This is a genomic window from Spirosoma validum (assembly GCF_014699035.1).
Classification (GTDB): domain Bacteria; phylum Bacteroidota; class Bacteroidia; order Cytophagales; family Spirosomataceae; genus Spirosoma; species Spirosoma validum.
This window is the reverse complement of the sequence record NZ_JACXAA010000015.1, coordinates 115,343-166,253: the sequence shown is the minus strand read 5'-3', so window position 1 is coordinate 166,253 and position 50,911 is coordinate 115,343. Positions and strand designations below refer to the sequence as shown.

At 47.5% G+C, this 50,911-nt stretch carries 47 protein-coding genes (1 of these 47 only partly in view); 16 read left to right on the top strand and 31 right to left on the bottom strand.

The genetic code is table 11. From position 1 onward, the window contains the following. Positions 1–90: 90 nt before the first annotated feature. From IC230_RS29165 to ilvD, 17 genes are all read right to left on the bottom strand, one after another. A complete protein-coding gene (locus IC230_RS29165; RefSeq protein ID WP_191042602.1) occupies positions 91–561 on the bottom strand; it encodes a hypothetical protein in 471 nt (156 codons plus the stop codon). Positions 562–672: 111 nt separating this feature from the next. After that, on the bottom strand, positions 673–1,812 hold the full coding sequence (locus IC230_RS29160; RefSeq protein ID WP_191042601.1) for a 2-isopropylmalate synthase: 1,140 nt from the start codon (positions 1,810–1,812) through the stop codon (positions 673–675). Positions 1,813–2,079: 267 nt separating this feature from the next. Continuing rightward, a complete protein-coding gene (leuB, locus tag IC230_RS29155; protein WP_191042600.1) occupies positions 2,080–3,156 on the bottom strand; it encodes a 3-isopropylmalate dehydrogenase in 1,077 nt (358 codons plus the stop codon). A gap of 104 nt (positions 3,157–3,260) precedes the next feature. Further along, on the bottom strand, positions 3,261–3,956 hold the full coding sequence (locus tag IC230_RS29150; RefSeq protein WP_191042599.1) for a class I SAM-dependent methyltransferase: 696 nt from the start codon (positions 3,954–3,956) through the stop codon (positions 3,261–3,263). A 121-nt stretch (positions 3,957–4,077) separates the two neighbouring features. After that, positions 4,078–5,598, bottom strand: a complete 1,521-nt coding sequence (locus IC230_RS29145; protein WP_191042598.1) for an alpha-isopropylmalate synthase regulatory domain-containing protein — start codon at positions 5,596–5,598, stop codon at positions 4,078–4,080. Between the two features lie 101 nt (positions 5,599–5,699). After that, positions 5,700–6,296 carry a 3-isopropylmalate dehydratase small subunit gene (gene leuD / locus IC230_RS29140; RefSeq protein ID WP_191042597.1) on the bottom strand — a complete coding sequence of 199 codons (597 nt, stop codon included), beginning with the start codon at positions 6,294–6,296 and terminating at the stop codon, positions 5,700–5,702. 14 nt (positions 6,297–6,310) lie between these two features. Beyond that, positions 6,311–7,711 carry a 3-isopropylmalate dehydratase large subunit gene (leuC, locus tag IC230_RS29135; RefSeq protein WP_191042596.1) on the bottom strand — a complete coding sequence of 467 codons (1,401 nt, stop codon included), beginning with the start codon at positions 7,709–7,711 and terminating at the stop codon, positions 6,311–6,313. 111 nt (positions 7,712–7,822) lie between these two features. Beyond that, complete coding sequence (locus IC230_RS29130; RefSeq protein ID WP_191042595.1) at positions 7,823–8,701, bottom strand: helix-turn-helix transcriptional regulator; 879 nt, start codon at positions 8,699–8,701, stop codon at positions 7,823–7,825. 4 nt (positions 8,702–8,705) lie between these two features. Next, a complete protein-coding gene (locus IC230_RS29125) occupies positions 8,706–9,032 on the bottom strand; it encodes a hypothetical protein (protein ID WP_191042594.1) in 327 nt (108 codons plus the stop codon). Continuing rightward, positions 9,016–9,252 carry a DUF433 domain-containing protein gene (locus tag IC230_RS29120; RefSeq protein ID WP_191042593.1) on the bottom strand — a complete coding sequence of 79 codons (237 nt, stop codon included), beginning with the start codon at positions 9,250–9,252 and terminating at the stop codon, positions 9,016–9,018. Before IC230_RS29120 ends, IC230_RS29125 begins: the two co-directional genes overlap by 17 nt. 29 nt (positions 9,253–9,281) lie before the next feature. Then, the gene (gene ilvA / locus IC230_RS29115) at positions 9,282–10,556 is read right to left on the bottom strand and encodes a threonine ammonia-lyase (RefSeq protein WP_191042592.1); all 1,275 of its coding nucleotides are present in this window, start codon (positions 10,554–10,556) and stop codon (positions 9,282–9,284) included. Between the two features lie 147 nt (positions 10,557–10,703). After that, positions 10,704–11,747, bottom strand: a complete 1,044-nt coding sequence (gene ilvC / locus IC230_RS29110; protein ID WP_191042591.1) for a ketol-acid reductoisomerase — start codon at positions 11,745–11,747, stop codon at positions 10,704–10,706. A 65-nt stretch (positions 11,748–11,812) separates the two neighbouring features. After that, on the bottom strand, positions 11,813–12,349 hold the full coding sequence (gene ilvN / locus IC230_RS29105) for an acetolactate synthase small subunit (protein WP_191042590.1): 537 nt from the start codon (positions 12,347–12,349) through the stop codon (positions 11,813–11,815). A gap of 79 nt (positions 12,350–12,428) precedes the next feature. Beyond that, complete coding sequence (gene ilvB, locus IC230_RS29100) at positions 12,429–14,174, bottom strand: biosynthetic-type acetolactate synthase large subunit (protein WP_191042589.1); 1,746 nt, start codon at positions 14,172–14,174, stop codon at positions 12,429–12,431. 27 nt (positions 14,175–14,201) lie between these two features. Next, positions 14,202–14,564, bottom strand: coding sequence for a HepT-like ribonuclease domain-containing protein (locus IC230_RS29095; protein ID WP_191042588.1), 363 nt, complete (start codon positions 14,562–14,564; stop codon positions 14,202–14,204). Next, positions 14,561–14,884 carry a nucleotidyltransferase family protein gene (locus IC230_RS29090; protein WP_223860916.1) on the bottom strand — a complete coding sequence of 108 codons (324 nt, stop codon included), beginning with the start codon at positions 14,882–14,884 and terminating at the stop codon, positions 14,561–14,563. The genes IC230_RS29095 and IC230_RS29090 overlap by 4 nt, the downstream gene beginning before the upstream one ends. After that, on the bottom strand, positions 14,874–16,574 hold the full coding sequence (gene ilvD, locus IC230_RS29085; protein WP_191042587.1) for a dihydroxy-acid dehydratase: 1,701 nt from the start codon (positions 16,572–16,574) through the stop codon (positions 14,874–14,876). The genes IC230_RS29090 and ilvD overlap by 11 nt, the downstream gene beginning before the upstream one ends. Positions 16,575–16,698: 124 nt before the next feature. On the opposite strand from ilvD, the gene murQ reads away from it, so the two are divergent. The 4 genes from murQ to IC230_RS29065 all read left to right on the top strand — a co-directional run bounded on the left by murQ (position 16,699) and on the right by IC230_RS29065 (position 20,065). Beyond that, positions 16,699–17,499, top strand: a complete 801-nt coding sequence (gene murQ, locus IC230_RS29080) for an N-acetylmuramic acid 6-phosphate etherase (protein ID WP_191042586.1) — start codon at positions 16,699–16,701, stop codon at positions 17,497–17,499. Positions 17,500–17,593: 94 nt separating this feature from the next. Next, positions 17,594–18,160 carry a hypothetical protein gene (locus tag IC230_RS29075; RefSeq protein WP_191042585.1) on the top strand — a complete coding sequence of 189 codons (567 nt, stop codon included), beginning with the start codon at positions 17,594–17,596 and terminating at the stop codon, positions 18,158–18,160. Positions 18,161–18,307: 147 nt separating this feature from the next. After that, positions 18,308–19,273 carry a glycosyltransferase family 2 protein gene (locus tag IC230_RS29070; protein WP_191042584.1) on the top strand — a complete coding sequence of 322 codons (966 nt, stop codon included), beginning with the start codon at positions 18,308–18,310 and terminating at the stop codon, positions 19,271–19,273. Positions 19,274–19,318: 45 nt separating this feature from the next. Then, positions 19,319–20,065: a DUF5672 family protein gene (locus IC230_RS29065; RefSeq protein ID WP_191042583.1), complete on the top strand. Its 747-nt coding sequence runs from the start codon at positions 19,319–19,321 to the stop codon at positions 20,063–20,065. Here the strand turns inward: IC230_RS29065 and IC230_RS29060 are convergent. The 8 genes from IC230_RS29060 to IC230_RS29025 all read right to left on the bottom strand — a co-directional run bounded on the left by IC230_RS29060 (position 20,053) and on the right by IC230_RS29025 (position 29,594). After that, entirely contained in the window at positions 20,053–21,318 is a 1,266-nt protein-coding gene (locus IC230_RS29060) for an AGE family epimerase/isomerase (RefSeq protein ID WP_191042582.1), read from the bottom strand. The two genes, IC230_RS29065 and IC230_RS29060, sit on opposite strands and share 13 nt — an antisense overlap. Before the next feature lie 179 nt (positions 21,319–21,497). Further along, positions 21,498–23,987 (bottom strand): endopeptidase La, encoded by a 2,490-nt coding sequence (gene lon, locus IC230_RS29055; RefSeq protein WP_191042581.1) that lies wholly within the window; start codon positions 23,985–23,987, stop codon positions 21,498–21,500. A 179-nt stretch (positions 23,988–24,166) separates the two neighbouring features. Then, on the bottom strand, positions 24,167–24,694 hold the full coding sequence (locus IC230_RS29050; protein WP_317171865.1) for a DUF6702 family protein: 528 nt from the start codon (positions 24,692–24,694) through the stop codon (positions 24,167–24,169). Then, the gene (gene rseP, locus IC230_RS29045; protein WP_191042580.1) at positions 24,695–26,011 is read right to left on the bottom strand and encodes an RIP metalloprotease RseP; all 1,317 of its coding nucleotides are present in this window, start codon (positions 26,009–26,011) and stop codon (positions 24,695–24,697) included. A gap of 159 nt (positions 26,012–26,170) precedes the next feature. Further along, positions 26,171–27,343: a 1-deoxy-D-xylulose-5-phosphate reductoisomerase gene (locus IC230_RS29040; RefSeq protein ID WP_191042579.1), complete on the bottom strand. Its 1,173-nt coding sequence runs from the start codon at positions 27,341–27,343 to the stop codon at positions 26,171–26,173. Beyond that, positions 27,340–27,738: a HepT-like ribonuclease domain-containing protein gene (locus IC230_RS29035; protein ID WP_191042578.1), complete on the bottom strand. Its 399-nt coding sequence runs from the start codon at positions 27,736–27,738 to the stop codon at positions 27,340–27,342. The genes IC230_RS29040 and IC230_RS29035 overlap by 4 nt, the downstream gene beginning before the upstream one ends. 154 nt (positions 27,739–27,892) lie before the next feature. After that, the gene (locus IC230_RS29030; RefSeq protein WP_191042577.1) at positions 27,893–28,078 is read right to left on the bottom strand and encodes a nucleotidyltransferase family protein; all 186 of its coding nucleotides are present in this window, start codon (positions 28,076–28,078) and stop codon (positions 27,893–27,895) included. A 13-nt stretch (positions 28,079–28,091) separates the two neighbouring features. Continuing rightward, positions 28,092–29,594 carry a GH3 auxin-responsive promoter family protein gene (locus IC230_RS29025; protein WP_191042576.1) on the bottom strand — a complete coding sequence of 501 codons (1,503 nt, stop codon included), beginning with the start codon at positions 29,592–29,594 and terminating at the stop codon, positions 28,092–28,094. 191 nt (positions 29,595–29,785) lie between these two features. On the opposite strand from IC230_RS29025, the gene IC230_RS29020 reads away from it, so the two are divergent. From IC230_RS29020 to IC230_RS28990, 7 genes are all read left to right on the top strand, one after another. Further along, a complete protein-coding gene (locus tag IC230_RS29020; RefSeq protein WP_012930377.1) occupies positions 29,786–30,811 on the top strand; it encodes a rod shape-determining protein in 1,026 nt (341 codons plus the stop codon). Between the two features lie 93 nt (positions 30,812–30,904). Then, a complete protein-coding gene (gene mreC / locus IC230_RS29015; RefSeq protein ID WP_191042575.1) occupies positions 30,905–31,741 on the top strand; it encodes a rod shape-determining protein MreC in 837 nt (278 codons plus the stop codon). 63 nt (positions 31,742–31,804) lie between these two features. Further along, positions 31,805–32,311: a hypothetical protein gene (locus IC230_RS29010; RefSeq protein ID WP_191042574.1), complete on the top strand. Its 507-nt coding sequence runs from the start codon at positions 31,805–31,807 to the stop codon at positions 32,309–32,311. 79 nt (positions 32,312–32,390) lie between these two features. Further along, entirely contained in the window at positions 32,391–32,876 is a 486-nt protein-coding gene (locus tag IC230_RS29005; RefSeq protein WP_191042573.1) for a GAF domain-containing protein, read from the top strand. 96 nt (positions 32,877–32,972) lie between these two features. Then, on the top strand, positions 32,973–33,428 hold the full coding sequence (locus tag IC230_RS29000) for a DUF4890 domain-containing protein (RefSeq protein WP_191042572.1): 456 nt from the start codon (positions 32,973–32,975) through the stop codon (positions 33,426–33,428). A 166-nt stretch (positions 33,429–33,594) separates the two neighbouring features. Then, positions 33,595–34,665, top strand: a complete 1,071-nt coding sequence (locus tag IC230_RS28995; RefSeq protein ID WP_191042571.1) for an NHL repeat-containing protein — start codon at positions 33,595–33,597, stop codon at positions 34,663–34,665. 13 nt (positions 34,666–34,678) lie between these two features. After that, positions 34,679–36,211, top strand: coding sequence for a c-type cytochrome domain-containing protein (locus IC230_RS28990; RefSeq protein WP_191042570.1), 1,533 nt, complete (start codon positions 34,679–34,681; stop codon positions 36,209–36,211). A gap of 51 nt (positions 36,212–36,262) precedes the next feature. Here IC230_RS28990 and IC230_RS28985 read toward each other — a convergent pair whose 3' ends face one another. Next, on the bottom strand, positions 36,263–37,378 hold the full coding sequence (locus IC230_RS28985) for a D-TA family PLP-dependent enzyme (RefSeq protein WP_191042569.1): 1,116 nt from the start codon (positions 37,376–37,378) through the stop codon (positions 36,263–36,265). 3 nt (positions 37,379–37,381) lie between these two features. Beyond that, positions 37,382–37,858, bottom strand: coding sequence for a RidA family protein (locus IC230_RS28980; protein ID WP_191042568.1), 477 nt, complete (start codon positions 37,856–37,858; stop codon positions 37,382–37,384). Between the two features lie 356 nt (positions 37,859–38,214). On the opposite strand from IC230_RS28980, the gene IC230_RS28975 reads away from it, so the two are divergent. The 4 genes from IC230_RS28975 (at position 38,215) to IC230_RS28960 (ending at position 45,740) form a co-directional block, all read left to right on the top strand. After that, entirely contained in the window at positions 38,215–41,661 is a 3,447-nt protein-coding gene (locus tag IC230_RS28975) for a DUF1553 domain-containing protein (RefSeq protein WP_191042567.1), read from the top strand. A 2-nt stretch (positions 41,662–41,663) separates the two neighbouring features. Beyond that, complete coding sequence (locus IC230_RS28970; protein WP_191042566.1) at positions 41,664–43,079, top strand: DUF4932 domain-containing protein; 1,416 nt, start codon at positions 41,664–41,666, stop codon at positions 43,077–43,079. A 7-nt stretch (positions 43,080–43,086) separates the two neighbouring features. Beyond that, positions 43,087–44,559, top strand: a complete 1,473-nt coding sequence (locus IC230_RS28965) for a DUF1501 domain-containing protein (protein ID WP_191042565.1) — start codon at positions 43,087–43,089, stop codon at positions 44,557–44,559. 68 nt (positions 44,560–44,627) lie between these two features. Next, positions 44,628–45,740 (top strand): mechanosensitive ion channel family protein, encoded by a 1,113-nt coding sequence (locus IC230_RS28960; protein WP_191042564.1) that lies wholly within the window; start codon positions 44,628–44,630, stop codon positions 45,738–45,740. A 15-nt stretch (positions 45,741–45,755) separates the two neighbouring features. Here IC230_RS28960 and glpK read toward each other — a convergent pair whose 3' ends face one another. Further along, positions 45,756–47,255: a glycerol kinase GlpK gene (gene glpK, locus IC230_RS28955; RefSeq protein WP_191042563.1), complete on the bottom strand. Its 1,500-nt coding sequence runs from the start codon at positions 47,253–47,255 to the stop codon at positions 45,756–45,758. Positions 47,256–47,279: 24 nt separating this feature from the next. After that, positions 47,280–48,005 carry an MIP/aquaporin family protein gene (locus tag IC230_RS28950; RefSeq protein WP_191042562.1) on the bottom strand — a complete coding sequence of 242 codons (726 nt, stop codon included), beginning with the start codon at positions 48,003–48,005 and terminating at the stop codon, positions 47,280–47,282. Between the two features lie 205 nt (positions 48,006–48,210). Here IC230_RS28950 and IC230_RS28945 point away from each other — a divergent pair, with 205 nt between their 5' ends. After that, positions 48,211–49,182, top strand: coding sequence for a zinc-dependent alcohol dehydrogenase family protein (locus tag IC230_RS28945; protein WP_191042561.1), 972 nt, complete (start codon positions 48,211–48,213; stop codon positions 49,180–49,182). An 81-nt stretch (positions 49,183–49,263) separates the two neighbouring features. Here IC230_RS28945 and IC230_RS28940 read toward each other — a convergent pair whose 3' ends face one another. Both IC230_RS28940 and IC230_RS28935 read right to left on the bottom strand, forming a co-directional pair. Next, entirely contained in the window at positions 49,264–50,151 is an 888-nt protein-coding gene (locus tag IC230_RS28940) for a glycoside hydrolase family 16 protein (RefSeq protein WP_223860914.1), read from the bottom strand. Between the two features lie 107 nt (positions 50,152–50,258). Further along, positions 50,259–50,911, bottom strand: the 3' end of a protein-coding gene (locus tag IC230_RS28935) for a Gfo/Idh/MocA family protein (protein WP_191042560.1). The gene runs 727 nt beyond the window's last position; only the last 653 of its 1,380 coding nucleotides appear in the window; its start codon lies beyond the right edge, outside the window; its stop codon occupies positions 50,259–50,261.

Genomic DNA, 50,911 nt, shown 5'->3' with positions numbered 1-50,911 from the left:
GCGGGAGAGTAGGAAGGTGCCACCTTTGATATAGAGTAGCGAGCCTGTCAGCAATGACAGGCTCGATGCGTTTTAAGCGAGGTTGGAAAATTAAAATGGTTGGGCTAGTTCTCTTTTTTGAATAAATGGTAAGGTTATCATTTCTAAAAGCTGTTCTTCTAACATAGCAGCCCAAGTATGTATATAGACGATAACGTCTTCACGTACATTATGCTTTAAGAAGCGTTTTTCGATTGGTAAGCGTGATAAAACCTCTCGGCCATCAAGCCGTTCAAGATGTTTTAAATCTTCAAGCATCAAACCAGCATTGAGCATTTCGTTGATCAACAGGTCAAGTGGCATTTGGCTAGTTGGGCAATAATCGTCAACCTGTTCATTCCAATCACCGTGTCGTTGCGTTGCGTATTGATGAATTTGGTCTTTACTGAGTTTAGTAAGTTCTTGCGCCAAATTGCCGCAATTGCATCCTCCCATATGACCCCATTGATAGGATGCTCCGTTCTTGAGATTTTGAGCTGTTCGCCGAAGTGCGTTTATTAGTTCAGGAGTTGGACGAGCCATAATAAGAGGAATTTTTTGTTTAAGTGTCACTCTTTGTATTGCCGGAACAGCCTATTTTGAGGTTTTGTTCGTTCATAAATTAAAAAGCCCGTCTGTGGGACGGGCTTTCGATTAGCGGACTAATTCCATCAAATCTTTATCGTTGACTTCTTTACGGATATCGGCCATATCGAGGAATCTAGTGTAGATTCCATCAAGCGTAGGTTTATCGTAGCGGAATCCTAACAATTCAAGCCGGTGTTTTAACGCATGTCGTCCACTACGTGCTGTTAGCACGATTGACGATTTTGGCACACCAACATCGTGTGGATTCATGATTTCGTAGTTCTCAGAATGCTTCAAAAAACCATCCTGGTGAATACCTGAGGAATGTGCAAAAGCATTTCTTCCAACAATGGCTTTATTAGCCTGCACGGGCATGCGCATCATCTGCGATACTAAATTACTAACCGGAAATAACCGCGTCGAATCGATGTTCGTATGTAATCCCAACTCCTTTTTTACTTTAATAGCCATTACGACCTCCTCAAGAGACGTATTACCAGCTCGTTCACCAATCCCGTTCATCGTTACTTCTACCTGTCGCGCGCCATTCATAACCCCAGCCAGCGTATTAGCAGTTGCAAGGCCCAGATCATTGTGACAGTGGATGGAAATGGTGGCTTTATGAACATTTGGGACATGCTCATAGATGTAAGCAATCTTTTTGCCATATTCATCAGGTAAGCAGTAGCCTGTTGTATCAGGAATATTGACAACCGTCGCCCCTGCAGATATGACAGCTTCAGTTAATTGAGATAAGAAAGCTAAATCCGCCCGGCCAGCATCTTCAGCGTAAAACTCGACGTCTTCTACGTAAGTTTTGGCATGCTTAACGGCTGCAACGGCCTGTTCAAGAATCTTTTCCCGAGTACTACCGAATTTGTTACGTATATGAATATCAGATGAGCCAATGCCTGTGTGTATACGACCGCGTTTTGCCCACTTCAGAGCCTCACCGGCCGCATCAATATCACCTTTAACAGCCCGGCTAAGCGCACATATTGTCGGCTCTGTCACGGCCTTCGAGATTTCAACTACCGAACGAAAATCCCCTGGACTGGAGATTGGAAAACCTGCTTCGATAATATCGACTCCCATCCGTTCCAATTCCTTAGCAACCACAACTTTTTCTTCAGTGGTTAATTGGCAACCAGGTACTTGTTCGCCGTCGCGTAAGGTAGTATCGAAAATATAAACTCGTTGGCTCATGGTCCGAATTGATTGAATACGTACTAATTCCTTAAACTTATTAACGTATAAAGGCCCTTTCTAAAGGAGAAAGGGCCTTTTTTATAAGACATGTCCTTTTCTCCGTTCTTAAAAAACGTTTAGCTTTTGCAGTCGGCAAGTAAAGGAATAAAACATAATCTAGTTTGCGAAATTTCGCTGATCGCGTAATTGCGCTACAAAAATAGCCGTTTTTGAAAAGTTTACAAGAAGGTTGGCAAAATTTTAATAATCAAATATGCTCCACCTCTAGGCTAGTAATCGCTGTAAGATCTGTTCACCCATTGCATTGGTTCCTAAGACTTTGTCAGCAGGTGTAGTACTATTGGCAATATCACGTGTGCGAAAACCCGCTTTTAGGACAGAATCGACGGCACTGATAATTGTCTCGCTTTCGGCCTTCAATCCAAACGAAATATCGAGTAATAGAGCCACAGATAACACGGAAGCCAATGGATTAGCCAAGCCCTTACCCGTAATATCATGTGCTGATCCATGAATAGGTTCATAAACACCTGTGCTATCACCGACTGAAGCCGAAGCTAACATGCCCATCGAACCGGCAATCTGGCTTGCTTCATCAGTTAAAATGTCGCCAAAAAGATTTCCAGTTACTACTACGTCGAAACGTTTGGGGTCTTTGATTAATAACATCGCAGCTGCATCAATGAATTGGTGCTCAACGGTTACGTCCGGATATTCAGGGGCGAGAGACTGTACAACTTCGCGCCATAAGCGGCTACTTTCCAATACATTCGCTTTATCGACTGAACATAATTTTTTACTACGTGTACGAGCGGCTTCGAAGGCTTTCCGAACGATGCGCTCTACCTCGTATTTACTGTAAATCATCGTGTCATACGCCGTATTACCTTCGTCGATACGTTCACGTTTGCCAAAGTAGACGTCACCCGTTAGTTCACGGAAGAACAGAATGTCAGCGCCACGGAGAATTTCGGGCTTGATACTTGATGCGTCGAGCAGTTCGTCAAAAAGCTTGATAGGTCGTAGGTTAGCATAAAGTCCAAGCTCTTTACGCATTTTCAGAAGTCCCTGTTCGGGTCTCACTTTTGCCGACGGATCATTATCATATTTGGGATGGCCTACAGCGCCAAATAAAACGGCATCGGCCGAACGCATCTTGGTTAAGGTTTCATCAGGCAGCGGTGAGCCAGTGGCTTCGATGGCGACGTGCCCAATAAGAGCTTCGTCATACGTAAATTCGTGTCCGAATTTTTGAGCAATTACCTCAAGGACTTGCTTCCCGACATTGGTTACTTCGGCCCCGATACCATCACCAGGAACCACAAGGATGTGTTTTTTCATGTGTTAAACAAAAGAATGAATGAGTTTGGGAATGTTGGTCACTCCCTTCCCATTCATTCTGCGACGTATTTGACTAGAAAGAAATTAAACAAAATTGTATGGGCTTACTTGGGTCGCACGGCTTCGGCAATTACGTTCTTGCCAATCACTTGACCGGTCGTTAGTTTGTCGAACACTCGACTTACCGGAAAAATGACACGATCATAAAAAACTACCGAGTCTTTTGTAATGCGCCCATCTTTACCGAGCCATTTATAAATCAGGGAGATGAAGTATCCGGCGAAATCATAATATCGACAATCTGTAACGCGAAGACCAGCGTCTTCCAAAATCTGCCGGACTAATTTCTTATCGTAGCGCCGATAGTGGCCAACGTGTTCGTCCATATTACTAAAAATCTCCTGGCGGGCGGGAACAAAGACTTTAAGACGACCTCCTGGCTTAAGCTTGGTGTAAAGCTCCTTAACAATTTCGCCGTGGTGCTCGATGTGTTCCAGTACGTTAATGGTATAAATCAGATCGTACTTTTTGGTAAGTTGGCTGATGTCGGTATAAACAGGTTGTTTAATTAAAGGCAGAAGGTCTGGATCAATTTCGGCTGCATCGACGCTGCCTAACGGAAACCGGTTGGCGTACTCCCCATTACCAGCGCCAAAATCCAAAACGGCTTCTCCGGGGCGAACATCACGGGCAACCCATTTATAGAGACCACCGTTATAATTAACGGCATGGCTCATCATCGCCAAATTATCTGATCCGTTATATTCTACTTTTTCTGCCGTTTGTTTCGCTTGACCCATATTGTTTATGAATGCTCTAAACGTACTATCGTTATAGTGACTGATTTATAAACCACGAAGTTATTAAACGAATTGCTATAAATATCAACATTGACTTCATCATCCATCAACCGGCACAGGTCTATTCTAGTGTATTCAGCATTTTCTGGGTTGCTTTGATAGCCGACACAGTCTGATCAGAGTCGAGGCCACGGGTTTTGAATTCCCGATTGTTATGTTTCCAGGTGATGATTGTCTCGCAAAGCGCGTCGGTTCGGCCACCGGTTGGAATCCGAACAGCGTAGTCTGTCAGTTCGGGTAGGGTCAGTTTCTTTTTGCCGTAGATTTTCTTCAACGCGTTCATAAAAGCGTCGTATTGGCCATCGCCCTGCGCATTTTCCTCAAATTGTTCTTCATCTATGCGTACCCGTAACGTAGCAGATGGCTTAAGATCTTTTGAGTGTGTCAGTACGTAGTTGAGCACCTCCACACGCGAAGCTATAGCGTTGGTATTCAGTACGTCTGAAAGGATGTAAGGCAGATCTTCGCGCGTAACGGCTTCTTTTTGATCACCCAGTTCAATGACGCGCTGAGTTACCTTTTTGAGATCGCTATCCGATAGCTGAATACCTAACTCGCGAAGATTATTCTCGATGTTAGCTTTCCCTGACGTTTTTCCGAGCGCGTAGCTTCGTTTCCGACCAAACCGTTCGGGAAGTAACGTATTGAAATACAGGTTATTCTTCTTATCCCCATCCGCATGAATCCCCGCTGTTTGTGTGAATACGTTATTGCCGACAACGGGTTTGTTATCTGGAATCCGAAGCCCGGAAAATGTCTCAACAATCTTGCTAACCTGATATAGGGATTTCTCGACTACGCCCATTTTAACCTCTGGCATAAAATCACGTAACACAGCGATAGCACTAGCCATGGGCGCATTGCCTGCCCGTTCGCCCAAGCCGTTCACAGTTAGGTGTATACCATGCGCACCAGCCCGAATGGCTTCCATTACGTTAGCAATACTGAGATCGTAGTCGTTATGGGCGTGGAAATCGAAATGAAGCTCAGGGTAGCGACTTACTAACTGGTCGACAAATAGATACGTTTCAGCCGGGGTCAATATGCCTAACGTGTCGGGCAGAAGTATACGACGGATTGGTTGCGTCTGTAGAAAATCCAAAAACTGAAGCACATACTCGGGGGAGTTTCGCATCCCGTTACTCCAATCTTCCAGGTAAACATTTACCCGCAAATCAGACTGCTCAGCCTTGCTGATTAACTGCTTAATGTCAGAGAAATGTTCTTCAGGCTTTTTCTTAAGCTGGTGAGTAAGATGATTAAGCGAACCTTTCGTGAGCAGATTCATCACTTTAGCTCCTGATGCCTGCATCCAATCGAGCGAAGCCTGCCCATCAACAAACGTCAGTACCTCTATTTTATCGAGCAGACCAACATTTGCGGCCCAGCTCGTAATCTGCTGCACAGCTTCCAGTTCGCCCGCTGATACCCGTGCTGAAGCGACTTCAACCCGGTCTACTTTGACTTCCGTGAGTAAGGACTGTGCTAAAGCCAACTTTTCGGATGCTGAAAACGACACTCCGCTGGTTTGTTCACCATCCCGGAGCGTCGTGTCCATAATTTCAATATAACGGCGTTTCATAAGAAAGAGCGAATGAGTGAATGAGCGAAAGAGTGAAAAGAAGCTGACCTATAAATACGGCGACAGTCACTTCTTCTTTCACTCTTTCTGTCTTTCGCTCTTTAAAATGGACGCGTATCGGCAAAGGCTTCGATTTCGTTTTTCATCGACAGCAGGTAATCGATGTCATCGTAGCCATTAATAAGGTTATTCTTTTTGTAGCCGTTGATATTGAAGCTTTCGCTCTCGCCCGTTGCCAGCAACGTAATGGTTTGTTCGGGCAGATTTACCTCTAGTTCAGTGTTGGGGTCAGCTTCGATAGCCGCAAAGATTTTCTCCAGAAACTCCGAACTAACTTGAACGGGTAGGATGCCGATGTTCAGCGCATTACCCCGGAAAATATCGGCAAAAAAACTTGATACAACGCAACGGAAACCGTAATCGTAAATAGCCCAGGCAGCATGTTCGCGACTTGAACCGCTACCGAAGTTTTTGCCACCAACCAGAATCTTACCCGAATATGTCGGATTATTCAGGACAAAATCGGATTTGGGCGTGTCATCATTGTTATACCGCCAGTCGCGGAAAAGATTGTCGCCAAATCCTTTACGTTCGGTAGCTTTCAGGAAACGGGCGGGGATAATCTGGTCAGTATCGACGTTCTCAATCGGCATGGGAACGGCCGTACTACGTAGTACAGTGAATTTATCGTAAGCCATTGTGAGGGAGCAAATTAAATAAGTTGACGGGGATCAGTTACTACGCCTGTGACAGCGGCCGCAGCGGCTACCAGCGGGCTGGCCAATAAAGTACGGGCACCCGGCCCCTGACGGCCTTCGAAGTTGCGATTCGAGGTCGAAACGGCGTATTTACCCGCTGGAATCTTGTCTTCGTTCATGGCCAGACAAGCTGAACATCCGGGCTGACGCAGCTGAAAACCTGCCTGTGTCAGAACATCCAGAATACCTTCGTCTTTTATCTGCTTTTCAACAATGTGCGAACCGGGTACTAACCAGGCCGTTACGTTATCAGCTTTTTGACGACCCTTTACAATAGACGCAAAAGCGCGGAAGTCTTCAATACGACCATTCGTGCAACTGCCGAGAAAGACAAAATCCACGGGTTTACCGATCATGGATTCGTTTTCAGAGAAGCCCATGTACTGCAACGATTTTTTGTAGCTCGCAGCACCATCTTTTACCGCTTCTGCCTGAGGTATTTGCCGGGTCACCCCCGTACCCATACCCGGATTCGTTCCGTAGGTAATTTGCGGTTCAATGTTAGCCGCATCGTAGGTTAAATCGACATCGAACGTAGCACCTTCGTCCGTTTTGAGCGACTCCCAGTAGGGAACTAGTTTGTCCCATTGTTCACCTTTAGGAGCTAGATCACGGCCATTTAAGTAATTGAGCGTAGTCTGGTCAGGCGCAATCATGCCACCTCGTGCTCCCATTTCAATGCTCATGTTGCAGACCGTCATCCGGCCTTCCATGCTCATGTTACGGAACACATCGCCTGCATATTCCACAAAATAACCTGTTGCTCCGCTAGCTGAAATCTGCGAAATAATGTATAGGATTACGTCTTTAGGCAATACGCCTTTACCAATTGTGCCGTTGACGCTGATGCGCATTTTCTTCGGCTTCGGCTGCATGATACACTGCGTTGCCAGAACCATTTCCACTTCCGACGTACCGATGCCAAACGCAATCGCGCCGAACGCGCCATGGGTCGAGGTATGCGAATCACCACAAACAATGGTCATACCTGGTAATGTAATACCGTTTTCTGGACCCACTACATGTACGATGCCATTTTTAATATGGCCGAGTCCCCAGTGCGAAATATTGTACTTGGCCGCATTTCGTTCTAATGCTGCTAACTGATTGGCAGACAGCGGATCAGCTACCGGCAGGTGCTGATTTAGCGTTGGCGTGTTGTGATCGGCGGTAGCGAATGTGCGACCGGAAAACATGACCGGTGCCTGCCGACCTTCAAGGCCAAGAAACGCTACCGGACTGGTTACTTCGTGGATAAAATGCCGGTCAATAAACAACACATCGGGGCCGTCTTCTACGTGCCGGACGACGTGCGCATCCCAGACTTTATCGAACAGGGTCGTTGGGGTACTCATAGTTGTTAGGATAACTATTTTCTGTTAGGTTTTCTCTGTGTCGCTCAGGGAGAGAAATAAGTCTACAAAATTGATGAATCTTATTGAATCCTCTATCTCGTGATTCGTCCACTAAATAGCGATTTTAGCCCAATTGACTCGCTTGGGTGTAAAACCGTATTGCTGTTTGTAAGCTTTAATAAAATGGGACACGCTTTCATAGCCGATCTCCAGACTTACTTCCGATACGTTCTTATCCGTATTCCGAAGCAAAAAATGAGCGTGTTCGAGTCGTTTCCGGCGAATCCAATGACCGGGTGATGTATGAAAATGCTCCTCAAAATCCCGCTTGAAGGCCGATAAACTTCGTCCAGACAGCCTGGCTAATTCATTCATCGACAACGGTTTGAGTAGATACGTACTCATCAAATAGTCGAGGTCAATTTTCTGACCCTGATAAATATGCCACAGGATGGCGCGAAGTTGTCGTAACGTATCAAGCTCAAGCAGGTGCAGTAATAATTCCTGAAACTTAAGACGTAGCAGTTCGTTGAGGAAAGGAGTTTTGGCACCAAAATAGGGTAACAACGAATTGATAAACGTAGTGAATGCAGGTGACGACGAGAAGGCTAGAATTAGGTCAGTTGGTAACGTAGCAGATGCCGTCTGAAACAAGGTTAGATGCTGACTGACAAACTCTTTCAGCAATTTTTCATTGACAAAGAAGACCAGACTTCGATAGCTGTTGTCGATGGATTCGTTCATCGAATAGCAACCACGCTGGAAGAATAGAATATCTCCCTTGTGTACGTGTAATTCCTGCGTAGGTGAACTGAATTTCTTCTCACCTTCCAGTACAACGATAACGGCATGTTCCTCAAAAAAGACTTCGTTACGTTCAGGATATACGTCACTCCGATACGCCACAAATGTCATCTCCGAACCGTCGGGACGACCAATGCTCAGGGCTTGAAACTGGTTAGGTTGAATGGAGGAGGGTACGCGGAGCATATAGTTATGGCAAACTGATAACGGTTGCTCCGAGCGGAAGAGATTCACGCAACACTTCTCTCATTTTCGGGAGTAGTGGTTCCAGAAACGGTATCGAATTGCCCCATGCATTCAATACTAAAACGGCTAGTGGGTATTTCGCGAAATTTTGTTGAAACCGCAAATTTTTGTCAAACGTAACAAGCACATCAAAGCTTTCAGCCAGCATTAAAGCCAGTAGTTCTCCATTCTTTTTGCTTCGCCAGCCCATGTCACGAACCGTAAATAATTCGTTTTCAGGGAAATATAGTTTTAACGCTTTGGGCAGGTTCTCATCAATCAGCAATTTCATAAATCAGCGGCAATAATTTTTCAGAGCTGAATGCTTTGCCAGCCATTTCCAGTACAGCGATTGCCTGTTTGCGGGTAACTGACGGAAAATCGTCAAAAAAGGCATCTAATGAAACGCCACTTTCCAAATGCCAGAACAGGGATTCGACTGGCACTCGCGTTCCAGTAAAAACGGGCGTACCGAACTGAATGTCTGGATCAATCGTGATTGGGGCTTCCATGCGTGTACTAAGTTGGATTTTAAACGAAGTTACACTAAAAACTGAAACAAGTCAGGCTGGTCGTTTAGGTATTCATAGACAATGCTTTGGGCGTTCATTCGCTGGATGAGCGGCTCAAAATCTTCGCGATGTTTGAGTTCGATGCCAACTACGGCCGGACCCGTTTCCCGGTTCGTTTTCTTGACGTATTCGAAGCGACTAATGTCATCGTTTGGTCCTAGTACGTTCAGAAAATCACGGAAAGCGCCGGCACGTTGCGGAAATCGGATGATGAAGTAATGTTTCAGTCCTTCGTAGAGTAAAGAGCGCTCTTTAATTTCTTCGGTACGGGTAATATCGTTATTGCCGCCACTTACCAAACACACTACGTTCTTCCCTCTGATCTCATCCTTCAGCAGGTCGAGTGCCGCAATAGTCAGAGCACCAGCCGGTTCGGCAACAATGGCATCTTCGTCGTAAAGCTTCAGGATGGTCGTGCAGACTTTACCTTCAGGAATGAGCAATACGCGGTCGAGGTTTTGGCGGCAAACTTCGAACGTAGTATCGCCCGGGCGTTTTACAGCAGCGCCATCGACGAATTTATCAATTTTGTCAAGCGCTACTACGTGCCCTTCGTCTATCGAAACTTTCATGGATGGCGACCCTAGTGGTTCAACGCCAATCAGTTTCGTTCTGGGGCTTAGCTGCTTGAAAACGGTTGAAACGCCAGCGGCTAAACCACCTCCGCCAATAGCCATCAGCAGGTAGTCGATCTTAACGTTAGAGTCTTTAAAAATCTCCAGACCAACCGTTCCCTGACCTTCCATAACCTGTAAGTCATCGAATGGATGAACGAAAATGCTGTCGTGCGTCTGAACAAATTCGATGGCTGCATAGAACGCATCGTCAAACGTATCACCGGTCAAGACAACGTCAACGAACTCTTTCCCAAACAGTTTTACCTGCTTTATCTTCTGATTGGGTGTCGTGGAAGGCATGAATATTGTGCCATGTACCGCCATTTTCCGGCAGGCATACGCAACCCCCTGCGCATGGTTGCCTGCACTGGCGCAGACGACCCCCTTAGCCAATGCTTCCGCGGAAAGGTTGGCCATTTTATTGTAAGCACCCCGAATCTTGTAAGATCGTACAACCTGCAAATCTTCCCGCTTGAGATAGATGTTGGCGCCATATCGATCAGACAGGTTAATATTCTCCTGCAACGGTGTATGGACGGCAATACCCTGAAGACGCTCAGCCGCCAGATAAATGTTATCCAGGTCGGGAAATACCAGTATTTTATCTTTTTCGGCTGCCGTGCTCATCGTGTAAAGTTACAAAACAAAAAGGTGAGAACGCGGCTAGGCTGACGCTCTGGAAAACGAATTGAGGAGATGATCACCGGATTTTTACCGAGCTCATCTCCTCAATTTGATTACTGATTGGGGGCGGTTCAAGGCTCCCGTCAACGTCTAGCTGCGTTCTGGACGTAACGAACGTACGGCTTTACCTGCCTGCCACATTTCCGAATCGCGGAGTTCAGCCAGTTCTACTTCGAGTTTTTCGCGGTAGTCAGGTTGCGAGTTACGGGTGATGCTGATCTCAGCCTGTTCCTGCGATTTTACAGAGTTATATAACTTTTCGAATACAGGCTTGGTCGCGTCATGGAAAGGTTTCCACCAATCCAGCGCACCGCGCTGAGCGGTTGTTGAGCAGTTAGCATACATCCAGTCCATACCATTTTCAGCAACCAGCGGCATGAGCGACTGCGTCAGTTCTTCAACCGTTTCGTTAAAGGCTTCCGAAGGACTATGCCCATTGGCACGTAAGACTTCATATTGAGCCGCAAAAATACCCTGGATAGCGCCCATTAATGTACCGCGTTCGCCGGTTAGGTCAGACGTTACTTCTTTGTAGAAATCGGTTTCGAACAAATAACCTGAACCAACACCAATACCCATAGCAATGGCTTTAGTGCGAGCATTACCACTGGCATCCTGATAAACAGCGAACGACGAGTTCAGTCCTTTGCCTTCGACAAACAGGCGACGTAGCGACGTTCCTGATCCTTTCGGAGCGACGAGGAATACATCGACATCAGCGGGTGGAATAATACCGGTCTTTTCTTTGTACGTAACGCCGAAACCGTGGGAGAAATACAGCGACTTACCGGGTTTCAACGCAGCTTTTACCGTTGGCCAGAGTTCAATCTGAGCGGCATCAGAGAGCAGGAAGCAAATAATGGTACCTTTTTCTAACGCTTCTTCGATTTCAAAAAGGGTTTCGCCCGGAACCCAGCCATCCGCGACAGCTTTGTCGTAGGTTTTACCTTTCCGTTGTCCGACGATCACGTTGAAACCATTGTCGCGCATGTTCAGCGACTGACCAGGACCCTGAACGCCATAGCCGATTACGGCGATGACTTCATTAGCCAGTACTTCACGTGCTTTGTCTAATGGGAATTCTTCCCGCGTCACGACTTGCTCTTCAACTCCTCCGAAATTAATCGTTGCCATTGTTTAATTGGTTTTGTACTCGTATTTAAGGTTACTACTTGGTTACACAAAAAAATAGAAAACACTTACATGTAGTGCTCCCACTCGGCCTCTTCGGGAAGGTACTCGACCAGCCCTTTCTCTGTTTTGCCAACAGCTACGCGACCAGAGCGAACAAACTCCAGAATATCGTGTCGCTTGATGTAATTAAAAAACTCAAAAATCTCCGTGTCATTGCCTGTCTTTTCAATGACAACGTAGTCTAAGCCCCAGTAAACAACCCAGGCTTTGTATTGTTGATTGATGGTTTCAACATCCAGGGGTTTATTGCCTAAAGTGGTCGAGATTTTGAACAGGGCAATTTCGTTGTAAACAATCTCATCGTTGAGGTAGCCGAAAACCGCCAGAACCTCTACGATTTTACGGATCTGCCGAACAAGTTTTTCGACCTCTTCGCGCGACTCATGCTTGATGACAATGGTAAAGCGTGATACGCCTTTTCGCTCAGTCTCCGATACGGTCAGGCTTTCGATGTTGATACGTCGGCGCGTGAAAATAATCGTGATGCGGTTGAGCAGCCCAATCGTGTTCTCGGTGAATATGCAGATGGTATATGTCGTCATCTTTCGTAGTGTCAGGTTTAAGAACCCGACGCGAGTTGTAGCTGTGTCAGGTTTGAGAACCTGACACCACAGTCAATTTCTATTTCAATCTTATTTGCGAAACGCTTGTACCAGCGGGCACCATCGGGAAAACGTTTTCTTCGGTCTCGACAATAACTTCGAGCAGGAAAGGACCGTCGTGATTGAGCATGGTATCGAGAGCCGTAGATAAATTCTCACGTTCGCTACAGGTCTGTCCATCCATACCAAATCCCCTGGCAATCGTGATAAAATCAGGGTTTTGCAACTCCACGAACGAGTATCGGCGCTCGTGGAACAACTGCTGCCACTGACGTACCATGCCCAGAAAGTTATTGTTCAGGATGATTGCTTTAACCGGCTGTTTGTTCTGGACAATCGTACCGAGTTCCTGTAAGGTCATTTGAAAACAACCATCACCAATGATGGCCACCACCTGACGATCCGGAGCGCCAACCTGTGCGCCAAAAGCGGCCGGTAGAGCAAAGCCCATCGTCCCCATACCCCCCGACGTAACTAAACTATTTGGACGACGGAATTGGTAATAACGGGAGGCCATCATCTGATGCTGACCTACATCGGTCACCAAAACGGCTTCGCCCTTCGTTTTTCTCGAGAGCATATCGATCACCTCACCCATTCTAATTTTGCCGGACGGCGTGTTCAGTGTTGGTATGGTGATAGCTTCGTTTTCGATTGCATCGTATTTCCTGAACTCATTACGCCATATGGTGTGATCGTTCGGATGTACGAGCGGTAATAGCGCTTTTAATGCTTCTTTAGCATCACCCACAACCGGTGCATCGGCATGAATGATTTTGTCGATTTCTGACGGGTCAATCTCGATGTGAACAACCTTAGCCTGCTTAATGTACTTACTGGCATCGCCCGTAACACGGTCGTCGAAACGCATGCCGATTGCAATAATTATGTCGGCTTCGTCGGTCATGACATTGGGACCGTAATTACCGTGCATGCCCAGCCATCCAACGTAAAGCGGATGATCCGTTGAAATGGTAGACTGACCTAAAAGCGTTGTGGCAACCGGAATACCGGTTTTTTCGGCAAACGCTTTAAGTTCTTCTTCGGCTTTAGCGATCTGAACCCCATGACCAACCAGCAAATACGGCTTTTTTGCGTTGTTAATCAACTGAGCTGCGGCTTCGACCTGCTCCTGCTTGGGTATGCGACGTGGCTTATAGCTAATAATCGTCTGGCAACGCTCGTAGGTGAACGGCTTTGTCATCAGCTCAAGCTGCGCACTCTTCGTAATATCGATCAACACCGGGCCAGGGCGTCCTGATTGGGCAATGTAAAAGGCCTTGGAAATGATGTCAGGAACTTCGTCGGCGCTGGTAATCTGATAGTTCCATTTCGTAATGGGCATCGTGACCCCCATTACGTCGGCTTCCTGAAACGCATCTGTACCCAGCAACTTCTTCGCTACCTGCCCGACAATGCACACCATTGGCGTGGAATCGATCAGAGCATCTGCAATGGCAGTAACAAGGTTCGTGGCTCCGGGACCTGACGTGACAAGACAAACACCTGCACGACCCGTTACGCGGGCATACCCTTCGGCCGCGTGACCGGCACCCTGTTCATGACGCACCAGAATGTGATTGATACGTTCCTGAAAATCATACAGGGCGTCGTAAACAGGCATAATAGCTCCACCGGGATAGCCAAAAATGGTTTCTACACCTTCGGCTACAAGCGCCTGCATGAGCGCATGCGAACCGTTAATGTAGGTAGGAACCGGTATGGTTTCGATAACTTCCGGCATGACGCTGGCAATTGCTTCCATGACGCTTGATCGGTTTTAAGGTCGTATTCAGTTTGTTGTGTTATTGCTTTCAATAAGCAACGTATTATAAACCTGTTCAATATCAATGAGTAATGGTGTAGCTTCTTCTGAAACGGTTATCCATACAATTAGTAGATCGACTTGAATGTAATCATGAATCAGTTTATCCCGCATACCAGCCATATCTTTCCAGGGAGCACGCATAAATCGTTGCCGTAATGGTTTCGACAGCTGCTTGGTTGCTTCTCCAATCACTTCTAATTGGCGAATGCAGGCATCCTGCGTTTTTGTGTAATTTAGAAAGGCATCGAGAGATAGGTCTTCGGCGTAATTCAGAATTTTCTTGAGACTATCTATGATGTGTTCTAAATACACTTTATCGTCCTTCATCCGCTAATCTCTTGTAAGTCTCTCATAATATACTGTCGCAGGCGTTCATTTTGAAGTGCGTTTTCAGAAACCAGGTCCACTTTTATATTCAATGTTTCGGATAGTTCCCGCTCCATTCTCGCAAACGTCAGCAGTGAAACAGGCTTACTTAACTTAACAAGAATATCTAAATCGCTTTTCGGTCCATTTTCGCTACGCGCCCAAGATCCAAATATTCCTACTCGTTCTGGCTGATAGGGTTTTAAGTAATTTATGATCTGTTGATTTTGAGTCGCTGTTGTCATTGCCCAAAAGTACTTTCTGTTTTTACTACGCTTCATCGGTTACGCAGCCTTCACTCGCTGATTTTACATTCCGAATGTATTTACCCAGTACCCCTTTCGTGAAAGGAGGAGCAGGTTGTACCCATTCGCTTTTGCGGTAAGCTAATTCTTCATCCGAAATATGTAGCGTCAGTTCGCGCGTAGTGGCGTCGATTGTGATGCGGTCTCCATCGTGGACGAGCGCAATCGGACCACCTTCGTAAGCCTCGGGCGTTACGTGTCCGACGACGAAACCATGCGTTCCACCGGAGAAACGGCCATCGGTAATTAAGGCTACCTTGTCGCCAAGACCTGCTCCCATAATGGCTGAAGTCGGTTTCAACATCTCGCTCATTCCCGGACCACCTTTAGGCCCTGCGTTACGTATCACAAGGACTTGTCCGGGAAGAATTTCACCTTTTGACAACGCGTCAATCACTTCGCCTTCGTGTTCGCATACTTTAGCCGTGCCTTCAAACGTCAGCCCTTCCTTTCCGGTAATCTTGGCAACTGCTCCGGTAGGCGACAGATTACCACGCATAATCTGGATATGACCCGTTGCTTTGATAGGCTGGCTCAGGGGAAAGACGATCTTCTGCGTATCAAAATTCAAATCGGCTGCTTCTTCCAGATTTTCCGCTACGGTTTTTCCGGTTACGGTTAGGCAATCGCCGTGGATAAACCCGTTCTGATACAGGTATTTCATCACGGCTGGAACCCCGCCAATGGCCAGCATGTCTTCCATATAATACTTACCGCTTGGTTTCAAATCGGCAAGTAATGGCGTTTTATCGCTGATCGCCTGAATCTCATCAAGGGTCAACTGAATTCCTGCCGCCCGCGCAATGGCTAAATAATGCAATACGGCATTGGTCGAACCACCGAGCGCCATCACAATGGTTAAGGCATTTTCGAGCGACTTACGGGTAATAATTTCTTTCGGCGTAATGTTGCGTTCGAGCAACAAGCGCATGGCTGCACCGATTTTTTTGCATTCTTCCTGCTTGCCTTCGTGCGTAGCAGGGTAGGTACTGCTGAACGGTAAGCTCAGGCCCATCGCTTCGATGCTGCTGGCCATTGTGTTGGCCGTATACATACCCCCGCAGGCACCCGCACCTGGAATGGCATTTTGTACCACCCCTTTAAAATCCTCATCGGAAATATTGCCCGCGTATTTTTTGCCCAGCGCTTCAAAGGCCGAGACAATATCTAACTTCTGTCCTTTATAGTGACCCGAACGAATCGTGCCACCATACACCATAATCCCTGGTCGTTCCAGACGGGCCATAGCCATGATTGCACCGGGCATGTTTTTGTCGCAGCCAACGACGGTTACTACGCCATCATACCACTGAGCCGCCACTACAGATTCAATAGAATCAGCGATCAGGTCACGACTGGGGAGTGAGTATCGCATACCGTCGTTCCCGTTCGTCATTCCGTCGGATACACCAATGGTGTTGAAGATCAAACCAACCAGACCGCTTGCCTGAATACCTTGCTTTACATAAACGGAAAGACCGTTTAAGTGCATATTGCAGGTGTTTCCTTCGTAGCCCGTGCTGGCAATACCAATTTGGGGCTTCTGCATGTCGTCTTCGGTAAGGCCGATCCCATACAGCATAGCCTGGGCAGCGGGATTGCTGACTTCCTGGGTAAGAACACGGCTAAAGCGATTTAACTCAACGGTTGGCTGTTCGGTAAGCATATTTACAATTAGCGAAATTTCGCTGATGGTGTAATAACGCTGTAAATAAACTGTATGTTTTTCTTAAAGGCAAGAAAAATCAGATTATTTGTCTGTTAAAATACGTTCGTATTACTTTTGGAATATGACAACTGAAACAACATCCCATTACGATCATTTAGAGCAAATGTCGGTTCACGACTTGCTTACGAATATCAACCAAGAAGACAAAACGGTTCCTTTAGCCGTTGAAAAAGCGATTCCGCAGATCGAAGCCCTGGTAACAGAAATCGTCAATCGTATGAAGGCCGGCGGAAGACTTATTTATATAGGCGCTGGCACGAGCGGACGTCTTGGCGTAGTCGATGCATCAGAATGTCCACCAACCTATGGTGTTCCCCATGATCTGGTAATTGGCTTGATGGCCGGAGGTGATGGCGCTATTCGTAAAGCGGTCGAGTTTGCGGAGGATGATATCGAACAAGCCTGGAAAGATATTGCACCGTATCAGCCCGATGAGCAGGATACTGTGATCGGTATTGCAGCCTCAGGCCGGACGCCTTACGTAATCGGTGGCTTACAGGAAGCTCGGAAAGCTGGCCTTTTAACGGGCTGTATCGTCTGTAATGAAGGATCGGCGGTTGCCAAAGCGGCTGAGTTTCCGGTCGAAGTAGTTGTAGGGCCAGAGTTTGTTACGGGCAGTACACGCATGAAAGCAGGTACCGCTCAGAAACTGGTGCTAAACATGGTTTCGACTTCGGTAATGATTCAGTTGGGTCGGGTTAAAGGCAATAAGATGGTTGATATGCAGTTGACAAACATCAAATTACAGGACCGGGCAGCTAAAATGGTTATGGACGAAATCGGTGTTGATCGTGAGGAAGCCGAAGCTCTATTGAAACAGTTTGGCAATGTGCGGGGAGCCATCAATGGGTATAGAAAATGAGTGCTGTGTAAAGTATTCTGCCGTGTTCAAGCGTCTATTCGTTATCAGCTTCTCAAAAAAGTGAAGTCTTTGTTGGATATAACGTAGTGAAATCATGGGCAAAAACGTATTACTCATTGGTCGCAATCCCACCGTACTGGCTCATCTTGCATTGGCGTTGACAGAGGAAGGATTGTTTGTGCAAACTACTAGTGCCGTTGAAGAGGCAAGTCTGAATTTTGACGGCGCTGATTTTGATCTGGTTGCTTTTGGCCGGGGTGTCGATGAGGCAACGAACGCACTTCTCAAAGCTGCTTTTTCAGATCAGAATTCAAATCTACTTTTCGTGGACGGTTTAGCGCCGGTCATTCCGCTGTTGGTTAAACAAATTAAAGTAGCCTTTTCTGACCAACAGACTCAAAAATTAGTAACGGAATTTGTTTGTATACAAACGGATTGTTCTCAGGTAAGGATTACCGTAAAGGCTAATTGTCAGTTAACAATCTGTCTGTATGAGCTTGATGCGACTCATACTACGCAGCAAAAAACGCTTGTTGATGAATCTGTGTCTGGAGGATCGCATACCTTTTCTCTCCCGATACAATCTGGGTCTGATGCAACCATAAAATTCCTGTCTGCCGAAGCTGACAATCGCGATTTAATGGTTCTACCGCTTCGATAATCTGGAAGATATATATACGACAGACGTAGCCTAGTTGCTGAATTTCGACAAAAAGGGGCTTATTTTGCGAAGACTTTATTGAGTCTTCGTGCTTTAAACAGCACTTATGTTGCGTTCATGAAGAAGAGTTTTTCGATATCCATAGCCATGTGCACGTACAACGGCGAACGCTACGTACTAGAACAACTGGCCAGTATTGCTAAACAGGAGCGGCTACCCGACGAACTGATTGTAGTGGATGATGGCTCTACTGATTCTACAGTGAATATTGTCCGTCAGTTTGCCGAATCGGTTCCGTTTACGGTGAAATTCTATGAAAATCAGAAAAATTTAGGCTCTACTAAAAGTTTTGAACGGGCCGTGAGCGCCTGTACAGGTGATCTTATCGCATTTGCTGATCAGGACGACGTCTGGCGTGAAGACCGGCTATCAAAAACGGAAGCTTATTTTCACGATAATCCCAGCATGGATGCTGTCTTCTCCGATGCTGAAATCATTAATGATGATTCTGTGCCGCAGGGCCGAAAAATCTGGGAGGAAGTGCAGTTTACGCCTGAGGCCCAAACCCGCTGGTTGCAGGGTGAGGCTTATCAAATGCTGTACTTTAGTTACGTTGTAACAGGAGCAACGTTGGCAGTCCGTCGTTCTGTCTTGCCCACAATTATTCCGTTTCCAACAAACGTACCGGTTCTGATTCATGATGCCTGGATTGCGCTCATTTTGGCCCTTCACGAGAAAATTGGGTTTATCGACGAGTGCCTTATTTTCTATCGGCAACATACGCAGCAACAGGTTGGGTTTAAGCCAGCCCGTGAGAAGGTAACCCTGCGCGATCGCTTTACACGCGGCAGAGAAGGTAAGATGGTCTACGTTTTGCAGTTAGCGGATCGATACCATCAGTTATATAAGCTTCTGAATAGTCGTACAGATATTGATAAGCACAAAATCGTTCTGCTTAAACGAATGCAGGACCACCTGGCCCAGCGAACTAAACTGTCGGCAGGGCGGTTTGGTCGTGTAGTTCCTGTGTTCCGCGAATTGGGGCGGGGAAATTACCAACTATTTGGCGGACATTGGTGGCTGACCATAATCGGTGATTTGCTGGAAGATTAATGAAGCCTGTTTACTAGCAATACGTTCGTTTGCTTATTTGCACCAATGAAGCCCGTAGCTGTCATCATACCTGTTTATAAACCGCATATGAACCCGCATGAGCTGATTTCGTTTCAGCAATGCCTGAAGGTACTGAGCAGCCATCCGATTTTCCTGATCAAACCCCATAGTCTATCTATTGACCACTTATTGAAAAGTTACCCGGCCTTACAGGTCGAGGCTTTTGATGATACGTATTTTCAGGGCATCAGCGGCTATAATCGACTTTTGTGCTCCGAATCGTTTTACGAACGGTTTACAGCTTATGAATACATACTCATTGCTCAGTTAGACGTATTCATTTTTCGCGATGACTTGCTGGCCTGGTGTCAGAAAGGATTCGATTATGTAGGTGCTCCTCAATTTTCGAACATTCGGCCAAAGCGTACTAGCCGGAAATCGCTGCGTGAAATATTGTCGCTTCTTCTTCAAAAACCGTTGCTGAATGGCGGATTATCGTTACGTCGGGTTCAAGCGTGTTTACACTTATTAAACGTGTACCACCGCTTTTTCCCGACCTGGCCGGGTAATGAGGACAGCTTTTTCTCCCTGCACTTCCCAAGGTTATTGCCGTTTCGGAGTCTGATGAATCTTCCTGACCCTCACGAAGCGCTAAAATTTGCCGTAGAAATGGAACCTCGTGAAAGCCTGGTCATAAACCATGGTGAATTGCCTATGGGGTGCCATGCCTGGGATGTTTACGATCTCGATTTCTGGCGACCTATCTTCAACGATTACGGTTACGTTGTCTGACGCGTTGACTGACTGCCAATGAAAAGTTCAGCATTTGTCCGGCTTGCAGGTTGCAAAGGCTCACATTTCATCAGCGTCTGCGCCGTTTCGGCTAAACACCGAATCAGTGAATAGCAACCAAGTGATGGAAGAGCTTTGACCGGCAACAGTGGTTGTCCGTGCTGGTCAATAACCACATGCCAACCTGTGTGTTTTAAGTCAGGGAAATATTGAAAGGTATAATCGTGGATGCGTTTAAACCATTTCAAACAGTCGGGATTTCGGGTATGAACGTATCCTTTTAGTAATGCAGCAATGGCCTCGATATGAACCCAGGCCCATTTTTGCTGCCAGTCCGGAAAAATGAAGGGGGCTCCTTTACAGTCAACGTACTGATTTAATCCCGACGTCGTCTCATCCCAGGCTTGCTCACACAGTTGCAAACACCACGTAACGACCTGCGTAGCCAGCTTACGATTAACTGGTCCGGGCTGAGCCGTTTTCATTAACCTGCTTTTGGCATAAAGATCAAATAAATAATTAGCGGTCTGGAAGGTCAAACCAACATTAAGTCGTCGGCCTTCGGGCGTATTTGAGAATGCGCCTTCGGGCAGTACGTATTCCCGAAGAATATCGCTACGTCGGTCGACGAACTCATAAAGGATCTCCAGTAAAACAAGATCGATGTTTTGTTTCCATGTCTCTTCATCCAACAGGGGCTGCATTTCCAGCGTGGCTTTGAGCACAGCTATCGGTTCGCTCAAATGCTGAAGTTGTCGAAAACCACCTATTGCGGTTGATTGCTCAAGACGAGTGACTTCGCGACGTTTCATCACGTTCGAAAACGTCTGCTTAGCCAACATTGCCCATTCGTCTTCCGCTGTGCTTTTGTGGAATTGAGCATAAGCCATAACCAGATAGCAGTCCGGTACGGGAGTGCTGGCCGACGTAACGGGACGGCCTCTGCGGTCGAGCTGACTGTAACAATTCAGGGTAGCATCGTGCGCAAATTGGTTTAAAAAATTGGCGCCATGTCGGGCATGGTCGAGCCAGGCCGATTGCCCATCGAACGTGTTATGGAGCCAGGAAAAGGCCCATAATTGCTGAGCTTGCAACGTAACAAACTTATCGCCGTCAACAGCTTCTCCCGTTGCGGTAAGCATATCAGAATACCCTCCGCACTGACCATCCCGGCTATGTTTGAGCCAGAAGGGTACAACCTGGCGTAACAAAGCCTGCTGGTATTGGGCGGAGAGTTTTTGAAAGTCGAGCACGAATGAAACTGCAAATTACAAGTTAGTTCATGTGAACGAAGAAACAGCTACAAACTCGCGTCTTAACGGAACAGCCGACCCTGGAGCACAGCACTACAGTTGTAATGCCGTCCGCCAGGGTCGGCTGTTGACGTATATAAACGAAGGGCTGTTAGATATGAACAGCCCCTAAGCCATAATTAATACACTTTTTCAACTTCACTCTGCTCCTTCTCTTCGGGCAGCACAAACTTCATGGGCTTGCCTACCTGACCCGGTAACAAAGCTATATCGAGTACCTGGTCGACTGTGTCAACGTAGTGAAACGACAGGTCTTTGATATAAGACTGGTTAATTTCCTCAATGTCCTTCCGGTTCTTCGAGCAAAGAATAATCTCTTTAACCCCCGCTCGATTAGCTGCCAGAATTTTTTCCTTGATCCCACCAACAGGCAGCACTTTACCCCGTAGCGTTACCTCGCCGGTCATAGCGATGTACGGCTTAACCTTACGCTGGGTGTAGATCGATGTCATGGACGTAAGCATGGTAATCCCTGCTGACGGACCGTCTTTAGGAACCGCACCCGCTGGAATGTGAATATGCAGATCGTAACAAGTAAAAACCCGATAGTCGATTCCTAACTCATCGGCATGGGCTTTGAGGTAGGAGAGAGCCGTTACAGCCGATTCTTTCATGACGTCACCTAATTGCCCGGATAAGGTCAACACCCCTTTTCCACGGCTCAGGCTCGATTCGATGAGCAGAATTTCTCCTCCTACCTGTGTCCAGGCTAAACCCGTTACGATACCGGCAATATCGTCGTCAGCATAAAGTTCCTTGTCAAAAATCTCGGCACCGAGCAATTTAGGAATATCAACAGCTTTGACCGTGTGGTTGTATTCCTCTTCCATCGCAATGGATTTAGCAACCTTACGGATCAACGCCCCGATTTTCTGCTCCAGATTCCGAACGCCCGATTCGCGGGTATATCCTTCAATAATGCGCAGAATAGCTTTATCCTCAATTGCCAGATCCTTGTTGTTCAGACCGTGGTCTTTGCGCTGCTTCGGAATCAGGTATTTCTTGGCAATCTGGACTTTCTCTTCAACGGTATAGCCTGCAATATCGATGATTTCCATCCGGTCGCGCAGGGCGGGGTGGATCGTATCGAGTGAGTTAGCCGTAGCAACGAACAATACCCGAGACAGGTCAAACTCCGTCTCCAAGTAGTTATCCATGAACGTTGAGTTCTGCTCTGGATCGAGAACTTCGAGCAGGGCAGATGACGGATCACCCCGAAAGTCAGAGCTTACCTTGTCAATCTCATCTAAGATAAAGACCGGATTGGCCGTGCCGCACTTGCGAATGTTCTGAATAATCTTGCCCGGCATGGCACCGATATACGTTTTGCGGTGACCGCGAATTTCAGCTTCATCATGAACACCACCCAATGCCATTCGGCTATATTTCCGACCTAATGCCTTGGCTATTGACTTGCCCAGTGAGGTTTTACCCACGCCCGGAGGTCCGTAAAGGCAGAGGATCGGAGCCTTCATGTCGTTTTTTAGTTTCAGAACGGCGAGGTATTCAATAATCCGTTCTTTCACTTTTTCCAGCCCAAAGTGATCTGCGTCCAGAATTTTCTGCGCTCGTTTCAGGTCGAAGTTATCTTTCGTGTACTCACTCCAAGGTAAGTCAACCATCAACTCGACGTAGTTCATCGTCACCGGATACTCCGGAGCCATCGGGTTGATACGTTGCAGCTTATTCAGTTCCTTATCGAAATGGCTACGTACTTCGGTTGGCCATTTTTTTCGGTCGGCTTTCATGCGGAGTTCATCGATCTCGCGGTCAGGATTATCTATTCCCAACTCATCCTGCAGGACCTTCATCTGCTGACGCAAATAATAATCACGCTGCTGCTGATCAAGGTCCGACGAAGCTTTGGATTGAATTTCCCGCTTCAATTCGAGTAACTGTACCTCACGGAGCATATACTCAAGCAACAGATTGGCCTGTTGATTGCCATCTGCCAATTCCAGAAGGCGCTGTTTATCAGCTACATCGGCATTGAGGTTCGATGACAGAAAATGCAGCAGAAAGGTTGGGCTTTCGATATTGTCGAGCGCAATGCGGGCTTCCTGTGGAATTTCTGGATTAAGACGTAGTGTTTTGTAGGCGGCATCTTTCAGTGATTGCAAAAGCGCTTTGCCTTCTTTTTTATTGACATTCGGAAACGAATCATCAATCTGACGCACCTGCGCCGTCATGAAGGGTTCTTCCTGAGTAATCTCCTGAATCTCAAAACGTTTTTTGCCCTGAATAATAATCGTGATGTTCCCATCGGGCAACGTGATCATTTTGATAATATAGGCTACCGTTCCGAACCGATAGAGATCATCGGCGGTCGGTTCGTCTTTTTGTTGATTGAGTTGAGCAGATACCCCAATAATTCGATTGCCTTTATACGCTTTTTTGACCAATCGAATCGACTTTGCCCGTCCAACCGTAACGGGAATTACCATACCTGGAAACAAAACTGTATTGCGAACCGGCAGAATGGGGAGATTCGCCGGTAAATCATAATCTTCATCTAACCCTTCTGGCGAACCGAGCGGCACAATTTCTAAATTGTCCGAGTCAAAATCGGCCAGCAACAAACGGGTAGCTAATTCTTTTTCTGAAATCATAAGTACACTGCCAAACTGACAGCTTTCATTACGTGGTAGGTGCTTAAACTTACGGAAAAGAGGGGATAAGAGATAGTCGCAAGGGTTGTGCCAATCTAGTACATAATGACCAGCTGACAGCATGGTTGCGGCAATTGCAAAATTAACTAAATAGACTAGCGAGTAGTTACAAAAATTTATTAATCGAATGAAAGATCCTGAATCGGCTGATTTTTTCGAAAAACGAACGTCTTCTTCTGACCCTGATACTGAATATTCACCATATTGACCTGATCGTCAAAGAGCTCCATCAATACGTTCTGCTTCAGTAAACCACCTCGAAAGGGTTCAGCATATGGCATTTCAAGATACAGCCAGTGGGCATCGGCTTCCGTTTCATGCCCTACGTATTTTATTGGTTTCGGTTGCTTCTGCGGGCTCGAGTAAGCGAAATGAGCGTGAACGTATTTCTCGATAACCGGGTCAATTTTATTGTCTGAACCTGGCGATCCGTTTAAATTGACCCGGCTACCTACAGCCGCCGAAAGTCCTTTTTCAAAATCATCTGTAAAGATGCGAATGCTGATCTCAAATACGCGCTCTTTCGGATTATACTGCATTTGGGTAACGCTGGCATGAAAATCATGAAGCGTCAGTGGCCGACTGCCCATCAGGCAACCGGCCACCAACAGTGTTAAAATCGTTAAGCGTTTATTGAGTGTCAACACTTAAAAAACTGCTTTAAAGACGTCGTTGAAAATAGCAAACGCCATTAGACCCAGCAGAATGACCATACCGACACGTTGTGCACCTTCCAGGAACCGATCGGAAGGTTTACGGCCCGAGATGATTTCATAGCCAAGAATTGTTGCATGACCACCGTCAAGGGCTGGAATTGGCAGGGCGTTCATAAAGGCAAGCGCCATCGATAGTAAGCCTGTTACGGTCCAGAAACGATCCCAAACCCAGATGCCACCGAAGAGATTCTGCGCAATACCAATCGGGCCACTCAGCGCTTTAGAGGCAGACACTTCACCCCGGAAAATCTTTCCGAATCCTTTTATGTTATCGAACACAACCTGAAACGCTTTTTTCGTTCCGACGCTCAGGGCTTCACCAAACGTGTATTCCTGTTTGGTAAACGGCAGTAGAAACTCTGGATAAAAACCGATCGTTCCTTCTTCCGTTGTTGTCATTTTAAGCGTATCAATCTTCCCGCTTCGGTTAACAGTGAGCGTCAACGGCTTATTTTTCAACGGCTTCACAATCTCGGTAAATTCGTGATAGAACTGGATCGGTTTGCCATTAGCGCTGGTGATTACGTCGCCTGCTTTCAGACCTGCCTTACTTGCCGGTTGACTTGGCACTAGTTCGGCTACTTTAAACGGTTCAATTGGCTCTATAAACTGGCCAGATGCTTTTTTATCAGCCAATTTATCCACAAAATTATTGGGGATGTAAATGTCTTCCAGCTTGCCGTTACGTTCTACCGTGTAGGAGCTGTTATCCCCTAGAAACACGTCAGAACCGCGGATTTCGTTAAAGTCGGTAATTTCTTTACCGTTCACTTTTACAATTTTATCGCCGGTACGTAGGCCAATACTCTTCGCCAGATCGTATGCAACAATACCGTATTTAGCGTCTTTTGCAGCCAGATACGTATTGCCGTTTTTGTAGGCTATGATAACGAAAATCATGATCCCGACGATGACGTTGACGATGATACCACCAAGCATCACGATAAGCCGCTGCCACGCTGGTTTCGAGCGGAATTCGTAGGGTTTTGGTTCCGTATCTGTATGAGCCGTGTCCAGCGACTCATCGATCATTCCCGAAATTTTGACGAAGCCACCTAGCGGAATGGCCCCGACACCGTACTCCGTTTCGCCCCGTTTGATGCTCCATATTTTGGGCGGGAATCCAATAAAGTACTGTTCGACCCGCATACCAAACGCTTTGGCTGCCAGCAGGTGGCCTAATTCGTGTAAACCTACTAAGATGGACAAGCCCAGAATAAGCTGTCCGGCCATCACTAAAATTTCCATGTATTCAGAACGAAGATAATAGTCTAGTTGAGGATAATTATTTGGTCCGATTCCTCAAGGCTCGTAGCACAATGGTACCAAGAATAATGCCAACTATAAACCAGACCCAGTATGTCATGTAAATGAAAACGCTAAACTAGATTGATATAATGCAAACAGCTAAACTAAACTTTTAATTCGCGCCAAAGCCAGTTGGCGTGCTTCTTCGTCTGTCCTGACATAATCGTCATACGTTGGGCTCTGAACGAATGTCGTTTTGGCTAAACATGATTCGATAATTTCCGAAATCTCAAGGAAACTGATTTGGTCATGCAGGAAGGCGTCTACGGCTACTTCATTGGCAGCATTGATGATACAAGGTGCATTACCGCCCCGACCAAGCGCATCGAACGCGAGTTGCAGATTGCGGAACGTTTCCAGGTCAGGCTGCTCAAACGTTAGGGCTGGGTAATCCAGAAAATTAAATCTGGGAAAATCAGATTTTAATCGATTTGGGTAACCCAGCGCAAACTGAATCGGCAAGCGCATGTCGGGCAAGCCCATCTGTGCTTTCAAACTTCCGTCTTCGAACTGCACCAGCGAATGAATAATACTCTGCGGATGCACCACTACGTCGATCTGGTTCGCACGAAGTCCGAAGAGCCACTTGGCTTCGATTACCTCCAGTCCTTTATTCATCAACGTAGCGGAGTCGATTGTAATTTTTGCGCCCATTGTCCAGTTCGGATGCTTCAACGCCTGCGATTTCGTAACCGTCGACAAAAATTCCTGCGACTTACCTCTGAACGGTCCTCCCGAAGCGGTCAGGATAATTTTCTCGATCGGGTTGTGAAATTCACCAACCAGGCACTGAAAAATGGCTGAGTGCTCCGAATCGACTGGGTAAATGTTAACGCCTTTTTGTGCGGCTAGTTGTGTGATGAGTTCACCCGCTACGACCAGCGTTTCTTTATTAGCCAAGGCAATGGATTTTCCAGCTTCGATGGCTTTAATGGTTGGCAAAAGACCGGCATAACCCACCATGGCGGTTAAAACCATGTCGACCGTATCCATCTGCACAACAGAAGCAATGGCTTTTGCACCTGCGTAAACTTTTATATTGAGAGGATCAAGTGCTGCGAACACCCGGTCGTAATACGTCTCATTGCAGATAACCACTACGTTGGGTTTCAACTCAACGGCCTGCTGAATGAGCAATTCGGCATTATTATTCGTTGTCAGTACCTCAACCTGAAATTGGTCGGGGTGATTCTTGATCACGTCGACAGCCTGCGTCCCGATGGAACCCGTTGAGCCGAGGATGGCGATATGGCGTTTTTTTATTTCGGTCATTTAATAAGCTTATCGCGGAGGTGTTGAATGTGTTGGTAATAAGGAGAGTCTAATGCTCGGATTAGACTCTCCTGAGGATAGGTTATGCGATCAATCATCGTGATCAAGACATCTTTTAAGTCAGGTAGGGTCGCTTTAATTACTTCCCAGACTCGCTCATGGTCAATACCACTATAATCGTGCGCCAGATAATTTCGCATACCGGCTATGTTTGGCCAGGGAATTTGTTGAAACTCTTTCTTTAAATCTGATTCTATTTTTTTAGATTCTTCACCGATGACTAATAAAAGTGCCCAGATTGCATTGAAATCTCTTTGATCAGCGTCCCAGGCTAATTCTTCTGCGTCAAGATAATTGTGTGCGTAAATGAAAATCTTTTCTGCACATTCCAGCATAGTAAAAATGTATACCAGGTTGTTATCACTGTACATAAATCACGTCTTTTTCCATTTTGTATTCTATGAATGGATTCATAAATCGACTATCAACTAAATCCATTTTTCTATAGAGTTTTCGTCTCAGAATACGGTGCAGTCGCTCTTTTTCGGCCTAGACCAATTTGACGTTTGATTTTAAATCATACACCAGATCAATATCACTCTTCTCATTCTGTTCATTCCGGGCAAAACTTCCATAAAGGCCGATACGTTCAATGCCAAATTCTTTTTGCAAACGTTCGCGGTTAGCCTTAAGCGTCTCCAGAATAAATTCGCGATTCACGAGCTCTGCTCTCATTTTTTAAACTTTCTTAAACCGTTTGTCTAATCTCCAGTAATCCATCCGCAATTTTCCGATCATTCGCCAGACGCGGTACTTTGTTTTGTCCGCCCAATTTACCTTGTGATTTCATGTATCGCTGAAAAGCTCCGCGTGGTAGGCTTGTCAGACGTAGTGGTTGCAGGATAGAACCCGTAATGAGGTCGTCATAATAAACGTTCAGTTCAATCAGGCGATTATCTACATCCTGTGCGAAGGCGGTTAGGTCGTGCGGGGGCGTAGCGAACTCGATTAGCCATTCGTGATATGGCAGGCCTTCTTTCGGGCTAACCATCGGCGCTACAGTGAATTCAACGACTTCGGTTTCGGGATGCTTCTGCATAGCGTCTTTCAACGCCTTCTCAACTTCCTCGCCAATTACGTGTTCGCCAAACGCAGAAATGAAGTGTTTGATACGTCCTGTTACCAATAGTCGATATGGTTCCCGGGATACGAACTTAACTGTGTCGCCGAGCGAATAACCCCATAAACCAGCGTTGTTGTTGATAATGACGGCGTAGTTTTTGCCTAACTCCACTTCTTCGATCGTTAGTCGGCGTGGATTTTCGGTGAAGAACTCGTCGGCAGCAATAAATTCAAAGAAAATGCCGCTGTCTAACAGCATCAATAAGCCTTCCTCCGTTTGTGTATCCTGAAACGCAATGAAGCCTTCGGAAGCTGGGTAGGTCTCGATGGAGTCGACGCGCTTACCAATGCTCTCGTACAATTTAGCGCGATACGGCTCGAAATTAACACCGCCGTATACGAACAGCGAAAAATCAGGGAAAACGTCTTTGATCAATTTGCCAGTACGTTCCTGAATGCGGTCGAAATACATCTGCACCCAGGGCGGAATCCCCGAAATCAGCGACATGGGTTGCGGCAGCGTTTCGTCGATGATTCGTTCTAGCTTTGTCTCCCAGTCGTCGATCGTGTTGGTTTCGTAGCTGGGTAATTGGTTGGTACGTAGATAAGCCGGTACGTGGTGATTGACAATACCCGATAAGCGCCCGATGTTGATGCCTGCCTTTTGCGTAAGCTCGGGACTGCCGGATAGAAAAATTAGTTTCTTGTCCAGGAATGCACTGTTTCCCGTTTCATGAATGTAGTTCAGTAAAGCGTCGCGTGCTGAATTGATGTGATTGGGAATGGACTCCTGCGTAATCGGAATGTATTTAGTGCCCGATGTAGTGCCTGATGTTTTAGCAAAATATAAAGGTTTGCCCTTCCAGAGTACGTCAGTTTCACCATAGAGAATCTGGTCAATGTACGGTTTTAGATCTTCGTAGTCACGTACCGGAACAGCCTGCCGAAACTCTTCGACTGTTTGCACGTCTCTAAGATGATGATCACGACCAAAAACCGTATTACGTCCGCCATCGACTAACTGCCGGAACCAGCGTTGCTGAGCCTCGGCGGGTTGATACATCCAGGCCTGCTGGCGCTCGACAACCCACTTGGCAAAAGGCGTACTGACAACTGAACGAATTCCCATAACACAACAAAGGTAAAACTAAAGAATGGTTAGTCGTTCGTTGGTAACCGTTTGTGTTTATTATATAGAAACCACTGATTACGATTGACTAATCACAAATGACGGCAATGCGTTTCTCTTGAATAATCTCTATTTTTGCAAACTTTTAAAAAACTGTACTTGTAATAAGGCTTTCTGCGTTTGACATACTAATGGGACTTTTTAATTTTCTAACCAGCGACATTGCAATTGATCTGGGCACGGCGAACACCTTGATCATTCACAAGGATCGGATTGTGGTGGATGAGCCTTCGATTATTGCCATGGACAAGGTCAGCGGTAAGGTGCTGGCGATTGGCCACAAGGCCATGCAAATGCACGAAAAGACAAACGAAAATATTAAGACGATTCGTCCCCTGAAAGACGGTGTTATTGCCGATTTTACAGCCGCCGAGCTGATGATTCGGGGGATGATCAAAATGATAGATACGGGTAGCAAACTCTTTTCGCCATCGCACCGGATGGTAATTTGTATTCCATCGGGGATTACGGAGGTGGAGAAGCGGGCTGTAAAAGATTCCGCTGAGCACGCCGGGGCGAAAGAAGTATACATGGTTCACGAACCCATCGCAGCTGCTATCGGAATTGGCATCGACATCACTCAGCCTAACGGCACGATGATTGTCGATATCGGTGGGGGAACGACTGAAATTGCGGTCATTGCGTTATCTGGTATTGTCTGCGAGCAGTCGATACGTATAGCCGGGGACGTATTTACCCGTGATATTGTCGATTACATGCGTCGGGAACACAACCTGCTGATTGGTGAACGCTCGGCGGAGCAAATCAAAATGGAAGTTGGCTCAGCCCTGCCCGAACTCGACAACCCACCATCGGACTACGAAATCCGCGGTCGTGATTTGATGACGGGTATTCCGAAGGAGATTAAAGTAACGTATAGCGAAATTGCCTATGCGCTCGATAAGTCGATCTCCAAAATTGAAGAGGCTACGATGAAAGCCCTTGAAATTTCACCACCGGAATTGTCGGCCGATATTTATACGAACGGCATTCACCTGACGGGTGGGGGTGCGTTGCTGCACGGTCTCGATAAACGACTGGGTGCTAAAACCAAGTTGCCAATTCACGTAGCTGATGACCCGCTTAAGGCCGTTGTGAAAGGCACAGGTGAAGTCATCAAGAATCTGGATATGTACCGCTCGGTACTGATTAGCTAATGTAGTGCCGGATCGATCGGACGGGTGTTCCCGCTCCTGGTCCGGCTGTGTACCTACTGCTATACAGCCGGACCAGGAAGTCCGGTACTACTTATGGGAGAGTTAGTTGACTTTTTCATCCGAAGTCGCCACTTCATTTTGTTTGTGTTGCTGGAAGTACTCTGCTTCTACTTCATTATTAACACCAGCAACTATTGGGGCGTAACGTATTTCAATACCTCAAATCGCTACGCGGCTAAGGTGTTGGCCTGGTCGAACGCGGCTAATGAATATGCGCGTTTGCGGGAGGTAAATGCCGATCTGGCTTTGGAAAACCAACGCCTGAATGCACAAATTACACAATTACTCCAAAGCAAACCTGCCGCTCCGGCTGCCTATCAGGCTGATTCTACCTTTGCTAAGCGATTTAAATTTACCGTGGCCAAAGTGTTGAATAACACGACTCAGCTGGCCAACAATTACATCACGATCGATAAAGGAACGGACGATGGGATACGACCCGGAATGGCGGTCATCTCGCCGACGGGTTTAGTGGGGAAAGTAAGCGTTTGTAGCCCGCATTTCTCCTACATCATTTCGATCCTGCATTCTGAATTTCTGGTTTCCTCAAGACTGGTAAAAGCAAATGAGATAGGGTCGTCAAAGTGGGATGGGATGAATCCGCGTTTGATAAAGATGATTGATGTTCGGCGCGACAAACCGGTTGAAAAAGGCGATTCGGTCGTAACATCAGGCTTTAGCTTAACTTTTCCGCCAGGTATTCTGATCGGACGCGTTCGGACAACGGGTGTACAACCCAACCAAACGTTTCATGATCTTACGGTCGATCTGGCAACGGATTTCAGTAATCTTGCCTTTGTGTACGTTATTGAAAACCTGCTGCAACCTGAGCAGGAGAAGCTGGAAAAACAAATTGAAAAAGAAAAATAACCCCTTCTCTAATAAGTGACGGATCATCCCCATCGACTATTGAGAAAGGAATACAACTTATAGATGACCCTACGCGAAATCCTATCCACCACAGTACTATTCGTGCTTTATCTGGCATTGCAAATCCTGCTCGTACGAAATGTTGTGCTGTTCGATTACGGATTTTGTTTCATCTACATTGCCTGCATTCTGCTTCTGCCAAACGAGATCGGTTTAACGTGGCTTTTGTTTATTGCATTTGTCATCGGCATTATCGTTGATACGTTCTACAATACGTTGGGCATACATGCAGCCGCTACGGTGTTGATGGCGTATTGTCGGCCCCTGATTGTACGAGCGCAGATTGACGTACCGGGCCTTGAAACCAGAATTGAGTTTAGCTTACGCCAATTAGGTGTCGGTGCCTTTTTTCGTTACGTATTTATTCTGGCCTTGATTCATCATACAGCCTTGTTTTTCATCGAAGCCAGCAGCCTAACGCTGATTATTCCAACCTTGATTCGGATCGGGGCCAGTACGTTATTCACGACCGTTAGTATTGTGCTGATTCAGTTTTTCACAAGGAACTAAGTGTCTTCCAGGCGCATTCGTCAGGAGTAGACGAATTCAGTTTTCTAAAACAACTTGAACACGTCTGACCTCATCAATTATGGCTGAAACACTCATTATTCCTCAAACCGATGACCGGCGGGCTGTTTATGACAGCCTCATTCCTCAGATTGCCGCCCTGATTGAAGGCGAATCCGATCTGGTCGCTAATCTGGCCAACATCACCGCTGCGTTGAAAGAAGCATTCGGATTTTTTTGGGTTGGTTTTTACTTCAAGAAAGAGAACCAGTTAGTGCTTGGGCCGTTTCAGGGACCAATCGCCTGTACGCGGATTGCGTTCGACAAAGGCGTATGCGGAGCCGCTTACACGCGTCAGGAAACCATTCTGGTTCCGGATGTTGAGCAGTTTCCCGGCCATATTGCCTGTAGCTCGGCGTCGAAATCCGAAATCGTTGTGCCCGTATTTGATCGGGAGGGAAACGTAACGATGGTACTTGACATAGACAGTGACCAGCTTGCTGATTTTAGCGAGGCTGACGCGGAGGGACTGGAGCGCATAGCAAGTTTAATTACCGCGCTTTATTAAACTGACTATCAATTAAGATGTAATTAAATCGGGAGAGGCCATTAAACCCAGGCTGGTTTTCTGCGTCTTAGGTTCGGATTTAACCCATCACAAACCATGTTTAAGAAAATTGCCCTGAGTGCCTTGATGCTCTCGTTATTCTCGTTTCCTTTACTGGCGCAACAAAACACGACGCCTGACGCACAATCTCAGTCGACTACGCGAATGGGACGTAACCGTTCCATGCAGCAACGTCCAATGGCTGATCCGGAAACGCGTGCCCGCAAGATGACGGACCGTATGACTCAACAGTTAGGTTTAGATCAGACGGCGTCACAAAAAGTATATGATGCCACGCTGACACATGCCCAGAAAGTGGATGCCATTCGCGCTAATTCTGACGACAAAGGTGCCAAAGCACAGGCGTTGAAAGCCAATGCTGACGATTACAAGGCTAAAATGAAAAGTATCCTGACGCCCGATCAGTTTACCAAGCTTGAGTCGATGAGAGACAAAATGCGCCACGGCCGCGGTCGTCCCAACGACATGAAAGAGGAGAGCGATCGGAAGTAATCAACCGATAAGAACAAAAGCCGAATGCCTGTCCATTGAACGAATGAATCAATGGACAGGCATTCGGCTTTTACTTTATACTGTATAATTTTCACAAGGAGAGCTTGGTTGCAGTAAAGTTTGGGCGGTTAAGACTTTTTGGTATAAATCGATCATTTCCAAAGCCATGTCATCTTTCCTTTCCCGTCGGTCCTTTATTCGGCAGTCGTCACTGGCGACTATAACGAGCGTAGCGGCTCCGACGATTCTCTCTGCAAAAGCTTCGCGAAAGAATACCGATACGGTCATGTTGGGGCATAACGGATTCCGGTATCGGGTTGTGCCGGGTTGGGGCGTTCTGGACGCGGGTAAGAATCCCGTAAACGATTGCCACGAAATGGTACAGGATGCGAAAGGACGTATCATTTTGCTGACCAACGAGACAAAGAACAACATCATCGTTTACGACAAGTCTGGTAAACTTCTCGAAACCTGGGGCACCACTTACCCTGGCGCACACGGTCTGACGCTTGGCGGAGAAGGGAACGATCAATACTTGATTATTACGGATTATGAGCGTCATCAGGTTGTCAAAACTGACCTGAAAGGCCGCGAATTAATGAAATTAGAGTATCCGAGAGAAACGGGTAAATACGATCATCCGACGCAGTTCAAACCTACCGAAACGGCAATTAATCCAGCCAATGGCGATATCTACGTAGTGGACGGCTATGGCCTGAATTACGTTATGCAGTATGATAAAAATGGTAAACTGATCCGGACGTTTGGTGGCAAAGGCGAAACCAACGATACGTTCGATTGCTGCCACGGTATTATCGTGGACCGGCGTGTGGCCGCCAGCCCGACATTGTTGATTACCGATCGTCGGCATAATGCGCTCAAACGATTCTCGCTGGATGGGAAATATATGTCGACCATTGCCTTGCCCGGTTCCTATATCTGTCGGCCCGTTATTCATGGCGAGAATATCTACGGAGCTGTTTTCCGCAGTACGTCCGATGCGTATCCAGATTCAGGGTACATTACCATTCTCGACAAAAGCGACCGGGTTGTATCGACGCCAGGTGGTACGGAACCCATCTATCAGGATGGTAAACTGGCCGAGCAGCGTAAAGACCGGAACAATTCGCCGTTTCTACACCCGCACGACGTACTGGTTGATGAAGACCACAACGTTTATGTGGCGCAATGGGCGTCGAAAAAGACTTATCCAATTAAATTAGAGCGCGTTGCCTGATGTCAATGTGCTGATGAATATGTTAATTCTGTTGCAGGCAACAACGTCACCACCGTCTGACTGGGTTTTGTTCTGGGGGCATTTTCACCCGCTTATTGTTCATTTACCGATTGGCTTTCTGCTGATTGCAGGTCTGCTTGAACTGGACCGGCTGACGCGCCGAAATTCGGTCAGCCCGCACACCATTACGTTGATTCTATTCTGGTCGGCTGTGAGCGCGACGATGGCCTGTATCTTTGGCTATATGCTGTCACTGGCGGGAGGGTATGATACCGAAACGCTCAGTTCACATAAATGGCAGGGTATTGCCGTGGCTATTTTTGCGTGGCTAGCCTGGTCCGTGAAATCTGAAAATCTGGGACGTATCATTTCCTTTGCGCCCCTGCTGTATTTGCCTGCCCTGGGTATCGCGTTAGTGCTGCTGCTATCGACGGGTCACTTGGGTGGAAACCTGACACATGGTTCAGATTATCTGACTCAATACGCACCTGGCCCAATTCGTTCACTGGCCGGTTTATCACCGAAACAGCCGGAAATTAAGTTTGAGCCGATTACGGACGTGAACCAGGCAAAAGTATACCAGCAGATTATCAACCCAATTTTGCAAACACGCTGTGTGCAATGCCACAATGCCGATAAGTCGAAAGCAGGGCTGCGATTAGATTCGCCTGATAAGATTACGAAAGGTTCCGAAGATGGCCCTGTACTCGTAGCAGGTAAAAGCAGCAATAGCGACTTGGTAAAGGTCTGTCTGCTACCGGAAGAAGATGATCACCACATGCCGCCAAAGGGAAAACCACAGCTGACCGAAAGTCAGATTGCCTTGCTAACCTGGTGGATCGATCAGGGCGCTACGTTCGACAAGAAAGTGTCGGACCTTAAGGTAAACGATGCCATTCGTCCCGTTTTAGCTTCGTTGGGCGGTAACGGTCCTGTCGAGACTGGCGGATCAAACGTAGCGGCTTCTGGACCCGCTCCCGAATCGCCAGTGCTGACTATGAAATTACCGGCCGCCGATCCGAAAGTTATTGACGAGGTCAAGAAAGCGGGCTTGCTGGTATTGCCCTTATCGAAAGAGCAAAATCAACTGGAAGTTAGCGCGGTTAATGCCCGGACGTTTAACGATGCGCAAGCGTCTATTTTGCCGAAGCTTAGCAAGCAGATTGTCTGGTTACGGTTAGGCGATACCGAAATCTCCGACGCTACGTTAACGCAGCTAGCAAAACTAAAAAACCTTCAGAAGCTTCATCTGGAACAAACCAAGATTACCGATGCCGGATTGAAGCAACTCAAAGGACTGACCAATCTGGAATATTTAAATTTATACGGCACCGTCATTACCGACGCCGGACTGGCTGATTTAGCCAATCTGAAAAACCTGAAAACCGTATATCTCTGGCAAACCAAAGTGACAGAGCAGGGCATTTCTGAGTTGAAAAAAGCCTTACCGAAACTCGACGTAATTGGCGGCTTAGACGAAAAAGCGATTGCTGAACTTGCCAAAACAGCTGCGGAGCAGAAAAGCGAGGAGAGCAAGAAGCCTTGAACTAATCAATTGAGCGTAGCACTCAAACTACGCTCAACTATTCATATAAAATCAATACGTCAGCATTCGATCTCGGGCAACCGTTCGCCACTCGCCAGTTACTTCTTCATCTTCAATCGTGAATCCGCGTTCGTACAAAGCACAGGTTGGACAGATATGGTTGGGCAGCCCGTACAATACGTCGCCAACGCGGTATGAATGCCCTTCGCCTGCTTCCACTACCAAATGCTCTTCACTCTGACCGACAGCTTTCAATTCGGGTGCGTTCAGGAACGTAACGCGTTGTTCTAACGGACACTCAGCAGCTACGGATTTGTGGCCTAAATCAAGGCAAATTTTCGTTGGACTGGGCAATGAGATAACCCGAGTTACCACGAGAACGGCTGGTTGAAAAGGCTGCTCGGGTAAAATATCGCGGTACGTTCTGTCCCAATACACAAACGTACCTGGACTGCACTCTACTTCCCCACGCTGGGCGTGAATCGGGAACGTAGGACTGCCTCCGGCTACAATAATTGGCCTTTCAAACCCGAGCGATAGGAGTTTGTCGCGCAGCTGTTCTACCGGCAGGAAAGCGCTATTTGTCTCCTCCGTCCGAACCGCAATATCCGGGTGACGCATGTGGCCATCATAGGCGTGCAAACCGACGGGCTTTATTCCTTCCAGCCTGGCAAGTTCGGCGTAAAGGGTTAGTACGTTCTCGTCGGGCGTAATACCCGTACGGTTCATTCCTACATTCAGGTCAATGTATACCGGGATAACGATACCCGCTTCTACAGCCTGTTTTGATAGTTCACTGGCTGTATCGATGTTGTCGACCAGACAGGAAAATTTCGTGTCTGGATACGCTTTGATCATCTCCAGCAACCGGTGCATTTTCACCCCGTTGGGTTGATAGGCCAGTAATACGTCCGACGCTCCGCACTGAGCCAGCATGTCAGCTTCGGCGATGGTGGCGCATTTAAATTTACGGATACCCGCTTCCAGCATCAGTTGGGTGGCTTCGCGGGTTTTATGCGTTTTTACGTGCGGCCGTAAACGATTTATGTCATCAATAGAACTTGTCAGAAATGCAATATTCTGTCGGACCCGATTCACGTAAATCGCTAAAGCCGGTGTATCGAGCTGAGACAGATCATTAATCTGATACCAGGATGTTTCTTGCATTGATTAGACGAGTTCAAAAAGAGCTTCGATTTCAACCGGAATATTATCGGGCAGCGATCCCATACCAACTGCCGAGCGAACCCCAATACCATTTTCTTCACCCCAAACGGCCGCAAATAATTCACTGCATCCATTAATAACGTACGGATGGCGTTTAAAATCAGGTGTACAATTAACCATACCCAGAACCTTGATTACGCGCTTGACCCGGTCGAGGCTTCCTAAATTGGTACGTATGGTCGATAAAATCGCCAGACCAACCTGACGGGCAGCTAATTTCCCCTCGTCGATATCCATGTCATCACCGATACGGCCAATAATCAGACTTTTATCGTCTTTGACAGTTCCATGACCTGATACGTAGAGATACTTACCGTCGATGAGATAAGGTTTATAAACGCCCAGTGGCTGGGGTGCTGGTGGTAATGAAAGACCTAGTTTTGCAAAAGAGGCTTCAGGTGAAAGATCGTTGGTTGGCATAAGAGAAACAGGTGCAATTGGTTTGAGCGTCCAAATTACGGGATTCGCTAAATATTCTCACGCTAATTATTTTGTTCTGATCAGAGGCTTCTCCGTTGCTGAAAAAATTATGTGTTAGCGTAGTTTAATCCTAAAAATGAACTGAACCAGGCGATTGTTTTGTTACACAGGTCCCCACAGTTCTACGCTTTACCGCGTCACTTTGTGTTTGCTTGTCTGGTATTTCTCTGGCGACTGATAAGCTGGTTGCGCGATGTGAAAATTGGCTGTTTACGAGATAAAATAGTCCATTTTTATTAGGCCTAATATCGTTAATTTTGTAGAGTTGTTTCATTATCAACTTGTTGTTAGCTAGCATGCCCGTTTGGTCCGATATACGCTTACGCTACGTTCTGCTCAGTGCAACGGCTGGTTTGTTTAGCGCGTCGATTTGGCTCACCGCCTGCCAGAAATCGGTTGAAAAACCCGCCGAGATTGTTGCAGCAGAAGCCAGTCTGCCCCAGAAAGTCGATTATAATCTACACGTAAAGCCCATTTTATCCGATCGCTGCTTTGCTTGCCATGGTCCTGACAAAGCAAAACAACAGGCCGGTCTACGGCTGGATACGCCTGAAGGTGCTTACGAAGCCTTAGCCAAAAGTGGCCACAAAGCTATCGTGCCAGGCGATTTGGCGGGTAGCGAGTTGGTGCATCGAATTCTCTCTACCGATCCCGACGAAATGATGCCGACGCCAAAGTCGAACCTGACGCTGACGACGGAAGAGAAAGCTATGCTGATTCGTTGGGTGGAGCAGGGCGCGGAATACAAACAGCACTGGTCGCTGATTGCGCCGACGATGCCGGAGATTCCGAACGTTAAAGACGAACGGTGGGTGAAAAACGACATTGACCGGTTTATTCTTGCGACTCAGGATGCTAAAAAATTACTGCACGCGTCCGAAGCGGATAAAACAACGCTGCTCCGCCGTGTTACGCTTGATTTAACCGGCTTACCCCCGACGCCTGCTGAAGTCGACGCGTTTCTAGCGGATAAATCGCCGAATGCCTACGAGAAAGTTGTTAATCGCTTACTGAACAATCCACATTACGGTGAACGGCAAGCGGTTGAATGGCTGGACGTAGCACGTTATGCCGATACGGATGGGTATCAGGACGATGGTCTCCGAACGATCTGGCCGTACCGTGACTGGGTCATTCGGGCGTTTAACCGTAACCTCTCGTTTGATCGCTTCGTTACGTGGCAATTGGCGGGTGATCTGTTACCAAATCCAAACCAGAATATGTTGTTGGCTACGGCCTTCAATCGAAATCACCAGCAAAGCCAGGAGGGGGGTATCGTTGATGAAGAGTACCGAACAGAATACGTAGCAGACCGGGTCAATACGTTCGGAAAGGCTTTTTTGGGACTGACAACTGAGTGTGCCCGTTGCCACGATCATAAATACGACCCGATCAGTCAGAAAGATTATTATTCGCTGTATGCTTTCTTCAACACGAACAACGAACGGGGGCAGATTCCGTATAATGGGGAAGCCGCTCCCACCATTACGTTGACGACACCTCAAACGGACGCTCAACTGAAATACATCCGAGAGAAACTGACTCCCTTAGAGCAAAAACTTAATGCGAATCAGCCTGCGTATCAACAGCATTTTAATCAATGGCTAACAACGAACGCATCGACTGCGTCCAGCAAACTGTCGGACGTAGGACTGATTGCTCATTACACGTTCGATGAAGCCGATCGGACGGACATTAAGGCATTTGTAAAAGCTGACAATGAGAAACGTAAGCTGGAGCGGGAAAAACGGAAACAGGAAGAAGAACGGCTGAAGAAGCTTGGCAAAAAACTGCCGGAAGAAAAGAAAGTTGTCAAGCGGAAAACCAAAGAAGAACTCTGGAAAGATCCACGTAACGCGTTTGCCAATGAGGTGAACGATACAATTCTGGCTTGGTTGGGTGGCGATTCCGACAACCTGCCCTACACTGTTCCCGGCCGCTTCGGAAATGCCCGCTATTTACCCGGCGATAGTTACATTAGCCTGCCTTCTAATTTTGGCGTTTTTGAACAGAACGAACCGTTTACGATCAGTAGCTGGTTTAATTTGGCTAAAGCTAACAGCGCTGCTACGTTACTCGGACGTACGACCGGACCGATGGATGGGCAGCGCGGTTACCAGCTCGATCTATTGGCCGACGGTCGGCTGAAACTGACCCTAAGCCACGTTTGGCCAGCCAATGCGCTCGATATTGAGTCGGTTGATAAAGTGCCTGTCCATCAATGGTTTCAGATAGCGTTTACGTATAACGGCCTTGGAAAAGCAAATGGGCTGAGCTTATACCTGAACGGCAAGCCGATGCGTACGCGAGTCGTTACGGACAATCTAAAGCACAGCATTGTTTGGGGAAAAAACAAAACGCACTGGGTGCAGCATCCATTTTACATCGGTCGGATGCACGATTATTTTTACAAGGATATCGCCGTCGATGAACTCCGTATCTACAATCGTTGTCTGACGCCCCTTGAAATGACTCACTTGGCAGGTGGCCCCGATGCCCTTGCGCTTGCCCTGCAAACGCCAACGGCCAAACGTACTCCGGTGCAACGGGCGGGATTATACAGCTATTACGTAACGACCCAGGATTCGGTTTATCGGAAAAACTTTACCGAAGCCATGAAACTGCGTGGTGAGGAACTGATGCTGTACACCAACTCTGATCAGGTCATGGTGATGAATGAGCAGAAATATCCCCGCGTCTCGCATTTGCTGAAACGGGGGGCTTACGACGCGCCGGGTGAGCTAGTAAAACCGGCCGTCCTGCACAGCATGACGCCTATGCCGGATAATTTTCCTAAAAATCGGTTAGGCTTAGCCAAATGGCTGGTGATGCCTGAAAACCCGCTGTTTAGCCGGGTGATGGTAAACCGATTCTGGCAGCAGTATTTCGGTCAGGGAATTGCCAAAAACAGCGATGATTTTGGTAATCAGGGCGCTTTGCCCACTCATCCCGAATTGTTGGATTATCTGGCGGTTAAATTCAGAGAAACAGGATGGAATGCGAAGGCGATGCATAAGCTGATTGTTATGTCTGCTACGTATCGTCAGTCATCTAATGTGCCGGAAAAAGCGCGGGAGGCTGATCCTGACAATATATTCCTGACGCGCGGGCCAAGTTATCGGATGTCGGCGGAGCAAGTGCGCGATAATGCCTTGGCAGCGAGTGGGCTGCTTACTCAGCGTATCGGTGGACCAAGTGTGCTACCGTATCAACCCGCTGGTATTTGGGAAGCCCTGGCAACACGTAACGCCGTAAAATACGTGCAGAGCAAGGGCGATAGTTTGTATCGTCGGTCGATGTACACGATCTGGAAACGGTCGTCGCCCGCGCCAATGATGCTCAATTTCGATGCTGCCGAACGGCATACGTGCATTGTTAAACGACAGAAAACCAGTACACCTTTACAGGCACTCGTTACGCTCAACGATCCACAGTTTGTTGAAGCGGCCCGTGTATTGGCGCAAAAAGAAGGAGGAAAGGGGAGAAAGGATGAAGGGGAATTAATCAATGAATTCTTCAAAGCGGTGATTAGCCGACCGGCTCGCCCGCAGGAGCTTTCGTTGATGAAACAGCTTTACGACGAAGAACTGGCGGATTTTAAAAAGAATCCGAAACGAGCTTCAGAATTGCTGTCGGTAGGAGAGTACCCAGTCGATAAAACGCTGAACTCGGCTGAATTAGCGGCCTGGACTGTAGTGACGAGTACGATAATGAATTTTGACGAAGCGATTATAAAGCGATAAGTATGCGATTTAGTTTGTTAATTGTCTTGCTGACAGTAAGTGTACTTTGGTCCAATGCGGCTTTTTCTCAGAATAAGTTGTCGGTCTTGAGAGCGGGTGGAAAGTCTTTATCCATACGCATTGATACAGATTATTATCCAAATAGATGGACTATTGATCCCAGTGTCAAGCCCGATAGATTCGATGTTTCCATTAAATCGAAGCCGGTACGGGTGGCGTTTATTGCAGAGAAAGACTCTGTTGTTCGTGAAATCAAAGCAAACGACGTAGTGGATTTCATTGTCCTGACGCCCGCTGGCGATAGCGCGTATACGCAGATTCGTGGACTGCGCTACGTGGAACCTGCTCTATTCACTACGTCTTATAATAAAGCGCATACGGGAAAAACGTTTGTCGAGATTCCGGAGACGTATGAATTAATTAATACCGTTTTCGCCCTGACGAAAGCAGCACAACAGAACGATGATTTGATAGAAAAGAATACCCCTTATTACAAGGACGTAATAGCGCATTTTTCGGCCTATAAAAATGAGCCAATTGTGACGGTTATGGATTCCATTCTCACAAAAAACGAAAGTCAGTACTTTCCGTTGAAAATGGATGCTTATGCATTTTCACTTGACCGAAAAGGGATTATTCAACAGAGTTCGGTTTATGACCGGGTTGCGTGGGGAAAGGAAAATTCGCTTAGGCCTTATGTTTTGCCATTACAGCGATTTGCTGCCAAAACTAAGTTCATGGATTTCTATAGAAAACACCAGCCTTACTACAATCAATTGATCAGAGCGTATCAAGATTCCTTAGACGTAGCAAGCATGCAAACGTGGTTGAACGTAAACTTTCCAGGTACGCACTACGACTCCTTCAAAATTATCTTTTCGCCATTGGTTAGTGGAAATCAATCGGCCAACTGGTTTGAAAATAACGGTTTTCGCGAAGCACAGGCGCATGTAAATTTTCCGTTTCCTAACAAATCCGACGCTGATTTCTCAGCGAAGGCAGTTCAGGTAAGAAATGGTAATATTGTTTTTACCGAATTAAATCATGCGTTTATTAATCCAGAGGCCGACAAAGCTCAGTATAGAAAAGCGTTAACGTCTGCTCTGGCTAAACGGGATGCCTGGATCGACGAGCGAAAACCGGCTAAAAATTATGACAATACGTATGCCTGTTTTAACGAGTATATGAATTGGGGATTGGTCAGTTTACGCTACGTTGATTTTGCCCCTAAAAACGAACTGCCAGCGTTGCTCAAACGTATCGAGACGATGATGGTTAATTACCGGGGATTCAAAAAGTTTGCTGAATTCAATCAGTTTCTGGTGCCTCTTTATCAACACAGACATACCGGAACAACGGTTGCCGATTTATATCCTCAAATCATCAATTGGTTCGAAACCAACAAACAACAGAATTGAACGAGTTATGGCTGATATTCAGGATCAAATACATGACCAGCTTAGCCGCCGGAATTTTCTGGGTCAGGCCAGTGCAGGTTTAGGTACCATAGCGCTGGCGTCGTTGCTAAATCCCACGAATTTGTTTGCGGGAACACCTGCGTCCAGCATGAATGCGCCGGGAGAAAACCCGCCGGTTGGTAAGCCACACTTTCCGCCGAAAGTAAAACGCATTATTTATCTGTTTCAGAGCGGGGCACCTTCGCAACTGGAACTATTCGATTATAAGCCGAAACTTGAGGCCATGTGGGGGCAGGATTTACCCGCGTCGGTACGTAACGGTCAGCGCTTAACGGGTATGAGCGCCGGTCAGAGCCATTTTCCGTTGGCTGCATCCAAATACAAATTCGCACAATACGGTCCCAGCCGGATGTGGATTAGTGAATTGTTGCCACACACGGCCAGTATCGCCAACGACCTGACGTTTGTTCGATCCCTGCATACGGAAGCCATCAACCACGACCCCGCCGTTACGTTCTTCCAGACAGGAAGCCAACAGGCGGGTCGTCCATCGTTTGGCTCCTGGATTAGTTACGGATTAGGGTCTGACAACCAGAATCTTCCGTCGTTTGTCGTGTTGTTATCCAAAGGTCGTGATGGTGATCAGCCCTTGTATGCCAAACTCTGGAGTAATGGCTTTCTGCCATCGGTCCATCAGGGCGTTGTGTTTCGGTCGGGGCCAGATCCGGTGTATTACCTGAACAATCCGCCGGGTGTTGACAAAACCAGCCGTCGGCGGATGCTCGATTATTTGGGTAAACTCCATCAGGAACAGTTCAAGCACGTACTGGACCCGGAAATCAATAACCGGATGGCCCAGTACGAAATGGCGTACCGCATGCAAACGTCCGTTCCGGAAACGCTGGATATTTCGAAAGAACCCGACTATATTTTCGATATGTACGGACCAGAGAGCCGTAAGCCTGGCACGTTTGCGGCCAACTGCTTGCTGGCGCGAAAACTGGTCGAAAAAGATGTGAAGTTTGTGCAACTCTATCACCAGGGCTGGGACCAGCACAGCAATCTGCCGAACGACATCAAGATTCAGGTAAAAAGTGTAGACCAGCCCTCGGCGGCCCTGATCCAGGATCTAAAACAGCGTGGTTTGCTCGATGATACGTTGGTAATCTGGGGTGGTGAGTTTGGGCGTGGAAGCTACTCACAAGGGAAGCTCGCCAAAGACAATTACGGTCGAGACCACCACCCGCGAGCGTTCACGGTCTGGATGGCAGGTGCAGGGGTTAAGAAAGGCGTAGTGTATGGGGAAACCGACGATTTTGGCTACAACGTAGTGAAAGAACCGGTTCACGTCCACGATTTTCAGGCGACAATCCTGCATCTGCTGGGCATTGACCACGAAAAACTAACTTTCAAAAGCCAGGGCCGGCGTTATCGACTGACTGATGTTCATGGTAAGGTTGTGAAGCCGCTGCTGGCTTAGGAGAGATTTAAGAGAGGACGGACGAGGCCTATAAGGTTTTACAACCGTATAGGTCTTATTTTTGCGCCATGCAGCAACAACTAGATACGTGGATACGGGCAGCCATTCGCTGGTTTGGCTATGAACCCAACCGTGATTTATCGGGCTGGATATTGCTTATAATTGCTTTCGTGCTGGGTCTGGCAATTGATTTCGTCATTACACAAATCATTCGATTTATTGCGCGTCGCCGACCCTTCCAGACCATAACCCTGCTTCAAACCTATGTTCGTTGGGCATTTTGGGTGTTCGTACCGTCATCATTATTTCTACTGGCAACGAATATTCAGTCGGCACGATTTCTGCGTAGGCATCCTGTTGCCGAAAAATCAGCTGAAATTCTGTTTTTGATTACCTCTACCTGGTTAATTATCCAGTTATTGAAGGTTGCCGAGCTGCGACTGATTCAGCAATATGATACCACGAAAGATGCCAATCTGTCGCAACGGAAATTTGTGACGCAGGTACGGTTCTTTCGCCGGACGATAGCGATTATGGTTATCGTTCTTGGGGCCTCGTTGCTGCTCATCTCGTTTCAGGGAAGTCGAAAAGTAGGGCTGAGTGTACTGACCTCGGCTGGGGTCGTTTCCGTCGTGATTGGCTTCGCAGCTCAGAAAACGCTGGCTAATTTACTGGCGGGTATTCAGATTGCCTTCAATCAGCAAATTCGACTGGACGACGCCGTAGTTGTTGAGAAAGAGTGGGGGCGTATCGAAGAAATTAATCTGACTAGTGTTATTGTCCGTCTGTGGGATCGGCGTCGACTGATTTTGCCGATTACCTATTTCGTTGAGACACCGTTCGAAAACTGGACTCGCTCTGATGCTTCGATCATCGGCTCTGTCTTTTTATACCTGGACTATAACATTCCCGTTGACAAAATCCGGGCAAAAGCACGGGAGTTTGCCGAAAACGATCCGCTCTGGACGGGTGAAAGTTTTGCTGTACAGGTAACCGACACAACGCCCACCTGCATTCAGGTGCGTGTACTGGTCTCCGCCCCCGATGCCCCTTCTGCGTTTGACTTACGCTGCCATATGCGCGAAAACCTCATTGCCTTTATCCGCGATGAGTACCCACAAAGTCTGCCACAAACACGGTTAATGTTAGCTGAAGAACTGAAACCGAAGCAGGAAATATAACGTCTTCCCAGCTATCTACTCTTCCCAGCCGAAAGACCGTTCAATCGCTTTTTGCCACCCGCGCATAAGTCGTTTCCGTTGCGTATCGTCCATGTCGGGTTCGTAGGTTCTGGCAATGCCCCAATTCTGATGCAGGTCGTCCAGATTCTTCCAGTAGCCGACGGCTAAACCGGCGGCATAGGCGGCACCAAGAGCGGTCGTTTCGGTCATGCGTGGGCATACGACAGGACTGTTCAGCATGTCCGCCTGAAACTGCATCAGCAACGAATTGACTACCATTCCCCCATCGACACGTAGCGATTTGAGCGATACGCCCGCATCCTTTTCCATAGCCCGCACTACGTCGACTGTTTGATAAGCGGTTGCTTCCAGAACTGCCCGCGCCAGATGGCCTTTGGTCACGAAACGAGTCAGACCCGCAATAACGCCCCGCGCATCGGCTTTCCAGTGAGGGGCATACAGGCCCGAAAAAGCAGGCACAAAGTAAGTGCCACCATTATCTTCGACCGAGCGGGCGAGGGTTTCGATGTCTGTACTCTTTTTGATAATCCCCAGATTGTCGCGCAACCACTGTACCAAAGCACCCGTAATCGCTACGCTGCCTTCGAGTGCGTAATGAACCGGTTGATTCTGAAATTGATACGCTACGGTCGTCAATAAGCCGTACGTCGAATTTCGTAGCTCTGTGCCGGTATTCATGAGCAGAAAACAACCCGTGCCGTATGTATTTTTGGCTTGCCCCGGTTCATAACAGGTTTGCCCGACCAGAGCGGCCTGCTGATCGCCCAGGATACCCGCTATTGGAACGCCGGGTAAAACTTCTGACGAAACGGTACCGTATACTTCACTGCTTGGCCGAATCTCAGGGAGCATGGCCCGAGGAACGGTGAAATCAGTAAGCAACTGATCATCCCAGCTCAGCGTGTGAAGATTCATCAGTTGAGTTCGACTCGCGTTCGTTACGTCCGTGAGGTGTAGACCACCCGCCGTGCCTCCGGTTAGGTTCCAGACCACAAACGTATCCATGTTTCCGAAAAGCGCGTCACCTCGTTCGGCGTCTTCGCGAAGTCCCGCTACGTTGTCCAGCAGCCATTTCAGTTTCAGGCCACTGAAATACGTAGCTAGTGGCAGACCGGTTTGGGGACGGAAACGATCCTGACCTTTCTCTTTTGAGAATTCAGTGACCAGATCGGCTGTACGCATATCTTGCCAGACGATGGCGTTGTAATACGGTTTACCCGTCCGTCGATTCCAGACAACGGTAGTTTCCCGTTGGTTTGTAATGCCAACGGCCACAATATCCTGAACCAGCAGCTTACTTTTTATCCGGGCCAGGGCAATGACTTCGAGCGTATTCCGCCAGATTTCCTCTGGATCATGTTCAACCCAGCCTGGCTGTGGGTAAATCTGTTTATGCTCTTTCTGAGCCAGTGAAACAATCTGACCCTGCCGATCGAAGACAATGCAACGTGTGCTGGTGGTTCCCTGGTCAATGGCGGCTACGTACTGAGGCATAGAGTTTTTTGGAGAGAATAAGAATTATAACGCATACCACCGAATCAGGAATCCGCCAATGGCGGCTCCGACTAATGGGGCTACGATTGGGATCCAGGCATAACTCCAATCGGAAGAACCTTTGTTGGGAATCGGTAACAGAGCATGGGCCAGACGTGGGCTGAAATCACGGGCGGGACTCATGGCATAACCCGTAGTACCACCAAGCGAAAGCCCAATGCTCCAGACCAGAATACCAACCAGGTAAGGCCCAACGCCGATGGCCAACTCGCCCAGATTTTTAGAAGAAATACCCGCCAGCCCCAGAATGAGTACCAGCGTTGCCAGGGCTTCACTGAGGAAGTTAGCCCCCTTGCTGCGAATAGCCGGACCCGTGGAGAAACAGGCTAGTTTATCGAACGGGTCGGGGGTGGCTGCCCAATGGGGGAGGTAGTGTAGCCAAACTAACGTAGCACCCAGAAAAGCGCCGATCATTTGAGCGGTGATATAAGGGGCAATATGGCTGAAATCGTTTGTAGCAACGGCGAACGCGACCGTAACAGCCGGATTCAAGTGGGCATCGAGACTGCCGAAAGCTTTAGATACGAAAACCCCCATGGTCACGGCAAACGCCCATCCGGCCGTAATGACGATCCAGCCCGATGATTCTCCCTTGGTTTGCTTAAGAACTACATTCGCAACAACGCCATTACCTAACAGAATAAGCACCATCGTGCCAATTAATTCACCAAGAAAGGGAGAAGTATGCATGAAAAATAAAAAGTGGTTAGTCGATTGTTGTTCGTCAATAAGTAAGTATCGCAACGGATTTACCTATCGACTGGTAACAAACGGCTAACCACTGCTTCATGGTTTAGGAATAATTTGTGCAAATTAAATCATATTTTTAATCCTATTCTAAACTATAGCAAAGAATTCACTGTTTCGTTACCCCATTCTTTTGCCTATTAGCCTGATGAAAACGATTCTTTTTGAACAGACTGGCAAGCCTGCTGACATCCTTCGCCTGACTGACGCGCCCCTACCTGAACCTGGACCGAATGAGGTTCGTATCAAGGTTATTGCCAGCCCAATTAATCCATCGGATCTGATGTTCGTTCAGAATCTGTACGGGATTCGCCCGACTCTGCCATCAGGCGCGGGTTTTGAAGGTGTTGGTATTGTCGATGCCTTAGGTGAAGGGGTTCAGATGCAGACTGGGACGCGGGCGAGTTTTACGGCCGTTGGTACGTGGTCGGAGTACGCGATTGCACACCAGCGAAGCCTCATCCCAATCCCCGATTCGATACCGGACGACGTAGCGGCTCAATTATTTGTCAATCCGTTTACGGCGTATGCGATGGTGCAGGATTCGGGCGTACCCGAAGGGGGCTGGCTAATGCTTACGGCAGCCGGGTCGGCGTTCGGTAAGCTGGTGATTCAGTTTTGCCAGATGCGTGGAATCAGAACCATCGGCACTGTCCGACGGAATGATCTCAACGACGAATTAAAAGCATTGGGTCTAACGGAAGTCATTAACGTAGAAACGGAAAACCTGCCTGCTCGTGTCAAACAGATTACGGACGGGGCGGGCGTTACCTGCGTACTTGATGCCGTTGGCGGACAAACGGCCTCTGACGCGCTCAAATGCCTGGGTCGGGGTGGCACCATGATCATTTACGGCGTTCTGAGTTTGGATGACCCTAGCGTTAACGCAGGACTGATGATCTTTCGGGAATTGACCATCAAAGGATTCTGGCTAACGGACTGGATGCGTCGGGTGGATAGCCAGATCCGGCAGGACGTAGCGAAAAATGTAGTTAACCTGTTGGCCTCAGGGAAAATTCAGTTGCCAATTGACGCTTCGTATCCACTCGACCAAATCGCCGAAGCCGTCGAACATGCTGACCGGCCCGGACGCTGGGGGAAAATTCTGCTAAAGCCTTAAGAGACAATGTGGTGTGATGTGGTGATGTGGTGTCAGGTTCAGAACCTGACACCACATCACCACATCACACCACATTGTCTCTTAAGGCTTCTGATAAACCCGTACATAGTCAACTTCAAATCGATTCGGGAACGTAGTGGCTGATGGATCTCCACCGTTATCGCCCCCAATTGCCAGATTGAGCAGCAGGTAATGCGGTTGAGTGAATGGGTTACGACCTGTTCCATCCTGATTGACTGTCTCCGCGAGCAAGACCTCATTGAGCAATTGATCGTCAACGTAAAGTCGGATAGCTTTTTCATCCCAATCCATACGCCAGACATGAAATTTCTTTGCCCAGTCAGAGTCTGTAAAGGAGGTGATTAGCTTTTTTGTGCTACGCCATTTTGCTGTGTACCGTTTATCCGTTGCCCAGGCGACATTGGCCAGAAGCATATTTCGGTAGTATTCCATAATATCGATTTCGCCGTTCGACGGCCACTCTCCCGAAACGCCCAGCGTCCAGAAGGCAGGCCATAAGCCGGGGCTAATGTCGATACGCCCTCTCATGTCAAACCGCCCGTACTGCCAACTGTGCAGACCATTTGTGTGGAGGCTGGATGCCGTATAGTCGATAGATGGACGGCTTGTTTTCCAATCGGAACTATTGGCCTGATACCTTGGATTAGGTCGATGCTCACGACGACCTTCGATGATGAGCAGGCCCTTTTCGCAACGGGCATTGTCGGGCTGATACCACTGGTGTTCGTGGTTACGGACAAATCCCTGTTCAAACTTCCAGTTTTTGGGATCGGGTGCTCCGTCCGTGTTGAATTCATCCGCCCAGACCAGTTTCCAGGTTGTATCGACTTTGGGGCGACGAGATGTTGTGTTAATCAGTTTTCTTCCATCTTCAGCAGGCACCAGCAGGTATAAAAGTGGCAGAAAAATCAGTACGTTCATGAATAGGGCTGAGAAAGGAATGGACATGTAATATAGTGTTTGACCCCGCTGGGGTCAGATGTTTATAGAGACAATTATCTACTATAAATATCTGATCCCAGCGGGGTCAAACGTGGCAAATCTGATTCGCCATTCTACACTTTATTCGGATCGGGGTGCTTGTAGGGATCGCGGTAAGCACGCGCCAGAAGTTTATTCGTTTCCCGATCGCCCACGATTTCCCGTTTCTGAGGATCGTACACAATCGGTCGCCCCGTTTTCATGGATAAATTGGCCAGAATGCAACTCGCTGTAGAAATATGTCCTTCTTCAATGTCGGCAACCGGACGGCTTCCTTTGTCGATGGCATCCAGGAAATTAAGCATGTGCAGACGAGTGGCCGGGGCGGCATTCAACTCAATTTTCGGATTGGTCGGTTCGGTAAGATCTTCAGGGTACTTTTCTTTCTCGTACACTACGTCTTTGTGGATCTTCTGCCCATCTTTTCCTTCCGGAACAAAATCGTAGGCCATCGTGCTGCCCCACAACGTACCCTTATCGCCATACAACGTAAAGGACCATGGATAATCCGGGTTGTTAGGCGTACCCCAGGTGCGGTGTTGCCAGACGCAGTTTAGCCCATCGTATTCAAAAACAGCCGATTGTGTGTCGGATATATTGGACTTGCCATCCTTCTGAACATAAATACCGCCTTCCGAACTGATTCGTTTTGGCCAGCCTAGTTTCAACATCCAGCGTACCGTATCGAACATATGGACGCACATATCGCCCGTGATTCCGTTGCCAT

Excerpts from the sequence above, each read along its gene's own strand:
- IC230_RS29165 (WP_191042602.1), bottom strand. The coding sequence starts at position 561 with ATGGCTCGTCCAACTCCTGAACTAATAAACGCACTTCGGCGAACAGCT.
- IC230_RS29160 (WP_191042601.1), bottom strand. The coding sequence starts at position 1,812 with ATGAGCCAACGAGTTTATATTTTCGATACTACCTTACGCGACGGCGAA.
- leuB (WP_191042600.1), bottom strand. The coding sequence starts at position 3,156 with ATGAAAAAACACATCCTTGTGGTTCCTGGTGATGGTATCGGGGCCGAA.
- IC230_RS29150 (WP_191042599.1), bottom strand. The coding sequence starts at position 3,956 with ATGGGTCAAGCGAAACAAACGGCAGAAAAAGTAGAATATAACGGATCA.
- IC230_RS29145 (WP_191042598.1), bottom strand. The coding sequence starts at position 5,598 with ATGAAACGCCGTTATATTGAAATTATGGACACGACGCTCCGGGATGGT.
- leuD (WP_191042597.1), bottom strand. The coding sequence starts at position 6,296 with ATGGCTTACGATAAATTCACTGTACTACGTAGTACGGCCGTTCCCATG.
- leuC (WP_191042596.1), bottom strand. The coding sequence starts at position 7,711 with ATGAGTACCCCAACGACCCTGTTCGATAAAGTCTGGGATGCGCACGTC.
- IC230_RS29130 (WP_191042595.1), bottom strand. The coding sequence starts at position 8,701 with ATGCTCCGCGTACCCTCCTCCATTCAACCTAACCAGTTTCAAGCCCTG.
- IC230_RS29125 (WP_191042594.1), bottom strand. The coding sequence starts at position 9,032 with ATGAAATTGCTGATTGATGAGAACCTGCCCAAAGCGTTAAAACTATAT.
- IC230_RS29120 (WP_191042593.1), bottom strand. The coding sequence starts at position 9,252 with ATGGAAGCCCCAATCACGATTGATCCAGACATTCAGTTCGGTACGCCC.
- ilvA (WP_191042592.1), bottom strand. The coding sequence starts at position 10,556 with ATGAGCACGGCAGCCGAAAAAGATAAAATACTGGTATTTCCCGACCTG.
- ilvC (WP_191042591.1), bottom strand. The coding sequence starts at position 11,747 with ATGGCAACGATTAATTTCGGAGGAGTTGAAGAGCAAGTCGTGACGCGG.
- ilvN (WP_191042590.1), bottom strand. The coding sequence starts at position 12,349 with ATGACGACATATACCATCTGCATATTCACCGAGAACACGATTGGGCTG.
- ilvB (WP_191042589.1), bottom strand. The coding sequence starts at position 14,174 with ATGGAAGCAATTGCCAGCGTCATGCCGGAAGTTATCGAAACCATACCG.
- IC230_RS29095 (WP_191042588.1), bottom strand. The coding sequence starts at position 14,564 with ATGAAGGACGATAAAGTGTATTTAGAACACATCATAGATAGTCTCAAG.
- IC230_RS29090 (WP_223860916.1), bottom strand. The coding sequence starts at position 14,884 with ATGAAGCGTAGTAAAAACAGAAAGTACTTTTGGGCAATGACAACAGCG.
- ilvD (WP_191042587.1), bottom strand. The coding sequence starts at position 16,574 with ATGCTTACCGAACAGCCAACCGTTGAGTTAAATCGCTTTAGCCGTGTT.
- murQ (WP_191042586.1), top strand. The coding sequence starts at position 16,699 with ATGACAACTGAAACAACATCCCATTACGATCATTTAGAGCAAATGTCG.
- IC230_RS29075 (WP_191042585.1), top strand. The coding sequence starts at position 17,594 with ATGGGCAAAAACGTATTACTCATTGGTCGCAATCCCACCGTACTGGCT.
- IC230_RS29070 (WP_191042584.1), top strand. The coding sequence starts at position 18,308 with ATGTGCACGTACAACGGCGAACGCTACGTACTAGAACAACTGGCCAGT.
- IC230_RS29065 (WP_191042583.1), top strand. The coding sequence starts at position 19,319 with ATGAAGCCCGTAGCTGTCATCATACCTGTTTATAAACCGCATATGAAC.
- lon (WP_191042581.1), bottom strand. The coding sequence starts at position 23,987 with ATGATTTCAGAAAAAGAATTAGCTACCCGTTTGTTGCTGGCCGATTTT.
- rseP (WP_191042580.1), bottom strand. The coding sequence starts at position 26,011 with ATGGAAATTTTAGTGATGGCCGGACAGCTTATTCTGGGCTTGTCCATC.
- IC230_RS29040 (WP_191042579.1), bottom strand. The coding sequence starts at position 27,343 with ATGACCGAAATAAAAAAACGCCATATCGCCATCCTCGGCTCAACGGGT.
- IC230_RS29035 (WP_191042578.1), bottom strand. The coding sequence starts at position 27,738 with ATGCTGGAATGTGCAGAAAAGATTTTCATTTACGCACACAATTATCTT.
- IC230_RS29030 (WP_191042577.1), bottom strand. The coding sequence starts at position 28,078 with ATGAGAGCAGAGCTCGTGAATCGCGAATTTATTCTGGAGACGCTTAAG.
- IC230_RS29025 (WP_191042576.1), bottom strand. The coding sequence starts at position 29,594 with ATGGGAATTCGTTCAGTTGTCAGTACGCCTTTTGCCAAGTGGGTTGTC.
- IC230_RS29020 (WP_012930377.1), top strand. The coding sequence starts at position 29,786 with ATGGGACTTTTTAATTTTCTAACCAGCGACATTGCAATTGATCTGGGC.
- mreC (WP_191042575.1), top strand. The coding sequence starts at position 30,905 with ATGGGAGAGTTAGTTGACTTTTTCATCCGAAGTCGCCACTTCATTTTG.
- IC230_RS29010 (WP_191042574.1), top strand. The coding sequence starts at position 31,805 with ATGACCCTACGCGAAATCCTATCCACCACAGTACTATTCGTGCTTTAT.
- IC230_RS29005 (WP_191042573.1), top strand. The coding sequence starts at position 32,391 with ATGGCTGAAACACTCATTATTCCTCAAACCGATGACCGGCGGGCTGTT.
- IC230_RS29000 (WP_191042572.1), top strand. The coding sequence starts at position 32,973 with ATGTTTAAGAAAATTGCCCTGAGTGCCTTGATGCTCTCGTTATTCTCG.
- IC230_RS28995 (WP_191042571.1), top strand. The coding sequence starts at position 33,595 with ATGTCATCTTTCCTTTCCCGTCGGTCCTTTATTCGGCAGTCGTCACTG.
- IC230_RS28990 (WP_191042570.1), top strand. The coding sequence starts at position 34,679 with ATGAATATGTTAATTCTGTTGCAGGCAACAACGTCACCACCGTCTGAC.
- IC230_RS28985 (WP_191042569.1), bottom strand. The coding sequence starts at position 37,378 with ATGCAAGAAACATCCTGGTATCAGATTAATGATCTGTCTCAGCTCGAT.
- IC230_RS28980 (WP_191042568.1), bottom strand. The coding sequence starts at position 37,858 with ATGCCAACCAACGATCTTTCACCTGAAGCCTCTTTTGCAAAACTAGGT.
- IC230_RS28975 (WP_191042567.1), top strand. The coding sequence starts at position 38,215 with ATGCCCGTTTGGTCCGATATACGCTTACGCTACGTTCTGCTCAGTGCA.
- IC230_RS28970 (WP_191042566.1), top strand. The coding sequence starts at position 41,664 with ATGCGATTTAGTTTGTTAATTGTCTTGCTGACAGTAAGTGTACTTTGG.
- IC230_RS28965 (WP_191042565.1), top strand. The coding sequence starts at position 43,087 with ATGGCTGATATTCAGGATCAAATACATGACCAGCTTAGCCGCCGGAAT.
- IC230_RS28960 (WP_191042564.1), top strand. The coding sequence starts at position 44,628 with ATGCAGCAACAACTAGATACGTGGATACGGGCAGCCATTCGCTGGTTT.
- glpK (WP_191042563.1), bottom strand. The coding sequence starts at position 47,255 with ATGCCTCAGTACGTAGCCGCCATTGACCAGGGAACCACCAGCACACGT.
- IC230_RS28950 (WP_191042562.1), bottom strand. The coding sequence starts at position 48,005 with ATGCATACTTCTCCCTTTCTTGGTGAATTAATTGGCACGATGGTGCTT.
- IC230_RS28945 (WP_191042561.1), top strand. The coding sequence starts at position 48,211 with ATGAAAACGATTCTTTTTGAACAGACTGGCAAGCCTGCTGACATCCTT.
- IC230_RS28940 (WP_223860914.1), bottom strand. The coding sequence starts at position 50,151 with ATGTCCATTCCTTTCTCAGCCCTATTCATGAACGTACTGATTTTTCTG.